The sequence below is a fragment of the Streptomyces sp. NPDC006512 genome (assembly GCF_040611935.1).
Classification (GTDB): Bacteria; Actinomycetota; Actinomycetes; order Streptomycetales; family Streptomycetaceae; genus Streptomyces.
The window spans coordinates 1-57,671 of record NZ_JBEXPG010000053.1 but is presented as its reverse complement, the minus strand read 5'-3'; the positions used below and the strand labels follow the sequence as shown (position 1 = coordinate 57,671).

Annotated in this window: 43 protein-coding genes (1 of these 43 running past the window's edge); 19 read left to right on the top strand and 24 right to left on the bottom strand. The window is 72.2% G+C overall.

Annotated features, from left to right (window positions below):
* On the top strand, window positions 1–244 hold the 3' end of the coding sequence (locus ABZZ17_RS30120) for a GNAT family N-acetyltransferase (RefSeq protein ID WP_356880612.1). It extends 728 nt beyond the left edge of the window; the window shows 244 of its 972 coding nt (coding positions 729–972); its start codon lies beyond the left edge, outside the window; it ends in the stop codon at window positions 242–244.
* An 88-nt stretch (window positions 245–332) separates the two neighbouring features.
* On the opposite strand, the gene ABZZ17_RS30115 is transcribed toward ABZZ17_RS30120, so the two are convergent.
* Window positions 333–1,223, bottom strand: coding sequence for a helix-turn-helix transcriptional regulator (locus tag ABZZ17_RS30115; protein WP_356880610.1), 891 nt, complete (start codon window positions 1,221–1,223; stop codon window positions 333–335).
* Window positions 1,224–1,432: 209 nt separating this feature from the next.
* Here ABZZ17_RS30115 and ABZZ17_RS30110 point away from each other — a divergent pair, with 209 nt between their 5' ends.
* Complete coding sequence (locus ABZZ17_RS30110) at window positions 1,433–2,479, top strand: NAD(P)-dependent alcohol dehydrogenase (RefSeq protein ID WP_356880608.1); 1,047 nt, start codon at window positions 1,433–1,435, stop codon at window positions 2,477–2,479.
* 55 nt (window positions 2,480–2,534) lie between these two features.
* Here the strand turns inward: ABZZ17_RS30110 and ABZZ17_RS30105 are convergent, their stop codons facing one another.
* Together ABZZ17_RS30105 and ABZZ17_RS30100 are read right to left on the bottom strand one after the other, a co-directional pair.
* Window positions 2,535–2,879 (bottom strand): MerR family transcriptional regulator, encoded by a 345-nt coding sequence (locus ABZZ17_RS30105; RefSeq protein ID WP_356880606.1) that lies wholly within the window; start codon window positions 2,877–2,879, stop codon window positions 2,535–2,537.
* Between the two features lie 12 nt (window positions 2,880–2,891).
* Window positions 2,892–3,719 carry an SDR family oxidoreductase gene (locus ABZZ17_RS30100; RefSeq protein ID WP_356880604.1) on the bottom strand — a complete coding sequence of 276 codons (828 nt, stop codon included), beginning with the start codon at window positions 3,717–3,719 and terminating at the stop codon, window positions 2,892–2,894.
* A 148-nt stretch (window positions 3,720–3,867) separates the two neighbouring features.
* Here ABZZ17_RS30100 and ABZZ17_RS30095 point away from each other — a divergent pair, with 148 nt between their 5' ends.
* Window positions 3,868–6,042, top strand: coding sequence for a sulfatase-like hydrolase/transferase (locus ABZZ17_RS30095; RefSeq protein ID WP_356880602.1), 2,175 nt, complete (start codon window positions 3,868–3,870; stop codon window positions 6,040–6,042).
* A gap of 9 nt (window positions 6,043–6,051) precedes the next feature.
* On the opposite strand, the gene ABZZ17_RS30090 is transcribed toward ABZZ17_RS30095, so the two are convergent.
* From ABZZ17_RS30090 to ABZZ17_RS30060, 7 genes are all read right to left on the bottom strand, one after another.
* A complete protein-coding gene (locus ABZZ17_RS30090; RefSeq protein ID WP_356880600.1) occupies window positions 6,052–6,663 on the bottom strand; it encodes a hypothetical protein in 612 nt (203 codons plus the stop codon).
* Window positions 6,660–7,328 carry a peptide-methionine (S)-S-oxide reductase MsrA gene (msrA, locus tag ABZZ17_RS30085; protein WP_356880598.1) on the bottom strand — a complete coding sequence of 223 codons (669 nt, stop codon included), beginning with the start codon at window positions 7,326–7,328 and terminating at the stop codon, window positions 6,660–6,662. Before msrA ends, ABZZ17_RS30090 begins: the two co-directional genes overlap by 4 nt.
* Window positions 7,329–7,409: 81 nt before the next feature.
* Complete coding sequence (locus tag ABZZ17_RS30080) at window positions 7,410–8,570, bottom strand: hypothetical protein (protein WP_356880596.1); 1,161 nt, start codon at window positions 8,568–8,570, stop codon at window positions 7,410–7,412.
* Window positions 8,567–10,165: a M48 family metallopeptidase gene (locus tag ABZZ17_RS30075; protein ID WP_356880594.1), complete on the bottom strand. Its 1,599-nt coding sequence runs from the start codon at window positions 10,163–10,165 to the stop codon at window positions 8,567–8,569. The genes ABZZ17_RS30080 and ABZZ17_RS30075 overlap by 4 nt, the downstream gene beginning before the upstream one ends.
* Before the next feature lie 98 nt (window positions 10,166–10,263).
* Window positions 10,264–10,791, bottom strand: coding sequence for a hypothetical protein (locus ABZZ17_RS30070; RefSeq protein ID WP_356880592.1), 528 nt, complete (start codon window positions 10,789–10,791; stop codon window positions 10,264–10,266).
* Window positions 10,742–11,293, bottom strand: coding sequence for a hypothetical protein (locus ABZZ17_RS30065; RefSeq protein WP_356880590.1), 552 nt, complete (start codon window positions 11,291–11,293; stop codon window positions 10,742–10,744). The genes ABZZ17_RS30070 and ABZZ17_RS30065 overlap by 50 nt, the downstream gene beginning before the upstream one ends.
* A 131-nt stretch (window positions 11,294–11,424) precedes the next feature.
* Window positions 11,425–12,543 carry a hypothetical protein gene (locus ABZZ17_RS30060; protein ID WP_356880588.1) on the bottom strand — a complete coding sequence of 373 codons (1,119 nt, stop codon included), beginning with the start codon at window positions 12,541–12,543 and terminating at the stop codon, window positions 11,425–11,427.
* Window positions 12,544–12,691: 148 nt separating this feature from the next.
* Here ABZZ17_RS30060 and ABZZ17_RS30055 point away from each other — a divergent pair, with 148 nt between their 5' ends.
* Window positions 12,692–13,849: a cystathionine gamma-synthase gene (locus ABZZ17_RS30055; RefSeq protein ID WP_356880586.1), complete on the top strand. Its 1,158-nt coding sequence runs from the start codon at window positions 12,692–12,694 to the stop codon at window positions 13,847–13,849.
* A gap of 31 nt (window positions 13,850–13,880) precedes the next feature.
* On the opposite strand, the gene ABZZ17_RS30050 is transcribed toward ABZZ17_RS30055, so the two are convergent.
* From ABZZ17_RS30050 to ABZZ17_RS30040, 3 genes are all read right to left on the bottom strand, one after another.
* Window positions 13,881–14,132, bottom strand: a complete 252-nt coding sequence (locus tag ABZZ17_RS30050) for a hypothetical protein (protein WP_356880584.1) — start codon at window positions 14,130–14,132, stop codon at window positions 13,881–13,883.
* Entirely contained in the window at window positions 14,129–14,626 is a 498-nt protein-coding gene (locus ABZZ17_RS30045; protein ID WP_356880582.1) for a sigma factor-like helix-turn-helix DNA-binding protein, read from the bottom strand. The genes ABZZ17_RS30050 and ABZZ17_RS30045 overlap by 4 nt, the downstream gene beginning before the upstream one ends.
* 81 nt (window positions 14,627–14,707) lie before the next feature.
* Window positions 14,708–15,229 carry a MarR family transcriptional regulator gene (locus ABZZ17_RS30040; protein ID WP_356880580.1) on the bottom strand — a complete coding sequence of 174 codons (522 nt, stop codon included), beginning with the start codon at window positions 15,227–15,229 and terminating at the stop codon, window positions 14,708–14,710.
* A gap of 261 nt (window positions 15,230–15,490) precedes the next feature.
* Here ABZZ17_RS30040 and ilvA point away from each other — a divergent pair, with 261 nt between their 5' ends.
* The 3 genes from ilvA (at window position 15,491) to ABZZ17_RS30025 (ending at window position 18,808) form a co-directional block, all read left to right on the top strand.
* Entirely contained in the window at window positions 15,491–16,723 is a 1,233-nt protein-coding gene (ilvA, locus tag ABZZ17_RS30035) for a threonine ammonia-lyase (RefSeq protein ID WP_356880578.1), read from the top strand.
* Between the two features lie 169 nt (window positions 16,724–16,892).
* Complete coding sequence (locus tag ABZZ17_RS30030) at window positions 16,893–17,948, top strand: ATP-binding cassette domain-containing protein (RefSeq protein WP_356880576.1); 1,056 nt, start codon at window positions 16,893–16,895, stop codon at window positions 17,946–17,948.
* Window positions 17,945–18,808: an ABC transporter permease gene (locus tag ABZZ17_RS30025; RefSeq protein WP_356880574.1), complete on the top strand. Its 864-nt coding sequence runs from the start codon at window positions 17,945–17,947 to the stop codon at window positions 18,806–18,808. The genes ABZZ17_RS30030 and ABZZ17_RS30025 overlap by 4 nt, the downstream gene beginning before the upstream one ends.
* Window positions 18,809–18,898: 90 nt before the next feature.
* Here ABZZ17_RS30025 and greA read toward each other — a convergent pair whose 3' ends face one another.
* The gene (greA, locus tag ABZZ17_RS30020) at window positions 18,899–19,396 is read right to left on the bottom strand and encodes a transcription elongation factor GreA (protein WP_356880572.1); all 498 of its coding nucleotides are present in this window, start codon (window positions 19,394–19,396) and stop codon (window positions 18,899–18,901) included.
* A 250-nt stretch (window positions 19,397–19,646) separates the two neighbouring features.
* On the bottom strand, window positions 19,647–20,066 hold the full coding sequence (locus ABZZ17_RS30015) for a DUF4307 domain-containing protein (RefSeq protein ID WP_356880570.1): 420 nt from the start codon (window positions 20,064–20,066) through the stop codon (window positions 19,647–19,649).
* A gap of 107 nt (window positions 20,067–20,173) precedes the next feature.
* Between ABZZ17_RS30015 and mca the strand changes: the two genes are divergently transcribed.
* Window positions 20,174–21,055, top strand: a complete 882-nt coding sequence (mca, locus tag ABZZ17_RS30010) for a mycothiol conjugate amidase Mca (RefSeq protein WP_356880568.1) — start codon at window positions 20,174–20,176, stop codon at window positions 21,053–21,055.
* A 2-nt stretch (window positions 21,056–21,057) separates the two neighbouring features.
* The gene (locus ABZZ17_RS30005; RefSeq protein WP_356880566.1) at window positions 21,058–21,297 is read left to right on the top strand and encodes a hypothetical protein; all 240 of its coding nucleotides are present in this window, start codon (window positions 21,058–21,060) and stop codon (window positions 21,295–21,297) included.
* A gap of 255 nt (window positions 21,298–21,552) precedes the next feature.
* Here the strand turns inward: ABZZ17_RS30005 and ABZZ17_RS30000 are convergent, their stop codons facing one another.
* Window positions 21,553–25,143 carry a tetratricopeptide repeat protein gene (locus ABZZ17_RS30000; protein WP_356880564.1) on the bottom strand — a complete coding sequence of 1,197 codons (3,591 nt, stop codon included), beginning with the start codon at window positions 25,141–25,143 and terminating at the stop codon, window positions 21,553–21,555.
* A 301-nt stretch (window positions 25,144–25,444) separates the two neighbouring features.
* On the opposite strand from ABZZ17_RS30000, the gene ABZZ17_RS29995 reads away from it, so the two are divergent.
* The 5 genes from ABZZ17_RS29995 (at window position 25,445) to ABZZ17_RS29975 (ending at window position 34,396) form a co-directional block, all read left to right on the top strand.
* Window positions 25,445–27,499 carry a thioredoxin domain-containing protein gene (locus ABZZ17_RS29995; RefSeq protein WP_356880562.1) on the top strand — a complete coding sequence of 685 codons (2,055 nt, stop codon included), beginning with the start codon at window positions 25,445–25,447 and terminating at the stop codon, window positions 27,497–27,499.
* A 239-nt stretch (window positions 27,500–27,738) separates the two neighbouring features.
* Window positions 27,739–29,019 (top strand): glycosyltransferase, encoded by a 1,281-nt coding sequence (locus ABZZ17_RS29990; protein WP_356880560.1) that lies wholly within the window; start codon window positions 27,739–27,741, stop codon window positions 29,017–29,019.
* Window positions 29,020–29,165: 146 nt separating this feature from the next.
* A complete protein-coding gene (locus ABZZ17_RS29985; protein WP_356880616.1) occupies window positions 29,166–30,749 on the top strand; it encodes a phospholipid carrier-dependent glycosyltransferase in 1,584 nt (527 codons plus the stop codon).
* Between the two features lie 6 nt (window positions 30,750–30,755).
* Window positions 30,756–31,955, top strand: a complete 1,200-nt coding sequence (locus ABZZ17_RS29980) for a glycosyltransferase family 2 protein (RefSeq protein ID WP_356880558.1) — start codon at window positions 30,756–30,758, stop codon at window positions 31,953–31,955.
* A 23-nt stretch (window positions 31,956–31,978) separates the two neighbouring features.
* Window positions 31,979–34,396: a galactose oxidase-like domain-containing protein gene (locus ABZZ17_RS29975; protein WP_356880556.1), complete on the top strand. Its 2,418-nt coding sequence runs from the start codon at window positions 31,979–31,981 to the stop codon at window positions 34,394–34,396.
* 56 nt (window positions 34,397–34,452) lie between these two features.
* Here ABZZ17_RS29975 and ABZZ17_RS29970 read toward each other — a convergent pair whose 3' ends face one another.
* A complete protein-coding gene (locus ABZZ17_RS29970) occupies window positions 34,453–35,199 on the bottom strand; it encodes a hemolysin III family protein (RefSeq protein WP_356880554.1) in 747 nt (248 codons plus the stop codon).
* A 219-nt stretch (window positions 35,200–35,418) separates the two neighbouring features.
* Here ABZZ17_RS29970 and ABZZ17_RS29965 point away from each other — a divergent pair, with 219 nt between their 5' ends.
* A complete protein-coding gene (locus ABZZ17_RS29965; RefSeq protein WP_356880552.1) occupies window positions 35,419–37,251 on the top strand; it encodes a phosphoenolpyruvate carboxykinase (GTP) in 1,833 nt (610 codons plus the stop codon).
* A gap of 89 nt (window positions 37,252–37,340) precedes the next feature.
* Here ABZZ17_RS29965 and ABZZ17_RS29960 read toward each other — a convergent pair whose 3' ends face one another.
* From ABZZ17_RS29960 to ABZZ17_RS29945, 4 genes are read right to left on the bottom strand one after another with little or no spacing between them, the layout of a single operon-like run.
* A complete protein-coding gene (locus ABZZ17_RS29960; RefSeq protein ID WP_356880550.1) occupies window positions 37,341–37,946 on the bottom strand; it encodes a hypothetical protein in 606 nt (201 codons plus the stop codon).
* Window positions 37,933–39,579, bottom strand: coding sequence for a VWA domain-containing protein (locus tag ABZZ17_RS29955; RefSeq protein ID WP_356880548.1), 1,647 nt, complete (start codon window positions 39,577–39,579; stop codon window positions 37,933–37,935). Before ABZZ17_RS29955 ends, ABZZ17_RS29960 begins: the two co-directional genes overlap by 14 nt.
* Window positions 39,576–40,763 (bottom strand): toxic anion resistance protein, encoded by a 1,188-nt coding sequence (locus tag ABZZ17_RS29950; RefSeq protein ID WP_356880546.1) that lies wholly within the window; start codon window positions 40,761–40,763, stop codon window positions 39,576–39,578. The genes ABZZ17_RS29955 and ABZZ17_RS29950 overlap by 4 nt, the downstream gene beginning before the upstream one ends.
* Window positions 40,760–41,860 carry a hypothetical protein gene (locus ABZZ17_RS29945; RefSeq protein ID WP_356880544.1) on the bottom strand — a complete coding sequence of 367 codons (1,101 nt, stop codon included), beginning with the start codon at window positions 41,858–41,860 and terminating at the stop codon, window positions 40,760–40,762. Before ABZZ17_RS29945 ends, ABZZ17_RS29950 begins: the two co-directional genes overlap by 4 nt.
* Before the next feature lie 137 nt (window positions 41,861–41,997).
* Here ABZZ17_RS29945 and ABZZ17_RS29940 point away from each other — a divergent pair, with 137 nt between their 5' ends.
* Complete coding sequence (locus ABZZ17_RS29940) at window positions 41,998–42,432, top strand: hypothetical protein (RefSeq protein WP_356880542.1); 435 nt, start codon at window positions 41,998–42,000, stop codon at window positions 42,430–42,432.
* A gap of 109 nt (window positions 42,433–42,541) precedes the next feature.
* Window positions 42,542–43,009 carry a nuclear transport factor 2 family protein gene (locus ABZZ17_RS29935; RefSeq protein ID WP_356880540.1) on the top strand — a complete coding sequence of 156 codons (468 nt, stop codon included), beginning with the start codon at window positions 42,542–42,544 and terminating at the stop codon, window positions 43,007–43,009.
* Window positions 43,010–43,088: 79 nt separating this feature from the next.
* Here ABZZ17_RS29935 and ABZZ17_RS29930 read toward each other — a convergent pair whose 3' ends face one another.
* On the bottom strand, window positions 43,089–47,360 hold the full coding sequence (locus ABZZ17_RS29930; protein ID WP_356880538.1) for a ricin-type beta-trefoil lectin domain protein: 4,272 nt from the start codon (window positions 47,358–47,360) through the stop codon (window positions 43,089–43,091).
* Window positions 47,361–47,736: 376 nt separating this feature from the next.
* Here ABZZ17_RS29930 and ABZZ17_RS29925 point away from each other — a divergent pair, with 376 nt between their 5' ends.
* Together ABZZ17_RS29925 and ABZZ17_RS29920 are read left to right on the top strand one after the other, a co-directional pair.
* Window positions 47,737–54,156: an RHS repeat-associated core domain-containing protein gene (locus ABZZ17_RS29925; RefSeq protein WP_356880536.1), complete on the top strand. Its 6,420-nt coding sequence runs from the start codon at window positions 47,737–47,739 to the stop codon at window positions 54,154–54,156.
* Window positions 54,147–54,809 (top strand): hypothetical protein, encoded by a 663-nt coding sequence (locus tag ABZZ17_RS29920; protein ID WP_356880534.1) that lies wholly within the window; start codon window positions 54,147–54,149, stop codon window positions 54,807–54,809. The genes ABZZ17_RS29925 and ABZZ17_RS29920 overlap by 10 nt, the downstream gene beginning before the upstream one ends.
* Window positions 54,810–54,935: 126 nt before the next feature.
* Here ABZZ17_RS29920 and ABZZ17_RS29915 read toward each other — a convergent pair whose 3' ends face one another.
* Both ABZZ17_RS29915 and ABZZ17_RS29910 read right to left on the bottom strand, forming a co-directional pair.
* On the bottom strand, window positions 54,936–55,328 hold the full coding sequence (locus tag ABZZ17_RS29915; RefSeq protein ID WP_356880532.1) for a hypothetical protein: 393 nt from the start codon (window positions 55,326–55,328) through the stop codon (window positions 54,936–54,938).
* A gap of 91 nt (window positions 55,329–55,419) precedes the next feature.
* Window positions 55,420–56,631, bottom strand: coding sequence for a pyridoxal phosphate-dependent aminotransferase (locus ABZZ17_RS29910; protein ID WP_356880530.1), 1,212 nt, complete (start codon window positions 56,629–56,631; stop codon window positions 55,420–55,422).
* Between the last annotated feature and the right edge of the window lie 1,040 nt (window positions 56,632–57,671).

The window sequence follows — 57,671 nt, the reverse complement described above, 5'->3', positions numbered from 1 at the left end:
CCTCCCGGACCCGGACGGGCCGCGCGCCCTCCAGTACGACACCGTCGTCGTACCGGGCCACCGGGGCCGCGGCCTGGGCCGCGCGGTCAAGCTCCGCATGCGGGCGGAAGTCGCGGCACGGCACCCCGGGCTGCGCCGGATCGGTACGACCGTCGCCGACGGGAACGGACCGATGCTCGCCGTGAACGAGGCCCTCGGCTACCGGCGCGAGCGCGGCGCGGCGATCTTCCAGCTCCAGCTCTGACCCGGGACGACGGACCGGAGAGGGCGGACCCGGGACGACGGGCCGCGGACGACGTCGGACCGGGGACGACGGGTGGTGCGCCCGCGCCTCAGGCCGGCTCTTCCGCGCGGGCGGCCGGCGCCTCCGTCGGGGCCGGCGCCGACCAGGACGACAGCAGCCGCAGGGCGTCCGCCGAGGGGGAGCCCGGCACGGCGTGGTAGGTCACCAGGAATTGCGCCGGGTCGTCGGGCAGCGCCAGCGTCTCGAAGGGCAGCACCAGCTCGCCCACCACCGGGTGGCGCAGCCGCTTCACCCCGTGCGTCTTCTTGTCCGCCACCGTGTGCGCCGCCCACAGCCTGCGGAACTCCTCGCTCTTCACGGACAGTTCCCCGACCAGCACCGACAGCTGCTCGTCGTCGGGGAACTGGCCCGCGTACATGCGCAGGTTGCTGACGACCTCGCAGGCCCGGCACTCCCACTCCGCGTACAGCTCGGCCGTCGCCGGGTCCAGGAACACCATCCGCACCAGGTTCCGCTCCGCCGCCGGCAGCGCCCCGAAGTCCCCGAAGACGGCCGCCCCGAGCCGGTTCCAGCCGATGACGTCCTGCCGCCGCCCCACCAGGTACGCCGGTACGCCCTCCATCGCCTCCATCAGGCCGCGCAGCTCCGGGCGGACCCGCTGCGGGCGCCGGGACCGGCTGCGGCCGCGGGTGCGGGGGCTCGCCAGGTGCGTCAGGTGCGCCGACTCCGTGGCGTCCAGCCGCAGCGCCCGCGCGATGGAGTCCAGGACCTCCGCCGACACGTTGTGGCCGTGGCCCTGCTCCAGGCGCGTGTAGTACGCCACCGACACCCCGGCCAGCTGCGCCAGCTCCTCGCGGCGCAGCCCCGGGACCCGGCGGTGGCGCCCGTAGTCGGGCAGGCCCACGTCCTCGGGGCGCAGCCGGGCCCGGCGGGTGCGCAGGAACTCGCCCAGTTCGGCTCGCTGATCAAGCTGGTCCATACCACCAGTATCCCCGTGCGGGGTGCGCGCTGCGGGGGTCATCCTGACCCCGCCAAGGGTAGGTCCGGCAGTCCTAGGCACAGCAGGGGTCTGGGTGGGCCGCGCGGACCGGGGCAAGGTGGAAGTACCGCAGCACCGGATGCCGGACCCCCGGCGTCGCCCACCGTGCGACGTCACCGCCGGCGTCCTCGTCAGAGGAGATCACCCCCATGTCCGTCACCCAGGTACCCGCCTACGCCGCCCCCGCCGCCAAGGCCCCGCTGGAGCGCGTCACCGTTCCGCGCCGCCCGGTCGGCGAACACGACGTCCTCATCGACATCAAGTACTCCGGCATCTGCCACTCCGACATCCACCAGGCCCGCGACGGCTGGGGCGAGGGCATCTTCCCGATGGTCCCGGGCCACGAGATCGCCGGGATCGTCACCGAGACCGGTGCGGGCGTGACGAAGTTCGCCGTCGGCGACCGGGTGGGCGTGGGCTGTTTCGTGGACTCCTGCCGGGAGTGCGAGTACTGCCTGCGCGGCCAGGAGCAGTACTGCGTCAAGGGCATGACCGGCACCTACAACGCCCTCGACAAGGACGGCGCGCCCACGTACGGCGGCTACTCCAGCCACATCGTCGTCGACGAGAACTACACCCTCCGCATCCCCGACGGCCTCTCCCTCGACGTCGCCGCGCCGCTGCTGTGCGCCGGCATCACCCTCTACTCCCCGCTGCGGCACTGGCAGGCCGGCCCCGGCAAGAAGGTCGCGATCGTCGGCCTCGGCGGGCTCGGCCACATGGGCGTGAAGATCGCTTCCGCCCTCGGCGCCGAGGTCACCGTCCTGTCGCAGAGCCTGCGCAAGAAGGAGGACGGCCTGAAGCTGGGCGCCTCCCACTACTACGCGACCAGCGACCCGAGCACCTTCGAGGAGCTCGCCGGCACCTTCGACCTCATCGTGTCCACGGTCTCCGCGCCGCTCGGCCTCGACCGCTACCTCGCCCTGCTGAAGGTCGACGGAGCGCTGGTGAACGTCGGCGCGCCGGAGGAGCCGGTCGAGCTGAACCTGTTCTCCGTCATCGGCGGCCGCAAGACCCTCGCCGGGTCGATGATCGGCGGCATCCCCGAGACCCAGGAGATGCTCGACTTCTGCGCCGAGCACGGGCTGGGCGCGGAGATCGAGCTGATCGGCGCCGACCAGATCAACGAGGCCTACGAGCGGGTCCTGTCCAGCGACGTCCGCTACCGCTTCGTGATCGACGCGGCGACGATCTGACCCCGACGGGGTGACCGGGGGCGGTCCTGCGGGTCCAGGGGCCGGCGGGCCGCCCTCAGAGCGCTCCCAGAGCCCTGCGGAGCCGGTCGCGCGCGGCCGTCTGCGCGGCGATCCGGGCCTCCAGGACGGCGAGCCGCTCCCGGGCCACCGCCAGCCCCTTCGGGGAGGGCGGCCCGGCGGCCACGTCCCCGTCCAGGCAGGGCAGGAACACCTCCACGTCGGCGAGGGTGAGCCCCGCGTCGAGCAGGGTGCGGATGTTGCGGACCCGTACGACGGCCGTGGCCCCGTAGACGCGGTAGCCGTTCGCGGCCCGCTCCGACGAGATCAGCCCGGCCTGCTCGTAGTGGCGCAGGGCGCGGGCGCTGGTCCCCGTCGCCGCGGCGAGTTCCCCGATGAGCACGGACCCATCGTCTCAGGCGGGCAACGCGCCCCCGTCGACCGGGAGCACGACGCCCGTCACGAACGAGGCCGCCGGATCGGCGAGCCGGCACACCGCCCAGGCGACCTCCTCCGGCCGTCCCACCCGCCCCAGCGGAGTGCGCGCCACCTGCCAGGCCCGTACCCGGGCGGCCCGCTCCGCGCTCAGCCCCTGGTGCGCGGCGATCGGCGTCTCCACGGCGCCCGGAGCGACCGCGACGACCCGGACGCCGCGCGGGGCGAGCTCCACCGCCCAGCTGCGGGTGAGGCTGTCGAGGGCCGCCTTGGTCGCGGCGTAGACCGAGTTCCCGGGCCAGCCCCGCTGCCCGACGGCGGTGGTGACGTTGACGACGACCCCGGCCCCGGCGGCCTCCAGGGCGGGCAGCGCGGCCCGGGTGAGCAGGACGGGCGCGACGAGGTTGGTGCCCAGCTGGTCGGTGACGGCTCCCTCCGCGAGGCCGTCCAGGGGGCCGCTGCGCACGATCCCCGCGTTGTTCACGAGCACGTCCAGGCGCCCGTGGGAGTCCAGGACCTCCCGTACGAGCCGCTCCGGCCCGCCCGGCGCGGCCACGTCCCCCGTCAGGGGGTGGATCCCGGGGTGTCCGGCGGCGGTGTCGGCAAGGGGCCCGGGGCGCCGGCCGACGACGACCACCCGGTGGCCGTCCGCGGCGAAGGCCCGGGCGGTGGCGCGGCCGATGCCGGTGCCGCCGCCGGTGACGAGGACGACCCGCCGGCGGGTGGCGTCGGTGCCGGCGGCGCCCTCAGTGGCGGCCGTGGTGGAGTGCGGGGCGCGGGTGGTGTGCGTGGTGTGCGTGGTGTTCATGGAGCCAGGCAACAACCCTGACACCAGGGGCAAGGTCAAGCGGGCCCGGCCCGCCGCGTCACACGTTCTTCACGCCCCGTGCATGGTCTTCGCGCGGCCCGGCTGCCGATGATCTCCTCACCGCCCCGTCGCAGCCAAGGAGTTCACCATGCCCAGCCGCCGCCACTTCCTCGCCGGATCCGCGGCCGCCGTCGGGCTGGCCGCCCTGCCCCAACTGCCCGCGTCCGCACCGGCGTCCGCCGCGGAGAGCGCCGGGGCCGCGGCGGGCTCGGCGCCCCACCTCGTGGTGATCCTGGCCGACGACCTCGGCTACGGCGACCTCGCCCCGTACGGCCAGAAGCTGATCACCACCCCGCGCATCGCCCAACTCGCCGCCGAAGGGCTTAAGTTCACCGACGCCTACGCGGCCGCCGCCGTCTGCGCCCCCTCCCGGGCGGCCCTGCTGACCGGCCTGCACACCGGGCACGCGCCGGTCCGCGCCAACCCGGGCAGCGGCGGCCAGGTCGGCCTCGGCGCCGGGGACACCACCTTCGCGGAAGTGCTCCGGGCGCGCGGCTACCGTACGGGCCTGTTCGGGAAGTGGGGCTTCGGCCCGGAGGCCGCGGACCAGCCGAGCCATCCGTCGGCGCGCGGCTTCGAGGAGTTCTACGGGTACATCGACCACAGCCACGCCCACCAGTACTACCCCTCCTACCTGTGGCACAACGGCGCCAAGGAGACAGTGCCGGCGGGCACTTTCGCCCCCGGGGCGATCGCCGAACGCGCCCTCGCCTTCATCGACGAGCACGCGTCCGGACCGGACCCCTTCCTGCTCTTCCTCACCCCGAACCTGCCGCACGCGCCCAGCGAGGTCCCGGACACCACCGCGTACGCGTCGAAGCCCTGGAGCCAGTCGAACAAGGCGCACGCGGCGCAGGTCAGCCTCCTCGACGCGCAGGTCGGCGCGGTCGTCGACCGGCTCCGGGCGCGCGGGATCGCCGACCGCACGGTGGTCCTGGTCGCCTCCGACAACGGCCCCCACGAGGAGGGCGGGGTGGACCCCGACCTGTTCGACGCCAACGGTCCGCTGCGCGGCTACAAGCGCAACCTCTACGAGGGCGGCGTACGGGTCCCGCTGATCGCCTGGGCCCCCGGCCGGATCGCCGCGGGCACCACCAGCGCCCGCCCCACCCCGCTCTACGACGTCCTGCCGACCCTCGCCGACCTGGCGGGCGCCCCCGCCCCCTCCGACATCGACGGCCTCTCCGCCGCCCCCGTCCTCGCCGGGGCCGCCGCGCTGGCCCCGCTCCACTCCCACCTGTACTGGTACCGGGACGAGCAGGGCGTCACCTCCCGGGCCAACGCCCAGGACGGCGGCCGGGCCAAGCGGGTCGCCGAGGCGATCCGCAAGGACCGCTGGAAGGGCGTACGGTTCGCCCCCGCACGGGACCGCAACGCCCCGGACGCGCAGTGGCAGTTCGAGCTGTACGACCTGAGCGCCGACCTCGGCGAGCAGCGTGACGTGGCGGCGGCGAACCCGGCGACGGTCGCCTCGCTGACGGCGCTGCTGCGCGCGTCCTGGTCGGAGACCTACCCGCGCCGGGCCTGGGGGCTCACGGCGACCGCGGACGGGGTGAACGTGACGACCCGGCTCGCGAACGGCACCGCCAGGGCCTGGCCGGACGTCCGGGTGGAGCTCGCCGTCCCGGCGGGCTGGACGGCGACCCCGGCCGGTCCGGTGTCGGCGGCCTCCCTGGCCCCGGGCGCGTCCCTGACGACGGTGTGGAAGGTGACGTCCCCCGCGGCGGCGCCGGGCGAGGTCACGGCGTCCGCCACGACCTCCGCGTTCCGTTTCACCGCGCCCGCACGGTTCACCCCGCTCCCGGCCCCGCCCGCCCGGGACTCCTACCTCAGCGACCTGCCCTGGGTCTCCGCCGCCAACGGCTGGGGCCCCGTCGAACGGGACCGCTCCAACGGCCGCAAGGAGGCGGGCGACGGCACCCCGATCGCCTTCGGCGGCGTGACGTACGCCAAGGGCCTCGGCGTGCACGCCCCGTCGGAGGTCGTCTACCACCTGGGCGGCCGCGCGGCCCGCTTCACGGCCCTGGTCGGCATCGACGACTTCTCGAAGCAGCAGTCGTCCGCCGGCGCCACCCGCGCCGTGGTCCGCGCGGACGGCCGCACCCTGCACACCACCGCGACCCTGACGGCCGCCGGCGGACCCGCGTCCATCGACCTCGACGTCACCGGCGTCCGCCTGCTCCACCTCGTGGTGGAGGATGCCAACGGCAGTTCCGCCTTCGACCACACCTCGTGGGCCCGCGCCCACGTCACGGTGGTCTGAGCCCCTCCGTCAGTACCCCGAGGAGTGGGCGGACAGCCAGGCGGTGTGCCGGGCCCGCATCCGGTCGCGTTCCCCGGGGGTGGGCAGGACGACGTCCGCGCCGCCGTCGTACGGGTGGTGGATGCGGGTGAGCCCGGGGTCGGTCACGAAGACCCCGGGCAGGGTGTCGTCCGCGACGGCGCGGAGCAGCGGGTCGATGCAGCCGCGCCGCCAGGGGCGGCGGTCGGCGTAGAAGTACCAGCGTGTGGGGTCGTCGGCGTCTTCGGTGTCGTCCAGGGTGGTCCACAGCGTGCCCTCCGGGTGGAGGGCGGCGCGGTGGGCCGACCACTGCGTCGGCTCGGCCGGGTCGGCCCAGTCGGTGGTCACCACGTACGCCTCGCCGCCCGCGAAGAGCTCGTCGAGGACGGTGTTGTACCGGTCGAGGAGGACCGCGTACTCGGCCTCGTCCTCCGCGTAGCGCTTCGACTCCGGCAGGCTGTGGAACCGCACCCAGCGCTCCCCGTAGACCCTCTTCAGCTCCCACGGCAGGACCGGCCCGGCGGGCTTGTGGGCCTGCCAGAGCCGGGTCAGGTGCTCGTGCGCCGGGTCGGGGAGCGGGCCGGCCGCCGGCCCGCCGGTCACTCTCCGGGGGCGGCGGCGACGCCGATCGGGCAGGAGACGCCCGTGCCGCCGATGCCGCAGTAGCCGCCCGGGTTCTTGTCGAGGTACTGCTGGTGGTCCGGTTCCGCGGGCCAGAAGGGGCGCTCCGACGCGGGGAGGACGGCGGTGGTGATCTCGCCGTGCCCCGAGGCGGTCAGGACGCGCTGGTAGGCGGCGCGGGAGGCCTCGGCCGTGGCCTGCTGGGCGGGGGAGTGGGTGTAGACCGCCGAGCGGTACTGGGTGCCGACGTCGTTGCCCTGGCGGAAGCCCTGGGTGGGGTCGTGGGACTCCCAGAACAGCTTGAGGAGGGTCTCGTAGGAGACGAGCGCGGGGTCGAAGACCACGCGGACGACCTCGGTGTGCCCGGTCAGGCCGGAGCAGACCTCCTCGTAGGACGGGTTCTCGGTGAAGCCGCCCTGGTAGCCGGCCAGGGTGGTCCACACCCCGGGGGTCTGCCAGAACTTGCGCTCCGCGCCCCAGAAACACCCGAGGCCGAAGTCGGCCACTTCCAGGTGCGCGGGGTACGGACCGGTCAGGGGGTTGCCGAGGACGGTGTGGCGCTCGGGCAGGGAGAACTGCGGCTGCGGGCGGCCCTTCAGGGCCTCCTCGCGGGTGGGCAGCTCGGGCGTGCGGCGGTACGAGAACATGGATTCCCTCCTTGTAGTCCTGACAACGGCGGGGGGCGGGCCGGGATTCCCCGCCCCGCCCCCCGCCCCCCGCGCGGCGGGTCAGTCCTCCAGCTCGGTGACGCGGACCGCCCAGTTCCGTGCGTACAGGTAGCGCTCCTTCGGGTTCCCCGCGTAGTACCAGGGCATCGCGCCGATGTGGCCGTCGACGTGCCGGAACTGTTCGACGGCCTCCGCGTCCCGGTCCTGCCAGAACAGCAGGTAGGCCAGCACGTGGCGCAGCTGGACCGCCCGCGGGTCGGCCGGGTCGGCCGCCGCGAGGTCGGCGAGGGCCTCGTCGACGGCCGTGCGGATCTCCGGCCGGGGGTAGAAGTCCTCCGCCTTCAGGTCGTCCTCGTACGTCTCCTGCTCCACGTACGCGATCAGCGGCAGCAGCGACAGCAGGTCGCCGGGCGCCGCCGCGGCGGCGGCGTCGCGGGCGAAGGCGAGGGAGCGCTCGTGCGAGCCGCGCCACTTGCGCGCCCAGTACTGCATGGCGTTGGTGTGGGCGCTCAGGCCCTTCGGGTCGCGCGAGACGATCTCGGTCCACAGCCGCTCGTACCGCTCGTGCGGGTACATCAGGCCGAGCGCGACGGCCTGCTCCACCATGTACGGGACCGGGTCGGCCGGGTCGGCGAGTTCCTGGGCCGCGTGGACGGCCTTCTGGGCGCCGCGCAGCAGGTCGTGGAAGACGTCGAACTGTTCCGCGGAGGTGTGGCGGGCCCAGGCCGACCCCCGGACCTCCCACGCGACGAGGACGGCGTTGTCGGCGTGGACGGTGGCGGCGGACGGGTCCTGCGGGCGGGCGGCGCGCCAGGCCAGCAACCAGGCGTCGTCCTCGACGGCGGCCTCGGCGAGGGCGCGGACGCGGTGCCAGCGCTCCTCCCAGTCGGTTCCGGCGGCTTCGAGGTGGGCGGCGCCCGCCTCCCAGTCCCCGGCCCGTACGGCGGCCAGGGCGGCGGTCCGTTCGGCCGGGACGGGCGCGGGGTGGTCGGTGTCGAGCCGGTCCTCCGGTACGAAGCCGAGGGCGACGACCCGCTCCGCCTCGTCGGCCTTCGCTTCGGCCTTGAGGCCTTCGGTGCGGGCGCGCAGTTCCGCTCCGGCGGCTTCGAGGCCTTCGATCTTCTCGGTCAGCTTCCTGGCCTTGCGGATCACGTAGAAGCCGCGGGCGACGTAGAGGGCGCCCGCGAGGAGCAGGGTGGCGAGGACGAGGAGGACGATCACGGGGCGAGCACCAGCTTCCGCAGCGGTTCGGTGTCGCACGGGTCGGCGACGGCCGCGTCCAGGGCGGCCTCCAGACGGTCCTCGAAGTCCCCGGCCGGGTAGCGCAGTTCGGCCGAGTCGGACCAGGACAGCTGCCAGCGGGCGGTGCCGCGGGCGGTGAGCTCGGTGGTGACGAGCTGGTTCAGGGCCCGCCGGACGGCCGGGCGGGCGAACTCGCGGGCGGCGCGGCCGGTCGCGGCGGCGGCCTGCTCGGACTTCGGGAGGCGCTCGGCGAGCCGCCAGCGCAGCTGCGGGTCGGCTTCGATCGCGTCCAGCAGCGAGGCCAGGCCGTCGCCCGCGCCCTCGGCGGCGACGGCCTCGCGGATGTCCTGCGAGCCCTGGCCGACGTAGCGGGTCATGCTCTCGTGGACCAGGTCCGCCCAGTCCAGCCGCTTGAGCGCGAGGGCCTCCGGGGTCAGGACGAGGGGCTCCAGAGCGGCCATGGCCGCGTCCGCGTCGGACAGCAGCTCCAGCGACGGGCGGGTGGCCTGGCCGGTGCGGCCGTCGTCGGGGAGGGCCTCGATACGGGCCACGCGCTCGGCGAGCGCGGGGTGGGAGTCGTACGGGGAGGCGGGCTCGTCGGAGAGCTCGGTGCGCAGCTCGTCGAGCTCCTCGGAGCGGGCGTCGAGGAGGTGGCGGAACCCGCCGAAGACCTGGCCTGGCAGGGGCAGCAGGCCGGCGTTCACGCCGAGGGTGGCGTAGGAGCCCATGTAGAAGGAGTGGGCGGAGCCGAGGGCGTTGAGTTCGCGCAGCGCGGAGGCGGTGGAGTCGCGGCCCGCGACGCGGACGGCGGCCAGGTCGGCGGCGAGCTCCTGGCGGCGGGAGGCCGTGAGGGTGGCGCGCATGTAGAACTTGGCGTAGGCGGTGTAGATCCCGGCCATGGCGCGGTAGGTGATGCCGTCGCCGCTGGTGTCGACCTCCTTGGCCTTCTTGCCCTTGGCGATGCGCTTCTCGGCCTGCTTCTCCTGCCGGGCGCGCTCCTTGGCCACCTTCTTGTCGGCCCGGTCGTTGAAGTGGCCGATGGTGCGGATCAGCTGGGCGCGGCCGCGGGCGATCAGCGGGGTGAGGCGGGTGTCGAGGTTGGCGTAGTGGCCCATCTCGTGGGCGAGGACGGCGCGCAGCTGCATCTCGTCCAGACCGCTCATCAGGGGCAGGCCGAGGTAGAGGCGGCGGGTGCCGGGCAGCAGGCCCAGCATCCGGGCGTCCTCGGCGACGGCCGCGTTGACCTCGTCGATCAGCAGGATCTCGTCGGGGGCGCGGGTGCCGACCTGGGCGGCGATGTCCCGGACGGCCTGCCACAGGGCGGGTTCCTGCGCCTCGGTGACGGGGATTCCGGGCAGCGGCTCGGACTTGGGGGTGCGGAGCATGAACATGCCGCGCACGATCGGGATCGCGAGGACCACGCAGACGATGAGGATCTTGCCGGCGACGGCGCCGTGCAGCCAGGTGCCGTTGGCCCAGGCCAGGAGGCCGAGGACGGCGAGCAGGACGACGCCGAGCAGGTAGAAGCCGGCGAGCAGGACGAGCGCGCGCAGCGCGCGGAGTGAAGCGCCCATAAGGACAGGTCCCCCCAGGGGATGAAGAGGTGGTGCGGGTGGTGAAGGGTGCCGGAGACGGCCGGTGCCGGGTGTGCGGCGGGGAGGCCGCGGGCGGGTCAGCCGCGGCGTGCGCCGTGGGCGGCGCGCCCCCGGGCGAGGTCGAACGCGGCCACGGGACCGGCGTCGTCGGTGTTCCAGGGCGCGGCGCCGCAGTGGGGTCCGAGGGCGCGGAACTGGTCGAGCGCCGCGGCGTGCAGTCCGGCCTCGCCCAGGCGGTGCGCGAGCCGGTGGCGCACCCGGGGCAGTCCCTCGTGGCCGGCGGGTACGGTCTCCAGCCGGCGGGCGACGTCGGTGAGCACGGCCCGGTTCCGCTCGGAGCGGGCGGTACGGGAGGCGCGGGAGCCGCGCAGTTCGTCCAGCGCGAGGAGGTAGACCCCGGGCAGGAGGCTGCCGGCGGGGGCCTGGGCGACGGCCCGCTCGGCGAATTCGGTCATCAGGTCGTCGGAGCCGTGCCACTTCGTGCACCAGTACTGCATGGCCTGCCAGTGGGCGGCGGTGTGGTGCGGGGCGCGGCGGGTGAGGTTGCGCCACAGGTCACCGAACTGGCTGTGCGAGTACGACAGGGCCCGCGCGGCCGTGATCATGACGACCCAGGGGGCCGGGTCCTCGGGGGCCAGGTCGGCGGCGCTGCGCGGCGGCCACCGCGGCGGGCAGCTGCGCCATGAACCGGCTCATGTCCGCGTCCGGCACCTCGCGGGCGACGGCGGAGCCGCGGACCGCCCAGGCCCGGCTGACCAGCAGGTGGGCGTGCACGGTGGCGGCGTCGCCGTCGGCGGGTTCGGCGGCGCGCCAGTCGGTGAGCCAGCGGTCGTCGGCGCCCGAGAGCCGGATCAGCAGCTCCAGCCGGGTCCAGCGCTCGTCCCAGTCCGTCCCGGCCGCCCGGACGTGGGCGGCGGCGGGCCGCCACTCGCCGGCGTGGGCGGCGGCGGCGACCCGGCCGCGCTCGGCCGCGCGGGCCGGGTCCCCCTCGGGGCCCGCGGTGAGCGGGTCGAGCCGTTCGCGGGGGAGGAGGCCGAAGGCCGCCGGGTCGAAGCGGGTACGGGCCCAGCGGGTGGCGAGCGCGCGGGCGGCGCGATTGACGATCACGGCCGGAATCATGCGGCCTGATCCTCACTTACGGCAACTTTATTGGCCAACGATCATCGAAGGGTTGCCGGGAGACCTCCCAGGCCGTTCCCCAGAGACCTCCCCGGCCATCCCGGAGAGACCTTCCCAGGTCAGTGCGGCAGCGTCGCCGGAGACCCGCCGTTCGCCTCGTACCCCGCCACCGCCAGCGCCCGGTACACCGCGTACGTCGCCGCCGGGTCCGGAGCCGTCGACCACGGCAGCGCGCCGACGTACCCGTCCACGTGCCGCACCTGCTCGATCGCCTCCGCCCAGCGCTCCATGTTCACGAGGAACACCAGCAGCAGGTGCCGTACGTGCGCCAGCATCGGGTCGTCCGCGCGCGCCGTGCGCACCGCGTACATCGCCCCCTCCACCGCCCGCGTCACGACCGCGCTCTGGTAGAAGCCCTGCACCAGATTGACCTCGGGCAGGTGCTCGTACACCGCGAACAGCGGCAGCGCCGCCAGCAGCGAACCCTGCGGGGCGCGGGCGGCGGCCGCGTGCGCGAACGCGTCGGCCTTCTCCCGCGAACCGTGCCACTTCTCGCACCAGTAGTGCAGCGCCGCCAGGTGCGCGCCCATGTGCTGCGGCGCCACGTCGATGATCTTCGCCCAGAGGGCGTCGAACTCCGCCTCCGAGTAGCCCAGCGCCCGCGCGACCGCCAGCTCCGTGATGTGCGGGACCGGGTCGCCCGGGGCCAGCAGCGCCGCCTTGCGGCACGCGTCCCGGGCCTCCTCCAGGATGATCCGGTGGTCGGTGGAGCCCACGCCGCCCGAGTGCCGCCACGCCTGCTGCACCAGCAGCTCCGCGTGCACCTGCGCACCGCCCGCGTCCTTCTCCGCCTCCAGCCGCCAGGCCTTCAGCCACTGCGCCCCGCCCCCGGGCTGCCGTACGAGCTCCAGCGCCGCCGCCCCGCCGAAGGACTGCACCCGCTGCCAGCGCTGCTCGCCCTCCTTCGGGGTCCCCGCGAGCAGGGCCGAAGCGGCCTGCCAGTGACCGCTGCGCTGGACGTTGCCCAGAGCGTCCATCAGGTCCTGGTCGGGCCCGGGCACCCGGATGTCCAGCTGCTCCTCCCGTACGAAGCCGTAGTCGGACGGGTCGGCGGCGTCGGGGCTGCCGGGCGCCACCCGGCGGATGCCGCCGCCGTAACCGCCCCGCGCGCGGCGCACGATCGGCATCGCGACGGCCACGACCAGGACCACGGCCATCAGGACCAAGAGAATCTCCATACCGCCAAGCGAACCAGACGCACGGGGGCTAAGGCCAATGGTCCGGCTCCCGGACCCCGCTCCAGGTCAGGAGGCCAGGTCAGCGGCCCGTCGCCCACCCGTCAGGCCAGGAGAGGACCACGGCCCGGACGGGGCATAGCATCTGCCCATGAGCGACGACAGCCACGAGCACCAGAGCTTCGAGACCCGCGCGATCCACGCGGGCAACTCGGCGGACCCGCTGACCGGCGCGGTCGTGCCCCCGATCTACCAGGTGTCCACGTACAAGCAGGACGGCGTGGGCGGTCTGCGCGGCGGCTACGAGTACAGCCGCAGCGCCAACCCGACCCGTACCGCGCTGGAGGAGAACCTCGCGGCGCTGGAAGGCGGCCGCCGCGGCCTCGCCTTCGCGTCCGGGCTCGCCGCCGAGGACTGCCTGCTGCGCACCCTGCTCTCCCCGGGCGACCACGTGGTCATCCCCAACGACGCCTACGGCGGCACCTTCCGCCTCTTCGCGAAGGTCGTCTCCCGCTGGGGCGTGGAGTGGTCGGTGGCCGACACCTCGGACCCCGCGTCCGTGCGCGCCGCCCTCACCCCGAAGACGAAGGTCATCTGGGTCGAGACCCCCTCCAACCCGCTGCTCGGCATCACGGACATCGCCGTGGTCGCCGACATCGCGCGCACGGCCGGCGCCAAGCTGGTCGTCGACAACACCTTCGCCTCCCCCTACCTCCAGCAGCCCCTCGCGCTCGGCGCGGACGTGGTCGTGCACTCCCTGACGAAGTACATGGGCGGCCACTCCGACGTCGTCGGCGGCGCCCTGGTCACCGCGGACGAGGCCCTCGGCGAGGAACTGGCCTACCACCAGAACGCGATGGGCGCGGTCGCCGGGCCCTTCGACTCCTGGGTCGTGCTGCGCGGCATCAAGACCCTGGCCGTGCGCATGGACCGGCACGCGGAGAACGCGGGCAAGATCGTGGAGGTGCTCAAGCGCCACCCGAAGGTCACCCAGGTCCTCTACCCGGGCCTGCCCGAGCACCCGGGCCACGAGGTCGCCGCGAAGCAGATGCGCAACTTCGGCGGGATGCTCTCCTTCCGCGTCGAGGGCGGCGAGGAGGAGGCCGTGGCGGTCTGCGGCCGCACCAAGATCTTCACCCTCGCCGAGTCCCTGGGCGGCGTCGAGTCCCTCATCGAGCACCCGGGCCGGATGACCCACGCCTCGGTGGCCGGCTCGGCCCTGGAGGTCCCGGCGGACCTGATCCGCGTCTCCGTCGGCATCGAGAACGCCGACGACCTCATCGCGGACCTGACCCAGGCCCTCGGCTAGTCCGTACCCGGTCCCCTTCGCCCCTGGAGCGCTACCAGCCCTCCAGGGGCGGGGAGATGCCGCTCGGCGGCGTCACCCACGGCCGGGTCAGCGAGGCCCACACCGTGAAGGCCACCGCCGCCGCGAACAGCAGCGACCAGCCCAGGCGGCGCAGGGCCCGGCGGCGGCGCAGCAGCCGCCGGCCGTGCGTGGCGGCAGCCGCCGCGAGACCGGCCGGAACGACCGGATGCGGACCCTCCAGCAGCGCCCTGACCTGGGCCTCCTTACGGTCGAGGGAGCTCATGCGGCCCCCCGCCGGGATGCGCTGTCGGCCCCGTCGGCCGGTCCCGGGCCCCCGCCGGCCCCCGCGCCCGGCCCCGCCCGCATGATCGCGACGGCCCGGTTGCAGACGGCCTCCACCCGCTCGGGCGGCAGCCCCAGCTGGGCGGCCGTGACCTCCTCGGCGACACCCTCGTAGACCCGCATGACCAGCACGAGCCGCTCCAGCGGGCTCAGCCGCGCCAGGACCCCGGTACCGCCCGGGTGCCGCCAGGCCGTGCGGGCGTACGCGGCGCACAGCTCCTGCCGGGTGTGGTCGTACGGATCGTCGCCGCGCAGCCTGCTCCAGTGCGCGTACGTACGGGCCAGCGCCCCCGCGAGCAGCCGGCGCGCCGCCCCGGTCTCGGACGGGGGTTCCGCCGTCAGCAGGACCGCGACGTGCAGCAGCCGCCCCGCCGCGCCCGCGACGAAGGCCTCGAACTCCGGGTCGCGCCCCGAACGCCGGTCCACAGCCCACATACTGCGGCCGGTGCCACCACCCCGGTCAAGGGGTCGGACGGACCCGGATCGCCGCGCGGGCGTCCGGGGGACGCCAGGGGCTCAGGAAGCCGGACCGCCCTCGACGGCGGCCGCCATCAGCTCCGACAGCGACAGGTTGAAACGGGTCAGCAGCGTCGTGAAGGACTCGCGCTCCTCCTCGGCCCAGTCCTCGGTCACGCGCGCCATCAGCTCGCGCCGCGAGGACCGCACCTCCTCCAGGCGGGCCAGCCCGCGCGGGGACAGCGCGAGGACCACGGCCCGCCCGTCCTCGGGGTGCGAGGTCCGCTTGACGAGACCGCTGTCGACGAGCGGGGCGACCTGCCGGGTGACCGTCGACGAGTCGATGCCCATCCCGCCCGCGAGGGCCTTGACGCCCATCGGGCCTTCCAGGTCGAGCCGGTTCAGCAGCAGGTACGCGGCGCGGTCCATCGAGTTGCGCGCCTGTCCGACGCCGCCGAGACGGGTCTGCTCCGCCCGCCGGGCGAACACCGCGACCTGGTGCTGGAGCGCGTCGAGGAGACCCGCTCCGGCGGGCGCTTCGGCCGCCGTGGGCAGGTCGGAACTGGCCGGGATGGAGGGCATGGCCGTGGGCTCTCTTCGCATGGGGCCGACAAGGATGGGGGACAGAGTACGCGGCCGTGCGGCGGCTCGTACGCCGCGTACGAGAACTGGTACGGCCCACGGGCCCGGCCGCGCCGGGGCCGTCCCGGATGGCGAGATTTCGCCCCTTCCGCCCGTGCCCCGCGGCGGCCCGCCTAACCCGTGCCGTCCGGCCCCGCCCGGCCGGTCCCGGCCCCCGGCCGTCCATGAGCCGTGACCTGCGGGGGCTGCGAGACTGGCCGTATGAACTACCGCGTGCCCCAGCCCGTCCCCCAGGTCATGCTCGACGACGTCCGCGGGGCCCAGAAGATGCTCTCCGGCGTTTCCCGGGTCACCCCGATGGAAGGCAGCCGGCACCTCTCCTCGCTCACCGGCTCCCCGGTCCACCTCAAGTGCGAGAACCTCCAGCGGACCGGTTCCTTCAAGCTGCGCGGCGCGTACGTGCGCATCGCGGGCCTGCGCCCCGAGCAACGGGCGGCCGGGGTCGTCGCCGCGAGCGCCGGCAACCACGCGCAGGGCGTCGCCCTGGCCTCCTCGCTCCTCGGGGTCCGCTCCACGGTGTTCATGCCCGTCGGCGCCCCGCTGCCGAAGGTGGCCGCGACCCAGGAGTACGGCGCAGAGGTCCGCCTGCACGGCCAGGTCGTCGACGAGACCCTCGCGGCCGCCCAGGACCACGCGGACCGCACCGGGGCGGTGTTCATCCACCCCTTCGACCACCGCGACATCATCGCCGGCCAGGGCACGGTCGGACTGGAGATCCTGGAGCAGTGCCCCGAGGTCCGCACGATCCTCGTCGGCATCGGCGGCGGCGGACTCGCCGCGGGCGTCGCGGTCGCCGTGAAGGCCCTGCGCCCCGACGTCAAGGTCATCGGCGTGCAGGCGGCGGGCGCGGCCGCGTACCCGCCCTCGCTGAAGGTCGGCCACCCGGTGTCGGTCGACAACCCGGTCACCATGGCCGACGGCATCAAGGTCGGCCGCCCCGGCGACATCCCCTTCCACATCATCGGCGAGCTCATCGACGACGTGCGCACCGTCTCCGAGGACGCCCTCTCCAGCGCCCTGCTCCTGTGCCTGGAGCGGGCGAAGCTGGTGGTCGAGCCGGCCGGCTGCAGCCCCGTCGCGGCGCTGCTGAGCGAGCCCGAACTGTACGGTGCCGGGCCGGTGGTCGCCGTCCTGTCCGGCGGGAACGTCGACCCCCTGCTGCTCCAGCGGATCCTGCGGCACGGCATGGCCGCCGCGGGCCGCTACCTGTCGCTGCGGCTGCGGGTCGCCGACCGGCCGGGCGCCCTGGCGGGCCTGCTCGGGGTGCTGTCCGAGCTGGACGCGAACGTGCTGGACGTCAGCCACGTACGGACCGACCCGCGCCTCGGGCTCACCGAGGTCGAGGTGGAACTGCACCTGGAGACGAAGGGGCCCAAGCACTGCGCGGAGGTGGCGCGCTCGCTGCACGGGGCCGGGTACACGGTCATCGGCTGACACCCGCGGGCCGGAAGACGGGTGGCCAAAAAGGCGTGGCACGGCTCGATATGACGCGTACCGTGAGGGGCGCCGGGCGCGGCTCGTCCGGCGCCCCTAGGATTTGCGTAGGAAAGTCCTGATTTTCCGGCCCGAAACCATCTGGCCTGATTGCTCTGGGAGAATCCGTATGCCAGGCGCCATCTACGCCGAAGGACTCGTCAAGACCTTCGGTGACGTACGGGCACTGGACGGCGTGGACCTCGACGTCCCCGAAGGCACCGTGCTGGGCCTCCTCGGCCCCAACGGCGCGGGCAAGACCACGACCGTGCGTGTCCTGACCACCCTCCTCCAGCCCGACAGCGGCCGGGCCGTCGTCGCCGGGATCGACGTCCTCAAACATCCCAACGAAGTCCGCCGCTCCATAGGCCTCTCCGGCCAGTTCGCCGCCGTCGACGAATACCTCACCGGCCGCGAGAACCTCCACATGGTCGGCCAGCTCTACCAGATGAGCGCCAAGCAGGCCAAGGCCCGGGCCGTCGAACTCCTCGACCGCTTCAACCTCGCCGAAGCCGCCGACCGCCCCGCCAAGACCTACTCCGGCGGCATGCGCAGGCGCCTCGACCTCGCCGCCGCCCTCGTCGTCAGCCCGCCCGTCATGTTCATGGACGAACCGACCACCGGCCTCGACCCCCGCAACCGCCAGGCCCTGTGGGACGTCATCGAGGAACTCGTCGCCGGCGGCACCACGCTGCTCCTCACCACCCAGTACCTGGAAGAGGCCGACCGCCTCGCCCACGACATCTGCGTGGTCGACCACGGCAAGGTCATCGCACGCGGCACCTCCGACCAGCTCAAGGCCCGCACCGGCGGCGAACGCGTCGAGGTCGTCGTGCACGACCCCGGCCACATCACCACCGCGCGCGAGGTCCTCGCCGGCTTCGGCAAGGGCGAGGCCACCGTCGAGGCGCACACCCGCAAGCTCACCGTGCCGGTCTCGGGCGGCGCCAAGCTCCTCGCCGAGGTCATCCGCGAACTCGACGGCCGGGGCGTCGAGATCGACGACATCGGCCTGCGCCGGCCCACCCTCGACGACGTCTTCATCTCCCTCACCGGCCACGCGGCCGAACTCAAGGCGGACGAGAACGGCGACGGCCGGGCCCCCGGGGCCGGCCCCGACGCCCCGGCCGCCCCCGCGACCGACGCCAAGGGCCGCAAGGCGACGCGCAAGGAGGCCGCGCAGTGACCATCACCTCCCCCACGCGGGAACTCGCCGCCCCCCGCCCGCGCGGCGGCCTCGCCCAGAGCGTCAAGGACTCCCTGGTGATCGCCAAGCGGAACCTGATCCGCATGACCCGGATCCCCGAGATGGTGCTGTTCGGGCTGATCCAGCCCGTGATGTTCGTGATCCTCTTCACGTACGTCTTCGGCGGCTCCATGCAGATCGGCACCAGCACCGACCCGGACGTCTACACGAACTTCCTCATGGCCGGCATCTTCGCGCAGACCGTCACCTTCGCCACCGCCGGCGCGGGCGCCGGCATCGCCGACGACATGCACAAGGGCCTCATCGACCGCTTCCGCTCCCTGCCCATGGCACGCGGCGCCGTCCTCACCGGCCGCACCATCGCGGACTCCGTACAGACCGCGCTGACCCTGTTCGTCCTCGCGATCGTCGCGCTGATCGTGGGCTGGCGCCCCGGCTACGCGGAGCCGACCAACATCGGCAAGGTCCTCGGCGGCTTCGGACTGCTGCTCCTGCTGGGGTACGCCTTCACCTGGATCGGCGCGCTCATCGGCCTGTCCGTGCGCACCCCCGAGGCGGCCACCTCCGGCGGGCTGATCTGGCTCTTCCCGGTCACGTTCATCTCGAACGCGTTCGTGGACACCAGCAACATGACCCCCTGGCTGCGCCACATCGCGGAGTGGAACCCCTTCAGCGCCACCGTGCAGGCCTGCCGCAAGCTCTTCGGCGACCCGGGCCTGTCCACCTCCGACGCCTGGCCGATGCAGAACCCGGTCTGGGCGTCGCTGATCTACTCCCTCGTGATCATCGTCATCTTCCGCACGCTCGCGGTCCGCAAGTACCGCTCGGCGGCGGTCTGAGACACCGGCACCGCGCTCACGACCTCGCGCGCGCACGACAGAGCCCCCGCCCGGACGGATCCGGACGGGGGCGCTCGCGGGAAGGGGTGATCAGCCGTTGAAGGGCTTGACGGCCAGGATCTTCACGGTGGCCTGCTTGCCGTTCGGCAGCTCGTACTGCGCGTCCTCACCGATCTTCTTGCCGTTCACGCCGCTGCCCAGCGGGGACTGCGGGGAGTACGTCTCGAAGTCGGACGACGCGTACTCGCGGGACGCGAGCAGGAACTCCAGGGTGTCGTCCTCGTCGCCGTCGAAGGCGATCGTCACGAGGGTGCCGGGGGCGACCACACCGTCCGAAGCGGGCGCGGTGCCGACCTTCGCCTTCTCCAGGAGCTGCGTCAGCTGGCGCACGCGGAGCTCCTGCTTGCCCTGCTCCTCCTTGGCCGCGTGGTAACCGCCGTTCTCACGCAGGTCGCCCTCCTCGCGGGCGGCTGCGATCTTCGTGGCGATCTCCGTGCGTGCGGGACCAGAGAGGTAGTCCAGCTCGGCCTTCAGCTGGTCGTACGCCGCCTGGGTCAGCCAGGTGACGCTCTCGCTCGTCTGGGTCACGGGTGCTCCTCGTCGGTACAGGGGACTACAAAGCCGCCAGCGGCGGGCGAAACCACGAGCCTAACAATTCGGGAAGAAAAGGGGGAGGACACCATGTGTATGAAGTGTGTCATTGCGCTCCGGACGGACGCCGTCCCCGACCACGCCGCTCCCGCCACGGGAGTGCTCGCACCGCTCGGCGCGGGACGTCGTCACCCCCAGGATATCGGCGCCCCCGCCCGGGCGCGGCGCCGAAGGCGCGGTCCCCGGATCAGCCGGCGGACGGCCCCGAGGCGGCCTGGCAGCCGACCAGCTCGACCGTCGTCGCGCGCCCGGTGGTCTTCAGGGTGACGAGCTCGTCCACCCGCGTGTCGCGCTGCCCGAAGGTGAAGTCCGCACGGCCGACCTCGCCGTGCTGCTCGTCCTGGGAACTGAGGGTGCAGACACCGGTCACCGAGGACTCCTTGCGGACCTCCAGGTGCACCTTGACCTCGGAGTCCGACACGATCTGGAACTTGATCACCTCGGCGCTCACGCTCTGCCCGCCGACGTAGTCCCAGCCGATCCACCCGACCACGGCCAGCAGCCCCACGCCGAGCACCGATCCGACCACCTTGAGCTTGCGGTCCGAACGCTCGTCCTCGGACCGGCCGTACCGGCCCGAGGGGACCCCTTCGCGCACCGCGCTCATGATCGTTCCTCTCGGCGGGGAGGGGTGGGTCACCCCTGGAATTTTCAGTGCCCCCGTTCGGTCACTATAGGAGTCGTCCCGCGCGCCGAATCACAGAGGATCCCGCCTTGACCGAGCAGCTTCGACTGATGGCCGTCCACGCCCACCCCGACGACGAGTCGAGCAAGGGCGCGGCCACCATGGCCAAGTACGTGTCCGAGGGGGTGCCCGTCCTCGTCGTGACCTGCACCGGCGGTGAGCGCGGCTCCGTGCTGAACCCCAAGCTCCAGGGCGACAAGTACATCGAGGAGAACATCCACGAGGTCCGCGCCAAGGAGATGGACGAGGCCCGCGAGATCCTCGGCATCGAGCAGGAGTGGCTCGGCTACGTCGACTCCGGCCTGCCCGAGGGCGACCCGCTGCCGCCGCTGCCCGAGGGCTGCTTCGCCCTCGCGGACGTGGAGGAGGCGGCGGGCGAGCTGGTGAAGAAGATCCGCGCCTTCAAGCCGCAGGTCATCACGACCTACGACGAGAACGGCGGCTACCCGCACCCCGACCACATCATGACCCACAAGATCACGATGGTGGCCTTCGACGGCGCGGCCGACACCGAGAAGTTCCCCGAGGCCGAGTACGGCCCCGCCTACCAGCCGCAGAAGCTCTACTACAACCAGGGCTTCAACAAGCCGCGCACCGTCGCCCTCCACGAGGCGCTCCTCGCGCGCGGCCTGGAGTCGCCGTACGGGGAGTGGCTGGAGCGCTGGAAGGAGTTCGAGCGCACCGAGCGCACGCTGACCACGCACGTGCCCTGCGCCGACTTCTTCGAGATCCGCGACAAGGCGCTCATCGCGCACGCCACGCAGATCGACCCGGACGGCGGCTGGTTCCGCGTCCCGATGGAGATCCAGAAGGAGGTCTGGCCGACGGAGGAGTACGAGCTGGCGAAGTCGCTCGTCGACACCTCCCTCCCCGAGTCCGACCTCTTCGCGGGCATCCGGGAGAATGCGTAGCTATGAGCGCTACGCAGTCAGCCCTGACCCAGCTCCTCCCCCTGGCCGGCGACACCTTCGACAAGAACAAGGTGACCCCCGGAATCCTGGGCTTCATCGTCTTCGCGGCCCTCGCCCTCGGCGTGTGGTTCCTGATGAAGTCGATGAGCCGGCACATGGGCCGGGTCAACTTCCAGGAGGCCCCGGCGCCGGGCGCGGCGCCCACGCCGAAGGACCCGTCCACCCCGGACCGCACCAGCTGACACCCCCCGTGTGAACGCCGCCCCGCGGAGCCCGGGCAGGCCCGTCCCCGGACGGGCCTGACGGCCGGGGCGGCCGTTCCGGACGGGGCATGACACCGGGGCTGTCCCGCACGGGCCCTGACCGCCGGGGCGGCGCCCCGCCGGTGAGCCCGAGCGAGGGCGGGGGCCGCGCCCCCTGGGCCTGCGGGAGGGCCGGCGTGCACGCCGTGGGCGGCCGTACCGCCGGCCCGCCGAGTACGCGGTACGGCCCGCCGGTCACGCCGGGAGCGGCGGTACCGGCACCCCCATGACCTCCCGGGAGCGGAGGTTCGGGACCATCCCCAGCCGCCACGCCTGCCAGCCCTCCGCCGGGTCCACGCCCCGGCCCAGGATCACCCCGTACGTCTCCAGGCAGTCCTCCAGCCGGCCGTCGCGCAGCGGATGCGGGGCCGCCACCAGCCGGCCCACCTCCGCGCGCGCCTCGTCCGCGCCCGCCCCACCCGTGCCCGCCGCGCCCGCGTACGGCAGCAGCGTGCACCGCAGGAAACGGGCCCAGTCCTCGCCGCGCAGGTCCCCGTACGAGGCGAACAGGCCCGCCGCCTCCTCGCACAGCCCCAGCGCCTGCGCGGTCCGCGCGTTGCCCGCGTCGACCACCGCCAGCTCCAGGCAGGTCCACGCCTCGCCGTGCGCGAGCCCGATCCGCCGGAAATCCGCCCGCGCGTCCACCAGCAGCTGACGGGCGAAACCCGAGTTCTTCAGGTTCCCCGTCTGCGCCGCCCGCTGGTCACGCGTGACCCGGCCCGAATGGTGCCGGGCGTACGCCAGCCCGTACACGTCCCGCATCCGGGAGAACATGGTCCGCGCCCGCTCCAGCTCCCGCACCGCCCGGTCCCGCTCACCGCCCTCCTCCAGCGCCTGCCCGAGGTAGTACAGCGTCCACGCCTCCCCCCGCGTGTCCTCCGCCAGCCGGTGACGCGCCAGCGCGTCCCGCAGCCGCTCCTGCGCCGGCCCCGGATCCCCGTCCACCACCCGGGCCCGGCCCAGCTGCGTCAGCGCCCACGCCCGGCCCCGGTCGTCCCGCGTACGCCCGTACAGCTCCAGTGCCCGGCCCAGCTCCGCCTCCGCCCGCGGCACGTCCCCGAGCCGCAGGTACACCTGACCCAGCTGGAAGTGCGCCCACGCCTCCCCGTGCACGCTCTCGTTCTCCCGGTGCAGTTCCGACGACCGCTCCAGCAGCGCCAGCGCCTCCGCCAGGTGCGCCCGGTCGCGCTCCACCGCCGCCAGCGCGTGCAGCCCCCACGCCCGGTCACCCGCCAGCTCCGGCGCCTCCTGCAGCGCCAGCGCCTCCCGGATGCGGGCCGCCGCCTCGGGCAGGTTCCCCTGGTGGTGCAGCGTGATGCCCAGCGACACCAGGGCCATCCCCGCCCCCGCCTCCTGCCGCGCCTCCTTGTACTGGTCGACCAGGGAGCTCAGCGACGTACGCGCCTTGTCCAGCTCGCCCAGCTGACGCGCCGCGATGCCCGTGCGCCACTGCACCGAACGCGCGAGCCGCCCCTGGTCGGCCGGCGCCGGCTCCTCGGCCCCGGCCGGCCGGGCCCGGCCCACCGCCCGCGTCAGCTCGTCGATCTCACCCAGCCGGTACAGGTCCCCGCGCAGCAGACAGAAATCGCACAGCGCCCCCAACAGGTCCAGGACCGCCTGCTGGTCCACCCCCTCCGCGTGCCGCAGGGCCGCCGTGATGAAGCTGGACTCCTCGTCCAGCCAGCGCAGCGCCGCGTCGAGGGACGCGAAACCGTGCCCCCCGAAGTGGTTCGCCCGCGTGGACATCTTCCCGTCGACCATCCGGATCACCGCGTCCGCGAGCTGCGCGTAGTCGCGGACCAGCCGCTCCTGCGCCGCCGCGACCTCCCCCCGCTCCTCCTCGGCCGCCAGCCGCGCCGCCGCGTACGCGCGCACCGCGTCGTGCATCCGGTACCGCTCCCCGCGCACGAGGTCCAGCAGCCCCGCATGCGCCAGCTCCCGCAGCAGCCGCCCCGCCTCCGCCCGGTCCGCGCCCGTCAGCGCCGCCGCCGCGGCCGCGCCCAGCGAGGCCCGCCCGGCCAGCGGCAGCCGCCGCAGCAGCCGGCGCCGCTCCTCGGGCAGCCGTACGTACGCCAGGTCCAGGGCGTGCTCCAGCGAACCGTCCCCGCTGTCGGTCGCCCGCGCCGCCCCGAGCGGAGCCAGCACGCGCAGCGCCAGCGGCAGCCCCGCCCCCAGCTCCAGCAGCCCCGCCTCCGCCGCCGGCCCCGGCGCGGCCTCGCCCGCCGCCCGCGCCCCGGACCGCAGCATCTCGGCCGCCTCCGGCCCCGCCAGCCGCACCACCGGCAACTGGTGCACCCACGCCGCCAGGTCCCCGGGCAGCTCCAGCGGCTCCCGCGCCGTGACCAGCACCAGGCTCTCGGAACGCTCCGGCACGAGCGTGCGCACCTGCGCCGCGTCCACCGCGTCGTCCAGCACCACCGTCACCGGCAGCCCCCGCAGGTGCTGGTGGTACAGCTCGCCGAGCCGGCGGACCTGCTGCTCCGCCGAGGCCCCTTCGCGGAACAGCAGCTGCTCGCGCGGGGCGCCGAGCCGGTTCAGCAGGTGCAGCAGCGCCTCCCGGGTGGGCAGCGGGGCCTCCGAGGGCGCCGACCCGCCCCGCAGGTCCACCAGGCAGGCCCCCCGGAACTGGTCCCGCAGCGCGTGCGCCGCCCGCAGGGCCAGGGCTGTCCGGCCGGATCCGGGCTCGCCGTGCAGCACCACGACCACCGGCCGGGTCTCGGTGCTGGCCCGCGCCGCCTGCACCCACTGCGCGATCCGGGTCAGCTCCGTGCGCCGGCCCGTGAACAGGGCGCCCGAGTCCGGGAGCTGCCCGAACGACTGCTCCAGCATCCCGCGCCGCCGCGCCTCCGCGCTCCGGTCCGTCCCGCGCAGCGGAGCGGCCCCGCCGGCGGGCTGCTTCCCGAGTCCCGTCCGCCCGGGTCCGGCCCCGGCGGGTGCGGCCCCGCCGGGTGCGGTTCCACCGGGTCCGGCCGCGTCACGCCCCGCCCCACCGCGCCCGACTCCGGCCCCGGCGGGGGAGGTTCCGCCCGCCCCGGCCGCCGCCCCAGGTCCGGTTCCGGCGGAACCGCCCGGGCCGAGCCCGTTCCCGTTACCGCTCCCGCTCCCGCCCGCCGTCCGGGTACCGGCACCGGCCCCGGCACCGGCCCCGGCACCGGCCCCGAGCCCGTTGCCGTTCCCGCCCGGGTCTCCGGCACCGGCGCCCACCCCGCCGTCGGCCCCGGCTCCGGCGCGCGGGGGGATCCGTACCGCCGTCGCCAGGGCGCGCTGGTGCTCCAGGAAGGGACGTATGCCGCGCACCTCCAGCGCCGACAGCCATTGCAGACGCAGCTGTTCGGGGCCGCCCGGGCGGCCCGCGGCCCCGGCCCGCCGGTTCGCGGCCGGGACGTGCACCGCGGTCACCTTCGCCACGGTCGTGGCCGCCCCCGCGACGCCCACGACGAGTCCGGCCCCGAGCGCCGTCCCGGAGGGAACGCCGAGGGCCAGGTCCGCGCCCGCCGCCGCGACCGCGGCGACCGCCGTCACGAGCAGGGCCGTCGAGGTGCTCCCGCTCCGGAAGGCCTCTCCGAGGGTCCGCTGCCCGGCCGCGGCCTCGTCCAGCGCCCGGACGTACGCCGCGTACTCCTCGCCCGCCACGGCCGCGAGCCCGTCCAGGGCCTCCAGCCCGCGCCGCAGCAGCGCCTCCCGGTCGGCGGCGGAAACGGGCGAGCCCGCCACGCCGCGCCGGGCCTCCTCGTCGACGGCCCGGGCCAGCAGACCCTCGGCCTCGACACGATGGCTGTCCCGCATCGGCATCCTCCTCGCAGAGCTCCGCAAACGTGCGCCAAGTGTCCTGCGGGACGGTCGGGAGCGCGAGTGAATCTGAGCTAGTTCAGAGGGAGTTGACGCCGGGGCGATCACATCGGACCCGTTCGCACCCGGCTTCGGTCTTCACCCGCCCCGTGATCGAGCCGGGGCGGAAGGGGGGCCGGAGCCGGGACCGCTCCCGTGGGGTGCCGGTGTGGAAATGGGCCGATCGGATCAAGGTCGCACCGGCGGCCCGACGGCCCCGTAACGAGGCACGGACCGAGCGGTGCGGCAGGATGGGCCCATGCCGAACCGCCTCGCGAACGAGACCTCGCCGTACCTGCTCCAGCACGCCGGCAACCCCGTGGACTGGTGGCCGTGGTCGCCGGAGGCCTTTGCGGAGGCGCGGGAGCGGGGCGTTCCCGTGTTCCTGAGCGTCGGGTATTCGAGCTGCCACTGGTGTCATGTTCTCGCCACCGAAAGCTTCGAGGACGAGCTGACCGCCGCGTACATGAACGAGCACTTCGTGAACGTCAAGGTCGACCGCGAAGAGCGCCCCGACATCGACGCCGTCTACATGGAGGCCGTGCAGGCCGCGACCGGGCAGGGCGGCTGGCCCATGTCCGTGTTCCTCACCGCCGACGCCGAACCCTTCTACTTCGGCACCTACTTCCCGCCCGAGCCCCGCCACGGGATGCCCTCCTTCATGCAGGTGCTCGAAGGGGTGCGGACCGCGTGGGTCGGGCGGCCCGAGGAGGTCGCCGAGGTCGCGCAGCGGATCGTACGGGACCTGGCCGGCCGTCAGCTGGACTACGGGAAGGCCGGCACGCCCGGTCCCGAGGAGCTCGCGCACGCCCTGCTCGGCCTGACCCGCGACTACGACGCCGCGCGCGGCGGGTTCGGGGGCGCGCCGAAGTTCCCGCCGTCGATGGTGCTGGAGTTCCTGCTGCGCCACCACGCCCGTACGGGTTCCGAGGGCGCCCTGCAGATGGCCGCCGACACCTGCGAGGCCATGGCCCGGGGCGGCATCTACGACCAGCTCGGCGGCGGGTTCGCGCGGTACTCCGTGGACCGCGAGTGGGTCGTGCCCCATTTCGAGAAGATGCTGTACGACAACGCGCTGCTCTGCCGGGTCTACGCGCACCTGTGGCGGGCCACCGGGTCCGATCTCGCCCGGCGGGTCGCGTTGGAGACCGCCGACTTCATGGTCCGCGAACTGCGCACCGACCAGGGCGGTTTCGCCTCCGCCCTCGACGCCGACAGCGAGGACCCGGTCAGCGGCGAGCACGTCGAGGGGGCGTACTACGCGTGGACGCCCGCGCAGCTGGCCGAGGTGCTCGGCGCGGAGGACGGGGCGCTGGCGCAGGCGTACTTCGGGGTGACCGAGGAGGGCACCTTCGAGCACGGGACGTCGGTCCTCCAGCTGCCGCAGGAGGGCCCGGCCCTGGACGCCGAGCGGCTCGCCGGGATCAAGGAGCGGCTGCTGGCCGCCCGCGCCGGCCGGCCCGCGCCCGGGCGGGACGACAAGGTCGTGGCCGCCTGGAACGGTCTCGCGGTCGCCGCGCTCGCCGAGTGCGGGGCGTACTTCGAGCGCCCGGACCTGGTCGAGCGGGCCACCGAGGCCGCGGACCTGCTCGTACGGGTCCACATGGACGGCAAGGCCCGCCTGGCCCGCACCAGCCGGGACGGGCGGGTCGGTCCGAACGCCGGGGTGCTGGAGGACTACGGGGACGTCGCCGAGGGCTTCCTGGCGCTGGCCGCCGTGACGGGCGAGGGGGTGTGGCTGGAATTCGCCGGCTTCCTCGTCGACCTGGTCATGGCCCGGTTCACCGCCGAGGACGGTTCGCTGTACGACACCGCGCACGACGCCGAGCAGCTCATCCGGCGGCCGCAGGATCCCACCGACACGGCGGCGCCGTCCGGCTGGACGGCCGCCGCCGGGGCGCTGCTGTCGTACGCCGCGCACACCGGTTCGGAGCCCCACCGCACGGCGGCCGAGCGGGCGCTCGGGGTGGTGCACGCGCTCGGGCCGCGCGCCCCGCGCTTCATCGGGCACGGTCTGGCGGTCGCCGAGGCGCTCGTCGACGGGCCGCGCGAGGTGGCCGTCGTGGGTCATCCGGAGGATCCGGCGCGGGCCGCGCTGCACCGGACGGCGTTGCTGGGGACGGCTCCCGGGGCGGTGGTGGCGGTCGGTCCGCCGCGCGCGGCGGACGGCAGCGGAGGCGAGTTCCCCCTTCTGGCCGAGCGCACACTGGTGCACGACCTTCCGACGGCGTACGTGTGCCGCCACTTCGTCTGCGCGCGGCCTACGACCGAACCGGTCGAGCTGGCCGAGCAGTTGGGCACGGTTCGTCCCTGAAGTACCCGGAGTACCGTCAATTCCGGTTGGCATACATCAACTCGGAAACGTGGTTTTTATCTGGGCAGTGCCTCCGCTTCATCTTCCCTGCCTAATCTCATGGCTTCGGGAGAAACCGAGACCGCGCACTGGGGGGTGCGCGACAGGGGGAAGCGGAGGCGGTGGGCCGGGGGGCCCGCGCGTCGCCTCCGGGGGTTCCGATCGCCGCCTGGGGTTGCGGCATGTCTGTGGGGGACAGTTTGTACACGTCTGTGTTCATTTCTGCCATTTCACTGGCGCTCTTCTGGATGGCCGCGTTCACCCTGTGGTGGCAGATGCACGCGTGGCGCACGCCGGAAACGCTGGCCTCTACGCGCTTCGACCGGCCCGACGGCGGCGGCCGGCTGGCGTTCTCGCTGCTGCTGCCGGCCCGTCACGAACAGGCCGTCCTGGAACACACCATCGACCGGCTGCTCGAATCGGGCCACGCCGACTACGAGATCATCGTGATCGTCGGCCACGACGACCCGGAGACGGCGGCGGTCGCCGAGCGGGCCGCGGCCGGGGCGCCGGGCCGCGTGCGCGTCGTCGTCGACCACCACGAGACGAAGAACAAGCCGAAGGCCCTCAACACCGCCCTGCCGCACTGCCGGGGCGACGTCGTCGGCGTCTTCGACGCCGAGGACCAGGTCCATCCGGAGCTGCTCTCGCACGTGGACCACGCCTTCCGGGCCACCGGGGCGGACGTGGTCCAGGGCGGGGTCCAGCTCATCAACTTCCACTCCAGCTGGTACAGCCTGCGCAACTGCCTGGAGTACTTCTTCTGGTTCCGTTCCCGGCTGCACCTGCACGCCGAGAAGGGCTTCATACCGCTCGGCGGCAACACGGTCTTCGTGCGGACCGAGGTGCTGCGCGAGGCGGGGGGCTGGGACCAGAACTGCCTCGCCGAGGACTGCGACCTGGGCGTGCGGCTGTCCTCGGTCGGCAAGAAGGTCGTCGTCGCGTACGACTCCGACATGGTCACCCGGGAGGAGACCCCGGGCTCGCTGATGAGCCTGCTCAAGCAGCGGACCCGCTGGAACCAGGGCTTCCTCCAGGTGTACCGGAAGAAGGACTGGCAGCAGCTGCCCGGGCGCGGGCAGCGCTGGCTGGCCCGCTACACGCTGATGACGCCGTTCATGCAGGCGGCTTCCGGGGTGATCATCCCGGTGAACTTCGCCGTGGCGGTCCTGCTCGACGTACCGGTCGGGGTCGCCATCATCACCTTCCTCCCCATGATCACGGCGATGGTGACCTTCGTGTTCGAGATCGTCGGCCTGCACGACTTCGGCCGTCAGTACGGCCTGCGCGTGCGGTTCGTGCACTACCTCAAGCTCGTCGTCGGCGGCCCGTTCTACCAGGTGATGCTGGCCGGCGCCGCGATCCGCGCGGTATGGCGCGAGCAGCGCGGCCGCAACGAGTGGGAACTGACCAGCCACACCGGCGCCCACCTCACCGGGGCGACGGCTTCCACCGCGATCCGAGAGGACAGCCACCAGTGACCGCCACCCTGCCCACGGCCACTGATCCCCAGCCCGGCGCGGCCGGCACCGCGCCCGCGCCCGGAACCGCCACCGCCACGACCGCCGCCACCACCGCGACCGCCGCCGCCCCGCCGCGCGTCCCCGCCCAGCGCAGCCGCGGCGGCCTGGGAGTCCGGCCGCCCGCCCCGGCCCGCCCGCTCGTCCGCTTCCGCTCCTCGCGGCCCGATCTGCTGCTCTGCGGGACCCTGCTGCTGGCGATCGTCCTCGTCCAGGGCTGGAACATCACCAACTTCCCGACCCTGAGCGACGACGAGGGCACGTACCTCGCCCAGGCGTGGGCCGTCCAGCAGGGCGAGGGCCTCGCGCACTACACGTACTGGTACGACCACCCGCCGCTGGGCTGGATCCAGGTCGCGGGACTGACCTACCTGCCGTCCCTCTTCGTCCCCGGGTCGATGACCGTCGCGCCGATGCGGTTCTCGATGCTCGCCGTCTCCGCGGCGAGCTCCGTGCTGATCTACGTCCTCGCCCGCCGCCTGTGGCTGCCGCGCTGGGCGGCCGGACTGGCGATGGGGCTGTTCGGGCTGTCCCCGCTCTCCGTGGTGCTCCAGCGGGAGATCTTCCTCGACAACCTCGCCGTCCTGTGGATGCTGCTGGCCTTCTGCCTCGCCGCGTCCCCCAGCCGCCACCTGTGGCACCACTTCGGGTCGGGACTGGCGGCCGCCACCGCAGTCCTGACCAAGGAGACGATGCTGGTGGTGCTCCCGGCGCTGCTGGTGACGATGTGGCGTCACAGCCACCGCGACACCCGCAAGTTCGCCGTCACCGGAGCGGTCACCGCCTGCGCCCTGATAGGGCTCTCGTACCCGCTGTTCGCCCTCCTCAACGGCGAGCTGCTGCCCGGCGCCGGGCACGTCTCCCTGATCGACGGCATCACCTACCAGATGGGCCGCCCCGGCTCCGGCTTCATCCTCGACCCCGGTTCCGGTTCGCACGGCGTCTTCCGGTCCTGGCTCTACTACGACACCGTCCTGCCGCTCGGCGGACTGGCCGGCGCGGTCCTGCTGCTGGTCACCACCCGCTGGTCGGTCACCGCCCGCGCGCTGGCCGGCCCCGCCCTGGCCGCCGTGATCCTCGCGGCCGTCGCGATGCGGCCCTCGGGCTACCTGCCCGCGATGTACGTGATCCAGGCCCTGCCGTTCCTCGCCCTGGTCCTCGCCGCCGCCGCGGCCAGCGTCACCCACGCCGTCCTGCGCCGCCGCCGCGCACCGGGCGAGCGGCGGGCACGGGTGTACGCGCGCCGGGCGCTGGTCGGCGTACTCGCCGCGGCCGCGGCGCTCTACGTCCTGCCGCGCTGGTACGAGGGCAACCGCACCGCGCTGACCGTCGACGCCAACGCCCCCTACCGGCAGGCCGCCGCCTGGCTCGGCAGCGAGGTCGCCGACCCGGCGAACACCCGCGTCCTCGTCGACGACGCGCTCTGGCTCGACGCTGTTCACCACGGATTTGAACCCGGACCGGGCGCCATCTGGTTCTACAAGGCGGACCTCGACCCGGCCGTCACCAAGACCCTGCCGCGCGGCTGGCGGGACATCGACTACGTCGTCTCCTCGCCGACCGTGCGTCGTGACGCCACGGACCTGCCCACCGTGAAGGCTGCACTGGAGCACTCGACCGCGGTGGCCGTCTTCGGTACGGGCGAGGACCGCATCGAGATCCGTCGCACCGACCGCGAGAGTGGGAGCTGAACCACCATGAGCGAGGACCTGTGGCCCCCGCACGCCCTGGACGCCCCGCACGTTCCGGATGACGCGGAGGCCCCGGCCCCACGGGCGTGCGGGACCGGCAGCGTCACCCTGATCATCCCGACGTTCAACGAGTCCGGGAACGTCGCGGAACTCCTGAGACGACTCACGGCCTCCCTGCCCGCCCGTCCGCCCTGCGAGGTGCTGTTCGTCGACGACTCCACCGACGACACCCCCGCCGTCATCGAGAAGGCCGCCGCCGGCTGTCCCTTCCCCGTCACCGTCCTGCACCGCGAGCGCCCGGACGGCGGCCTCGGCGGAGCCGTCGTCGAAGGGATCCAACGGTCCGGCTCGGACTGGATCGTCGTCATGGACGCCGACCTCCAGCACCCGCCGCACCTGGTCCCCGAACTCGTCGGCGAGGGCACCCGCACCGGCGCCGACCTCGTCGTCGCCTCCCGCTACATCAGCGGCGGCAGCCGGGCCGGGCTCGCCGGCGGCTACCGCGTCGCCGTGTCCCGGGGCGCGACGTGGCTGGCCAAGGGCCTCTTCCCGCGCGCCCTGCACGGGATCAGCGACCCCATGAGCGGCTTCTTCGCGATGCGCCGCACGGCCGTGACCGCCGACGCCCTGCGCCCCCTCGGCTACAAGATCCTGCTGGAGCTCGCCGTCCGCTGCCGCCCGGCACGGACCGCCGAGGTGCCCTTCGTGTTCCAGGACCGGTACGCGGGGGAGTCCAAGTCCACCGCCCGCGAGGGCCTGCGGTTCCTCACGCACCTGGCCGCCCTGCGCTCGGCGGCCCCGCTCGCCCGGATGATCGGCTTCGGTCTGATCGGGCTCTCCGGGTTCGTCCCCAACCTGCTCGCGCTGTGGCTGCTGACCCACGCCGGGATGCACTACCTCCCGGCCGAGATCGTCGCCAACCAGGCCGGGGTCCTGTGGAACTTCCTCCTCATCGAACAGCTCCTCTTCCGCGACCGCCGCCACCGCCACTGGGCCGACCGGCTCGGCCGCTTCGCGCTCCTCGCCAACGCCGACCTGCTGCTGCGCATCCCGCTGATCGCGCTCTTCGTCGGACGGCTCGGCCTGGACGTCCTGCCCGCCACCGCCCTGGCCCTCGTCACCACCTTCGTCCTGCGCTTCGCCGCCACCGAAGCGCTCGTCTACCTGCCGCGCGGCTCCCGCGCGGCGACCGTCACCAGGAGCTGAGCCGCACCGAAAGGACACCCCTCATGCGAAGGAAGATCCGCCGGAGGGCAGGGCGCCGGGCCGCCCTGCTCGCCGTCGGGGCGATGACCGCGGGCCTGCTGCTCACCGCACCGCAGCAGGCCACGGCCGGACCGCCCAACCTGCTCAGCAATCCCGGGTTCGAGACGGCCGGCGCGGCCGGCTCCGACATGCCGTCCTGCTGGTCCAAATCGGGCTGGGGCGACAACGACTTCACCTTCGCCACCGTCGCCGACGCGCACACCGGCACCAAGGCGATGAAGGTCTCCCTCACCCGCCGCGTGGACGGCGACCGCAAGGCGCTGGTCACCGAGAACACCACCTGCGCCCCCACCGTCGTGCCGGGCCGCCAGTACGACCTGTCCGCCTGGTACAAGTCGAACACCCCGGACGTGTCGGTGACCGTCTTCCGGCACGACACCACCGCCGGCTGGCAGTACTGGACCGACCTGCAGAATCCGCCGGTCAGCGCCGCGTGGGCGCGCACGGAGGTCCGTACGCCCGCCGTCCCGCCGAACACCGACAAGATCGCGTGGGGGCTGTCCGTGTACGGGGTGGGCTCCCTGACCACCGACGACTACGCGCTGGAGGAGGTCGGCGCCGTCCCGCCCCAGCCGGCCTGTACGGGGACGGCCGAGCAGTGCGCGAAGGGCGCGTGGGAGGTGATACCGGCGCAGAACCCGGTGCGTTCGATGCACGCCGTCGTCCTGAAGAACGGCAAGGTGCTGCTGATCGCGGGCTCCGGCAACGACATCGCCCAGTTCAACGCGGGGACCTTCACCTCCGCCGTGTACGACCCGGTGGCCGGCACCTTCAAGACCGTCCCGACGCCCGTGGACATGTTCTGCTCCGGGCACGTGCAGCTGTCGGACGGCCGGGTGCTCGTGATGAGCGGCAACAAGGGATACCCCTCCGCGGACGGCACGGTCGGCTACCAGGGCCTGAAGGACAGTTACGTCTTCGACCCGGCGACCGAGCAGTACACGAAGACCAACGACATGAACGGCGGCCACTGGTACCCGTCCGCCACCGTCCTCGGCAACGGTGACGTCATCTCCTTCGGCGGCCTCAAGGAGGACTCCACGGGCAACGTCACCGCGGAGAAGTTCTCGGCCGCGCAGCACAAGTGGCTGCCGATGAACCAGGTCAACCAGACCTGGTCGTACTGGGGCCTGTACCCGTCGATGATCCTCATGCAGGACGGCCGGCTCTTCTACTCGGGCAGCCACACCTTCGGCAACGGCACCCCCGGCACCGGCGCCTCCGTCTACGACTACGACGCCAACACCATCACCGACGTGCCCGGCCTGCGCAACAAGGACCAGCGCGACGAGTCGGCGAGCGTCCTGCTGCCCCCCGCCCAGGACCAGCGGGTCCTCACCGTCGGCGGCGGCAACAACGAGACCAACCCGGCCGCCAACCGGCTCACCGACATCATCGACCTCAAGCAGCCCGCTCCCGCCTACACCGCGGGCCCCGACCTCCCGCAGGGCCTCGTCGACACCGGCGCGGGCAAGCGCCCGCAGACCGGAGCCGAAGGCAAGATGTACGTGTCCGCCGTACTGCTGCCCGACGGGAAGGTGCTGGAGACCGGCGGCGGCCTCCACGACCGGGCCGACCCGGTCTTCGAGGCCTCCTTCTTCGACCCCACGAACAACACCTACCAGGCGGGCCTGGCCGCCGACCCGATCCCGCGCACGTACCACTCGGGCGCGTTCCTGCTGCCCGACGGCCGCGTCATGTCCGTCGGCGACAACCCCGGCAACGGCACGTACAACCACGCCGTCTCGGTCTACACCCCGCCCTACCTCTTCAAGGGGCCGCGCCCGCGGCTCACTTCGGTGATCGACACGCAGTGGGTGTACGGGGACACGCAGCGGATCACCGTCGACCGGCCCATCGCCAAGGCGGAACTGATCCGCCCGGCCGCGGTCACCCACTCCTCCGACCCGAACCAGCGGTTCGTGGACCTGCCCATGACCGTGGTCAACGGCACCACCGTCGACCTCAACGTCACCAGCAACCCCAACCTGGCGCCGCCCGGCTGGTACATGCTCTTCGGCGTCGACGCGGCCGGCGTCCCCTCGGTGGCGACCTGGGTCCACCTGGGCGGCGCCCCGGCGCTCGCGGCCCGCGGGGAACAGCCCGCCGCGCACGAGCACACCTTCGCGAACGAGCTCGGCGCCCCGAAGAAGAACCCCGCCCGGCGGGACTCGGTGCCCGTCGCGCCGAGCGTGGCCGGCTGCGACCGGCACTACGGAACGGCCAGTGTGTGCGTACCGACCCGGTTCCCGGCGGAGGTGAAACCGACGACGAAGGCCCGCTGCGAGTGGCTGGCCTCCCACCGGTACCCGAAACGCATGAAGGTCAACGGCAGCGACCCGCTGCGCCTCGACCAGGACGGGGACGGTCACACCTGCTGAACGGCTCCGGCCCCCGGCGTGCTGCCGGGGGCCGGAGTCGTACGCGCCGTCGGGCGTCAGTGCTGGTAGGCGGCCAGGGAGATGCCGACGTAGTGGGCGACGAAGGCGGCCAGGGTCAGCGAGTGGAAGACCTCGTGGAAGCCGAAGAAGCGCGGGGAGGGGTTGGGGCGCTTCATGCCGTAGATGACGCCGCCGACGCTGTAGAGCAGCCCGCCCACGATCACCAGGACGAGGACGGCGATGCCGCCGGTGCGCATGAAGTCCGGGAGGAAGAAGACGGCGGCCCAGCCCATGGCGATGTAGCAGGGGGTGTAGAGCCAGCGCGGGGCGCCGACCCAGAAGACGCGGAAGGCGATGCCGGCCGCGGCCGCGATCCACACCGCCCACAGCAGGGTCCGCCCGGTGGACGGGGGCAGCAGCAGGACGGTGAGCGGGGTGTAGGTGCCCGCGATGATCAGGAAGATGTTGGCGTGGTCGAGGCGGCGCAGGATGGCCTCGCCGCGCGGGCCCCAGGTGCCGCGGTGGTAGACGGCGCTGACGCCGAAGAGCAGGCAGGCCGTGAGGATGTACACCCCGCAGGCGACGCGCGCCTCGGTCGTGTCGGTGAAGGCCATCAGTACGAGGCCCGCGACGATCACGGCGGGGAACATGCCCAGGTGGAGCCAGCCGCGCAGCAGCGGCTTGGCTTCCAGGGCGGACTCGACGGCCTCCGCGGCCTGGGCGACCGGGGAGGCCGTCGAGTCCGGGGCGGCCTTGACGGCCGGAGCGGGCTCGGCGGCCGGGACGGCGGCGTCAGAAGTCATGGCCAACATGCTACCTACGGGTCCGTAGGTTTCCGTCAGTCCTCTTTACGGAAGATTGACGGACGTGGCGATGCTCACGTGAGAGGCCCCCTGGACATATGGGCACATGCACCGGATGATCAGATGAGTGCGGTCGGCACCGGATGAGCGGAGCGCGAAGCGTCCGGGTCGCAGCCCCCACGGGGCAACACCAAACAAACCCCTCAACAAGGAGCAATCGTGGCGCGCGACAACGCGGCTCCCACTTCCATCCCGACGACTCACCAGGAACTGATCTCCTGGGTGGACGAGATCGCCGCCCTGACCCAGCCGGACCGCGTCGTCTGGTGCGACGGGTCCGAGGCCGAGTACGAGCGCCTGTGCGAGGAGCTCGTCACCAAGGGCACGTTCACGAAGCTCGACGAGACCAAGCGCCCGAACTCGTACTACGCCGCCTCCGACCCCTCCGACGTCGCGCGCGTCGAGGACCGGACCTTCATCTGCTCCGAGAAGGAGGAGGACGCGGGCCCGACCAACCACTGGAAGGCCCCGGCGGAGATGAAGGACATCTTCGCGGGCGAACAGGGCATCTTCCGCGGCTCCATGAAGGGCCGCACGATGTACGTCGTCCCCTTCTGCATGGGCCCCCTCGGCTCCGAGCTCTCCGCGATCGGCGTCGAGATCACCGACTCCGCCTACGTCGCCGTCGCCATGCGCACCATGACCCGCATGGGCAAGGCCGTCCTCGACGAACTCGGCACCGACGGCTTCTTCGTCAAGGCCGTCCACACCCTCGGCGCTCCGCTCGCCGAGGGCCAGGAAGACGTGCCGTGGCCCTGCAACACCACCAAGTACATCTCGCACTTCCCCGAGACCCGCGAGATCTGGTCCTACGGCTCCGGCTACGGCGGCAACGCCCTCCTCGGCAAGAAGTGCTACGCCCTGCGCATCGCGTCCGTCATGGCCCGCGACGAGGGCTGGCTCGCCGAGCACATGCTGATCCTCAAGCTCACCCCGCCGCAGGGCGAGGCCGCCGGCCCGAAGTACATCGCCGCCGCCTTCCCCTCCGCCTGCGGCAAGACGAACCTCGCCATGCTGGAGCCCACGATCCCCGGCTGGACCGTCGAGACCGTCGGTGACGACATCGCCTGGATGCGCTTCGGCGAGGACGGCCGCCTCTACGCGATCAACCCCGAGGCCGGCTTCTTCGGCGTCGCCCCCGGCACCGGCGAGCACACCAACGCCAACGCCATGAAGACGATGTACGCCAACACCGTCTTCACCAACGTCGCGCTCACCGACGACGGCGACGTGTGGTGGGAGGGCATGACCGAGGAGTCGCCCGCCCACCTCACCGACTGGAAGGGCGACGACTGGACCCCGGAGTCCCCGACCCCGGCGGCCCACCCCAACGCCCGCTTCGCCGTCCCGGCCTCCCAGTGCCCGACGATCGCCCCCGAGTGGGAGGACCCCAAGGGCGTCCCGATCTCCGCGATCCTCTTCGGCGGCCGCCGCGCCTCCGCCGTCCCGCTGGTCACCGAGTCCTTCGACTGGAACCACGGCGTCTTCATCGGCTCGAACATCGCCTCCGAGAAGACCGCCGCCGCCGAGGGCAAGGTCGGCGAACTGCGCCGCGACCCCTTCGCCATGCTGCCGTTCTGCGGCTACAACATGGGCGACTACATGGCCCACTGGGTGAAGGTCGCCGCCGACAAGGACCAGGCCAAGCTCCCGAAGATCTACTACGTGAACTGGTTCCGCAAGAACGACGCGGGCAAGTTCGTGTGGCCCGGCTTCGGCGAGAACAGCCGCGTCCTGAAGTGGATCGTCGGCCGCCTCGAAGGCACCGCCGAAGGCGTCGAGACCCCCATCGGCATCCTGCCGACCAAGGACTCCCTCGACCTCGACGGCCTGGACCTGCCGGCCGCCGACCTCGACTTCCTCCTCACCGTCGACAAGGAGGTCTGGCGCGAGGAGGCCGCCCTGGTCCCCGAGCACCTGAACACCTACGGCGACCACACCCCGAAGGAACTGTGGGACCAGTACCACGCGCTCGTCGAGCGCCTGGGCTGACCCGCCCGCCCCGCCACTGCCGGGGCCGACGAACGTGGGAGCCCCCGACCAAGCGGTTCCCACCGCTGCACACCGACCCGTCTGGTCTGTCAGGAGCGTCCGCGCTCTTCCAGATAGGTCGTGTGCGTCTGCTGACGGCGGGCCTCTGCTTCGCGGAGGTCCGCCGTCAGGCGTTCCGCCTCGTCGTACAGCACCGACACCTGCCGCTCCAGATGCCGTTCCGGCGGCTCGCCGCCCGCCGCCAGCCGCGTCCACCACCGCGTCCGGCTGTACGTGTCCACGCACTCCGGCACGTCCCCGCGGATCGCCCGCGACAGCGCGTGCACCGCCTCCGGATCACCCGCCAGCACGTCGGTCACCCACCCCGGCGCCAGCAGCGCCCCGTACAGCTCCGTCAGCTCGCCCAGCTTCGCCCCGGCCTCCGCCGGCAGCTCGACCTCCGCCAGGTACTCCCGCAGCCGCCCGAAGTCCTCCCGCAGCACCCCCAGCTGCTCGGCCGGATCCGGGACCGGCGGCAGCGGCACCCGCTCCGGCGGGGCGATCAGGGCCCCCGCCCCGTACAGCCCGGCGACCACCACCGGCCAGTACGCGCCGGCCGCCCCGGCCAGGGCGAGCCCCACCCCCAGCACCCCGCAGGCCGAACCGGCCAGGTTCTTCTTCGACTCCAGGTAGCCGAGGACCCTACTGGTAGCCACGGATCTCCTCGAAGGCGCCGTCGAGCGAGCCGTTCCCGTCGGTCGCGTCGAACAGCCGCCCGCCGGTCAGCTCCGTGATGTGGGTCAGTTCCTTGCGGTCCGAGTCGCCGAACAGCACCGCGAAGACCGGCGTGTGCCGCTGGCCTTCCGGAAGCCCGGCGTAGAAGGAGTCGAAGTCCTGCACCTTGTCCCCGCTCTGCCCGTCCGTCATCAGGACGATCGAGGTGAACGCGTCCGCGTTCCCCTGCCCCAGGTGCTGGTACGCGGCCTTCAGACTGCCGTACACGGCCGTGCCCCCCTCCGGCCGGAGGGACGCCACGTCACCGCGGATCGCCTCCAGGGAAGCCCCCGGACCACCCGGCTCGACGACGTGCGTCAACACCTTCTTCACCTTGTCACCGAAGGGCAGCAGCGTCACCTCCTCGCGGTCCCGGAATCTCTCCCCGGTTCCCGAACTCCCCGTCCCCGTAAGGTCGGTGAGCGCCGACTTCAGCCGCCCGATCCGGTCACCCTCCGCCATCGACCCCGAGGTGTCCAGTACGTACACCGTCCGCGACGGCCGCCGCAGCTCGTTCTCGTACGAGGCCAGCAGCCCGTCCGCGACCGCCCGCGAACCGGGGAAGGGCAGCTCCCGCCGCACCGAGGCGTCCAGCCCCGCCGCCGGAGCCACCCCGGCCGCCACCGGACGCCGGAACGTCCCCTCGGTGATCGCCTTCTGCGCCCCGGCACCCCGCAGGTACTCCGTCAGCGCCCGGCCCGACTCCCGCGCCCCCTCCGGGGCCGAGGTCAGCAGCGTCAGCGGATAGTGCGCCGTGACCACCCCGTCCTTCGGCCGGATCACCGTCAGCGGCTCCTTAGCCCGGTCGTTCATGGACATCAGCACCGACTCGTAGTTCACCAGCGCGTCCACGTCGTCGCGCTTCTGATAGGCCGTCACCAGCCAGCCCGAGGAACCCGACGTCAGCTTCTGCCCGTTGAAGAACCCCTTCAGCCGCGGCCGCGCCGCCCGCACGTTCTCCTCCGTCAGCGCCGCCTGCGCCCCCGACAGCCCGGAAGCCACCGACACCAGCGCGGAGAAACCGGAGTTGGAACGCACCGGATCCGTCATCCCGTACGTCAGCTTCCCTGCGGCCACCGCCTCCTCGACCGCCGACCAGGTCACCTCCTGCGGCTTCCACCCCAGCCGGGCCAGCGCCTGCGGCTTCACCCCGACCGCCACCGGCGAGGACATCACCGGCGTCTCGTTGGCGAGCTTCGCGGCCGCCTCCGGCCGCAGCCGCAGATAGTCGTTGGACGACAGCCAGATCGCGTCGTACCGCCCGTCCGCCTTACCCGACGCGACCTGCTCGACCGCGTCGAGGGTCCCCGACCAGGTGAACTCCACCGACACCCCGGTCGCGGCCTTCGCCGCCTTCAGCACCGGCTCCATGTCACCGAGCTCACTGGACGCCAGCACCCGCAGCCGGCCCTCCTTGTACTCCGTCCGCTGCGGCCCCCCGGACCCGCCCGGCCCCCCGGAGGAATCCCCGGAGGTACAGGCCGAGGCCCCCAGCAGGGCCGCCGCGAGCGCCACCGCCGCCGCCGCCCGTCCGCGCAGGCGCGCCGCGCGCAGGTGTCCCGCTCGGGGGCTCATCGTTCTCCGCCTTCCAGGGCGCTCGTCGTACGGGTACGGGACAGGTACGCCGACGCCGACCGCAGCTCCCCGGTCAGGGACTCCACCGTCGCGGCCATGTTCTCGGTCGCCTGCACCTTGAAGGAGTCGATCGCGTCGAGCGTCTTGTAGATCTGCGCGAAGGCCGTCCGCAGCGTCTCCGCCCCGACCGCCGGATCCGCCGCGATCCGCTGGATCTCCCCGCTCTGCGTCGCCAGCATCTCCGCGTTGCCCCGGATCAGGTCCTCGGTGGTCCCCCGCAGCGCGTTGACCTGCTCGGTGACCTGGCGCTGGTGGTCCAGCGCCGAAGCCAGCATCACCGCGATCCGCAGCGCCGAGACGGTCGTCGTCGCGGCCCGGTCCACGCCCTTGATCAGCTCGTCGTTGTTGCGCCGCACCACGTCCATCGCCAGATAACCCTGCGCGCACACCGCCAGCTGGGTCAGCAGGTCCTGGTGCTTCTGCCGCACCGGGAACAGCACGTCCGCCCGCAGCACGTCGGCCGCCTGCGGATCCGTGTGCCCGGCCTCGGCGATCCGCTGCTCGACGGCCGCGTCCAGGGCCTCGGTGAGCACCGCGTACTCCTGGAGCTTGCCCATCGTCTCCCAGAGCCGGGCCCGCTCCGTGTGCAGGGCCGCGTTGTCACGGCGCAGCTCGTCCTGGCCGCCGCGCAGCGCCCCGACGATCCGGTTGAGCGTCGCCTGCGAGGAGGCGTACCGGGCCACGTGGTCCCGCAGCCTGTTGCCGCCCGGCAGCCGCGACAGCAGCCGGCGGGCCCCCTTCGCGGGCGCGTCCCGCGGGTCGAGGTCCTCCACGGTGCGGCGCAGCTCCACCAAGGAAGACGCGACCCGGGCCTGGGCGTCGCCGCCGCCGTCCGAACCGAGCGAGCGCACGGCCCGCTCCAGCATCCGGTTCGACTGCTGCGCGGCGCTGCGGACGTCGGCGGAGCCGAGGCCGGCGATCTCCCCGATCCGCTGCGCGAACTCGGGGGAGCGGGCGTCGATCGCGGCGAGCGAACCGACGTACTCCCCGGCCCGGCGGGTCATCTCCTCGCGGACGCCGTCCTGCAACGGGACGAGACCGGCCGCCTGTTCCCGGCGGACGGGGGCGACGGGCCCGGGCGCGGTGAGGACGAGCGGGCCGTTCTCGGGCGGTGTCAGTGTCATGGCGTGTCCCCCTGGCCCTTGGCGCGGGCGGCCAGCGCCATCAGGACCTTGACGGTCGGTGCGCCGACCTGCCGGATGCCGGTCAGCCCCGGGTTGAGGTAGCCGGAGTGCGGCGCGGTCGCCGCGGTGAACTCGGCCACGCCCTCCTGCGGGCGGAAACCGTGGCGCACCGTCAGCCCGCGCAGCTTCGGGTCGGTGGCCAGGAGCGTGCCGAGCTCCCGGGCCCCCTCGCTGATCGGCACGAAGGTGTGCGGGGAGTTGACGGTGGTGTCCGGGTAGAGCACGACCATGTCGGCGGCTCCCCCCACCGCCTGCTTCTGCAGCAGCAGCGAGGCCACCTGCGATTCGTACGCCAGGATCAGCGGTTCGCCGCTGCCGCTGATGAACGCCCGGAAGGGGTCGTCGGTGCTCTGCTCCAGCGCGCCCTGTACGGAGATCAGCTTGCGCAGCAGCGGTGCGGTCCGGGCGATCCCCGCGTCGTCGGCGACCACACTGTTGCCGTTGGCGACGTTGGAGGTGGCGGCGATGAACAGGGCGCCGGAGTTCGAGGTGGCGGGGTCGGTGGTCTTGATGAACACCGTGCCGGTCAGCTCCGCGTGGGCGGCGGAACCGGGCAGCTGCTGCCAGGTCCGGTCCTCACCGGCGGCCTTCAGGTACGGGCCCATCAGGAGCGTGCCGGAGTTCTTCCCGGTCATCTTCGCGAGCCCGTTGTCGGCGAGCACCCGGGCCGCGTCGGCCCGGGCGATGACGACGAGCGGGGAGAAGAAGGGCCGGGTCGTCTGCGCGCCCTTGACCCCGGCCGCGGCCTCGATCTCCTGCGCGGGTTCACTGCTGCTGGGGAAGGCGAAGTCGAATTCCTTGAGGGCGAGTTGGTCCATCGCCCAGGAGCCCGAAGTCTCCGCCTTCACGGTGTAGCCCTTGTCGGCAAGGGCCTTGACGACGTCAGGGTCGCGGAAGAAGTCGGACTTCTCCGATCCGATGACGCCACGCACGGTCTTCGTTGCCGTGCCCTCTGCTTCGCGGCTCCCGATGACGATGACGGCGATCACGCCGCCGATCAGGAGGACCGCCAGAGCGATTCCCAGGATGCGTCTCACGGGTGCAGCGTGCTCGCGGAAACCCACATTCCGCGACGGGTTGAATGAACGTCGGGTGTCCAGGCGGTCCCACTTCGAAATGCTGTGTGGGCCCGTGGGTGCTGGTGGGCCGGGCGGGGCGGCGGGAGGATCGTCCCATGGGTGCGACGGCATTGAAGTGGCAGGGCTGGCTCGTCGGCCTGGTGGGGCTGGCCGGTCTGCTGGTGTTCGCCCCGCTGGGGCTGTACGTGTGGGCCAGCGGCGGGGACCGGGACCCCGCCGCGCCCCCGCCGGGCCCCGTGGTCCAGGACGTACGGGTCACCGCGTGCCGCGTCGATCCGGTGAGCCGGCGGGTGGTCGGCGTCGTCGAGGTGACGGGCCGCCCGGACGCCGGGCCGGGAAGCTACGTCGTCACGGTGGAGTTCCGCGACCGCGAGGAAGCCGGCGGCCGGGCGGCCCAGGCCCTGGTGAAGATCCCCGGCGTGGCCCCCGGCGCCACGGAACGCGGCGAAGCCCTCGGCCCGGTCTGGCCCCCGGCCACGGTCCCCTGGTGCGGAGTCGCGGCGGCGGAACCCGCCCCGGAGACCCGCTAGTCCTGCTGGTGCCGCTGGTCCGGCTGGTCCCGTGGGTCCCGTGGGGCCTTGTGACATATTCCGGTTGCCGTCCGGCCCCGGCCACGCTCCAGGCAGCAGGATCACGTGCATGGACAGCCAGACCTTGTACACGGAAATCCAGGCCCTGACCGACCGCGCCGAGATCGCCGACCTGTTCGACCGCTATCTCCGTTCCCTCGACGACCGCAAGTTCGACGGGTCGTGGGCGGCGGCGTACTTCACCGAGGACGCGAGCACCGAAACCCCCGCGGGACACGTGCGGGGACGCGAGGCCGTCCTCGACAACGTCCGCACCGCCCTGAGCCTCTTCGACCGGACCGTGCACTTCGGATCCAACTACGTCATCGAGGTGGACGGCGACCGCGCGACCCTGCGCGGCAACCAGCTCAGCACCCACGTACTCGCCGGCGACGGAGGGCTGTTCCTCTCCGGCGGCCGCACGGACAACGAACTGCTGCGCACCGGCGCCGGCTGGCGGCTCCACCGCGCGGACCTGACCATCACCTGGACGCAGGGCAACCCGCCGACCCTCCCGCCCGAACTCACCACTCCCTGACCCCGCCCCCGGCACACGAAAGGCCCGCCCCCCTGCCGGTAACCCCGGAAGGGGGACGGGCCCTGGCAGCGCGCCGCGGCTAGGCGGGGCCTGCCAGCGGCGAGGCGAGACCGGTGGCGGTCCAGCGCTGTGCGTTGCCCTGGTGGCAGTCCCAGAGCTGGAGGGGGGTCCCGTTGTCGATGCGGGCCTGAGCCACGTCGAGGCAGCGCCCGGACGCCGGGTTGTAGAAGCCGCCGGTGGCGGTGGGCAGCCACTGCTGGTTCCACGCGCCGGGCGAGCAGGGCCACAGGATGACGGACGAGCCGTTGGCGGTGCTGCCGCCGCCGATGTCCAGGCACTTGCCGGCGATCCGGAGCTCACCCGCGGCGGTGACGTCGAACTTCTGGGCGACGCCGCCGTTGGACTGGTTGCAGTCCCAGAGCTGGATCTTGTTGCCGTCGGTGTCCCTGCCGAATTCGTTGTCGGCGCACTTGGACTCGCTGAGCGCCGAGACCAGGGTGGTGCCGACGGCCGTGGGAACGGTGGAGTGGTTGTAGACGGCCAGGTTGCTCAGCCGGCCCGTCCCGTAGGAGTTCGGCAGGCCCTGGTGCTTGTAGCGGCCCAGGACGAGGGGGCCGGTGGCCTTCCACACGTTGGCCTTGGCGTGGTGACCGGTCCCGGCGAGGGTGCCGTTGACGTAGAGCGCGATCAGACCGGTCTGCTCGTCGAAGGTGGCGGTGAGCTGGGTCCAGACGCCCGCCTGGACGCGGGCCGCATCGTTCATGACGAGGGTCTGGTCGTAGTCCCAGTTGTCGTCGTCCTTCTTCGACATCGCGAAGTGCCAGGTGCCGTCCTGATCGTGCCAGAGCATGAAGCCGCTGGCCCGCAGCCCGTCCTGACCGAGGAGCACCCCGGGCTTGTCGGACTTGGCCCAGGTGGAGACGGTGAAGCTGCGGGTCGTGTCCACGACGGGACCGGCCGTGGACACGGTGCCGGAGACGCCGTCGAGGGCGAGGACCTTCGTCGCGCTGCCGGCGACGGTGTCGTCCGCCCAGGTGGCGCCGGACGTGCTGAGGGTGCCCTGGTGGCGGCCGCGCAGGTCGGCGGCGGTGGTGCCGGTGCCCTCAGACAGCTTCCACTGGGAGGCGGGGACGCGCGCGTCGCCCATGGTGTGGCCGCCGCCGAAACCGGTGACCTTGCCCGCGGTGGCGACGCCGTTCCAGGTGATCAGCCGCTGCCGGTTGTCGAGGGCCCACAGGTCGGGAGTGCCGTCCGCGCTGGTGTCGCCCGAGGAGCTCAGGACCGGGTGGGAGGCCACGCCGACCCCGTAACCGATCTTGGTGCGCTTGGAGTGGTCGCCGAGCGCGGCCGGGTTCCCGGCGACGTTGGCGTACTGGTAGAGGTCGCCGGTGCTGTTGTCCCGGGCCCAGAGGTCGGGCAGGCCGTCGCCGGTCGCGTCGCCCGGCGCGATGAGGGAGAGGTTCTCCCAGCCGGAGGTGCTGAGCACGAGCACGACGGGGTCGCGCAGCGTGCCGGTCGCCCCGGTGCCCTGGAACAGCACCAGCGAGCTCTTCGAGCCGTCGTTCTCCACGGTGAGCAGGTCGTTGCGCGGATCGACGCCCGCCTCGGGCAGGGCGTCACCGACGGCGACGAGCTGCTTGACCCGGGTCCAGTTCTCCACGTACGCGGTGCCGCAGGGTCCGCCCGTGGCGGCGACGGTGCAGTCCTCCGTGTAGGGGCGCTGCACGGTCAGCGCCTTGGCGGCGTTGTAGTAGAGCCCGCCGTTGGCGGCGAGGCCGCCCTGGGTGAGGGAGTTGCGGTACAGCTTGAGCTGGCCGTCGCGGTGGACCCACAGGTCGTCGATGCGGATGCCGTTGCCGCCGCGGTGGGTGGTCAGGGTGCCGTTGCCCCAGCCCTTGCCGCCGGGGCTGTTGGCCACGTCGGAGGCGATCGCGCCGCCGGCCGCCGGGTCGACGGCCGTCGGGTAGACGATCAGGTCGCCGTTCTGGGCGGGCGCGACGAAGTCGACGCGCTCGTCGCCGGTGATGTCGCCGAGGGTGGTCTTGGCGTTCGGGTTGTCCGGCACGTAGAAGGCGTACGTCTGCTGCTGGGAGCGGTTGCCCGCGCGGTCGACGGCCTGGACGCGCAGGATGTTGGTGCCCCAGGTCGTCGGGGTCAGCGGGATCGCGGCGCCGCCGTCGCCCGCGGCGTCGATCCGGTTGGCGCCGCCCACCGGGATCGCCGAGTTGAAGGCCCACTCGTAGTACAGGACCCCGCTGACGGTGTCGGAGGACTTCACCTTGAAGGTGCCGGCCTGCCCGATGTGCCGCGCCGAACCGGGCAGCGTGCCCGACGGCGGGTACTCGGACGAGGTGACGACGGGTGCGGACGGGGCCTGGGTGTCGACGCTGAAGGTGCAGCCGCTCGCCCAGGCGGAGGCCATCTCACCGTCACCGCCCTGGACGCGCCAGAAGTAGGTGTGTCCGTCCGTGAGGTTCGTCGGGTGCGCGGACACCCAGTGGGTGCCGTTGCCCGCTCCGATCCAGCCGCTGCTGTACGCGACCTCGCCCCCGGCGGTGTCCACCACCTGGAAGATCGCGTCGTTGCCCTGTTCCTGCGGGTCGCCGATCCATGCGCCGATGCTCATTCCGGCGTAGTTCGTGGCGCCGACCCAGCCGCAGCCGTTCCCGTTCGCGTTCTGCGGGGCGGGGAAGGTGCCCAGGTCCCACGGGGTGTAGGGAGGCTGGTTGTACTCGATGTACAGGAAGGGCAGGTTGCTGCGGTCGCGGGTGAACCGCTTGAACGAGTTGTTGCTCGTGGACCGGGACTCGTTCGAGGCGAAGAGGCCGTAGGTGATGCTGCCGCGCCAGGCGTTCCCGGCGAGGTGGTCGCGTACGTCCCACTCACCGCGGGTGGTGGAGCCCTTGCAGCCGGGTCCGCCCGCACTGTTCAGGGAGGTGGTGCGCAGGACCTCCCAGTCGCGGGGCTGCGTGTTCCAGGTGATGTCGGACAGCAGCGGTTCGGTGGAGTGCAGGTCCACCTCGTACGTCTTGCTGCACGTGGCGTCCGCGGCGTACGACTGGGTCGCGAAGAACGAGGCCTTCTTGATGGCCATGTTCTGCAGGTTGCTCGTGTCGAGCTGGACGTAGTAGCGCTCCAGGCCCGTCTTGCTCCGCCAGCGCTGGTAGCCGACGCCCGGGTCGAACTCGTTGCCGTAGTCGTCGTAGTTGACCGTGCCGCTGTACGCCTCCTGGACCCACGCCCAGTGCTGGGTGCCGCGGTTGGTGGGCTGCCAGGCCGGGTCGATGAACACGGGGTAGGCGGTGCCGGGATCCGTCAGGAACGACCGGTCGGGGGTCAGCGCCACCGAGTCCTTGCCCAGGTCGGCCCGAATCCGGGCCACCTTCGCGTGTGCGCCCGGGCCGTCACTGTCGGAGGACGGCTTGGCGGCCTCCTCGTTGTGGGAGGCGGGGGCGGCCTGGGGGGTGCTCCTGGCCGACTGGGAGAACGCGCCGGCCTTGGGGGCCTTGGCGAGGGGCGCCCGCGCGGCGGCGCCGGAGTCCCACATGGTGGGGGTGGGCGCCTGGAAGACCGCGCGGCCCGAGGCGTCCGCGGCCTTGAGGTTGCCGCCGGCGTCGGCGGACACGGTGACGCCCTGGCCCTTGAGGCCCATGGTCAGCTTCGAGAGCTTCGGGTGCGCGGCGGCCTCGGCGGACTTCACCACGAGGATCTGGGAGATGCCGCCGCCCTGGTCGGCGGTCACCTTCAGGTCGGTCCCCGGAACCACCTCGCGGTAGACGGCGCTGTCACCTTCCAGCACCGGCTCGGGCAGCGGCTCGGGCCAGGTCAGCGCGAGTTGCTTCCCGTCCTGCTCCAGCGTGGCGAGCGGCTGCGTGCCGCCGCCCGACAGGGTCAGACCGCTGACGGTGGCCTTCGGGCGGAGCGTGCCGTCGGCGTTCTTGACGAGCGTGGCGTCCAGGTCCGCCCAGGTGCCGTTCCGCTTGGTGCGTACCGGCGCGACGTTGCGGGTCAGGCCCAGCGTGCCGTTCGGGTTGGCCACCACCGTGTCGGTCTCGGTGGTCGCGGCCGGTACCGGGACGGGCTTGCCCGTCCGCTTGGCCTCCGCGAGGGCGGCGCTCTCCGCCTTCTCGCGCTCGGAGGCCGGGCGTTGCGGCGGTGTCCCCTTGCCCCGCTCGGTGCCCTTCGCGCCCGTGGTCCCCGCCGCGCCTGTCGGCCCCACCGCGCCCGGCTTCTCCGCGGCGAGGGCCGCGGGCCCGGCGCCGACCGAAGTGACGGACAGGGCCAGTGCGATCAGCCCCGCGAGCGCGACCGGCCGTCTGACCGGCCGCCGTCTTCTCTGTGTGCCCCCCACGCAAACTCCCCAATTGGTGTTGTGGCTGCATCTGGCGCGAACGCTAACAGCACTTCCGGGCCATCAAGGGGAATCTCTCATTCGGAATTAATCCTTCCCGTGGAGGTTTTCCGCGAATCGTGACCAATCGATAGAACAGATCCAGCCATGGCCCAAGACGTTCGCTCTTTTCCGGCCTTATTTTTCGCTTCAGAAGCCTTTCAGGAAGCGGCTTGTCCGGATTTCTTCGGTCTTTTGGTCATTCTCAAGGGGCTACTCTCATGCCCCAATTGATCCACTCGGCGACCGTGGGGGGCGTGCCGTGTCGGCACCAGATGGGCCCCGGGCGATGAAGAGACGCCCGGCAACAAAACGAACAATCATAATTCCGCTTCTCGTGTCCCTGTCGCTCCTGGCAGGCGCCGGAGCGGCACAGGCTGTGGAATCGAAACCGAAGGACTCGCGGCGCTGGTCGCCGGAGAAACTGAGAAAGCTGGATTCCGTTTCCGGGAAGAAAGCCGGAAAGGCGGACCCGAAAATTCCGAAGGGCGACGGCGCCTCCGCCTGGACCCCGAAGGACGTGTACTGGCCGACCGCGACGCAGACCGAGGTCGACCTCGGCGCCACCGCGCCGGCCGCCCGGCGGGGATCGCTCTTCACCGCACCCGCACTCCAGGGCGCACCGAAGGCACCCGCCGCGGACCCGAGCCGCGCGGGCGACGCCCCCGTATGGGTCAAGCCCGCACCGGCCGCAGGAGCACCCCGCACCGGCAAGGCAGCGGTCCAGCTCACGGACCGGGCGGCCGCCGAGAAGGCAGGCGTCCAAGGGCTGCTCCTCGCCGTCCGGCCGGCCGCGGGCGCGGCGGAGGCCGGACCGGTCGAGGTCGCCGTGGACGTCTCCCACATCGCGGGAGCGTTCGGCGGGGACTGGCTCTCGCGGGCCCACCTCGTCACGCTGCCCGAGTGCGCGCTGACCACGCCCGAGCGCGAGGAATGCCGCAAGCAGACACCCGTCGCCACCGCCAAGAACGGCGACCGCGCCGGCCTCCTGTCCGCCGAGGTGACCCTCAAGGCCGGGGCGCCCGCCCAGGGCATGCGCCCCAACGGGCTCACCGCCGCACCCGCTTCCGCGGCGGCTGCCGGGAGTGCGACCGTTCTCGCGGCGACAGCAGCCCCCGGCGGCAGCGCCGGCACCTACGGGGCGACCAGCCTGGCGCCCTCGGGCACCTGGAGCAGCGGCGGCAACGCCGGCGGATTCACCTGGTCCTACCCGGTCGCCGTCCCCGACGGCCTGGGCGGCGGCAAGCCGGCCGTCTCGCTCTCCTACAGCTCCCAGTCGGTCGACGGCCGCACGGCCGCCACCAACAACCAGGCCTCCTGGATCGGCGAGGGCTGGGAGTACAGCCCCGGCTTCGTCGAGCGCAGGTTCAAGCCCTGCTCGAAGGACGGCCAGGCGGGGTCGGGCGAGTCGTGCCTCTCGGGGCACAACGCGACGATCTCTTTGAACGGCAAGTCCTCCACGTTGGTTCGGGACGACGCATCCGGGGCCTGGCGCTTGGAGAACGACGACGCCTCCAAGGTCGAGCGACTGACAGGCGCGACCAACGGCGACAACAACGGCGAGCACTGGAGGGTCACCACCGCCGACGGTACGCAGTACTACTTCGGAGCGGGGCGCAAGCCGGGCAGCTCCACCGCACCTGCCACCAACTCCACCTGGACCACTCCTGCCTACGGCAACAACGAGGGCGAGGAGTGCAACAAGCCCACTTTCTCCGCGTCCTGGTGCCAGCAGGCCTGGCGCTGGAACCTCGACTTCGCCGTCGACCCGCGCGGCGGCGTGGCCACGTACTGGTACGACACGGAGACCAACCACTACAAGCGCGATCCGTCTGCGGCCACGCCGAACGGCACGATCACCCCGTACATCCGCGGCGGCAACCTCAACAAGATCACCTACGGTTCGAAGCTGTCCGACGCGGACACCGTGAAGCCGACCGCCCAGGTCCTCTTCACCACAGCCGAGCGCTGCCTGCCCGACGCCGGATTCGACTGCGCCCCGGCCAAGCTGACCAAGGCGAACGCCGCCAAGTGGCCGGACGTCCCGTTCGACCAGCACTGCGCCGCCACCGGTACCTGCGAGAACTACTCCGCCACCTTCTGGACCACCAAGCGCCTCACCAAGATCACCACACAGGTCCTGAACGGCACCGGAGGCTACGACAACGTCGACTCCTACGACCTGAAGCACGAGTTCCCCAACCCGCAGGACGGCACCGCGCCCGCTCTGTGGCTGGCCTCCGTCACCCGCACTGGGACCGACGGGGCAGCCTCTGTCGCCATGCCGCCGGTCACCTTCACCGGTCAGCTGCTGAATAACCGCGTGGACTCCAGCAGTGACAACAAGGCGCCGATGAACCGCCGCCGCATCATGGCCATCACGTCGGAGACCGGCCACATCACCGATGTCGGCTACGCCGATACCGAGTGCGCGCCCGGCGCTGGCCTGCCCACGTCGCAGGACTCCAATACCAAGCGGTGCTACCCGGTCTACTGGAACCCCGATGAACGCAGCCCCAACGATCCGACCCTGGACTGGTTCCACAAGTACGTTGTCAACCGTGTGACCGAGCGTGACCCGTTCGGCGGATCCCGACCGAAGGAGGCCCGGTACGAGTACGTCGGTGGCACGGCCTGGCACCGCGACGACGACGAACTGACCGAGGACAAGCGCCGCACCTGGAACCAGTTCCGCGGCTACGAACAGGTCATCACCCGCACCGGCACCGCCCCCGACGTGGTGGCGAAGTCCGCGTCCTTCTACCTGCGGGGCATGGACGGCGACGTCAAGGCGGACGGCAGCAAGCGCTCCGTCACCTTCACCAGCCTCGCCGGCAACGCGGTCAAGGACGCCAACCCCCTCGCCGGCAACCTCCGCGAGAACCAGACCTTCGCCTCCGACGGAGGTGAACTCGTCACCGTCTCGCAGTCTGAGCCCTGGCTCTCTCCGGTCACCGCGACCCGCACCCGCGGCAGCAAGCTCCCGGCGCTCACGGCACAGTTCGTCCGTGGAGGCTCCGCCAAGGACAAGGCGCTTCGCGCCGACAAGACATGGCGGACCACCTCGAAGACCACCGCCTTTGACCCGACGTTCGGCATGGCCGTTTCGGTCCTCGACCAAGCGGATGGCCTTCCCGACACCTGCACCACCACCACTTACGCGCGCAACACCGCTGCCTGGATCGTCGACCGTGTTTCCGAAACCGTCCATGTCCGGGGGAACTGCCAGACCGCCCCGACCGAGACGACCACGTTCGGCCGTGACCGTGTTTTCTACGACGGTCAGCCGCACGGAACCCTCAATGGTGCCGGCCAGGTCACCAGCACCGAGGAGCTCGACCGCTTCGAGGGCGGCCAGCCGAAGTTCACGGTCAAGTCGACCGCCTCATACGACATCTACGGGCGCGTGATCAGCGCGACGGACGCCGCGGGCGCCACGACGACGACGGCCTACGAGCCCGCCACCCACGCGCGCCCCATGACGATCAAGGTCACCAACGCCAAGAACTGGACGACCACCACGCACCTCCATCCCCTGCGGGGCGTCGCGGTCAAGACGATCGACCAGAACAACCGGACGACCGAGTTGACCCTTGACGGGATCGCGCGCATCACGGCCGTCTGGCAGCCCGGCAGGGCGCGGGACCAGAGCGCCAGTACGGTGTTCACGTACGATCTCACCAACACCGGCACCAGCTCGGTCACCACCCAGTCCCTGCGGTCGGACGGGTCATACGCGACGTCCATCAGCATCGTCGATGCGCTGGGGCAGCAGATCCAGGTCCAGTCCGACCCGCAGAACGGCGCCGCCAAGAGCCGTGTGATCGCCGACACCTTCTACGACAGCTACGGCCGTGCCTTCAAAACGAACGAGGCCTACGTCAACGCCGACTCGGAACCGGTCAAAACGCGCTTCATCGCCAACGAGAACATGGTTCCGTCCCAGAACATCACGAACTACGACGGCCTGGGCCGAGTGGTCGCCAAAATCTTCGCCTCTAAGGCGCAGGAGCAGTGGCGCATGACCACGTCATACCCGGGAGCCGACCGCACGGACACCGTCCCGCCGAAGGGCGATACCGCCACCACCGTCATCACCGACGCCCGCGGGCGCAAGACCGAACAGCGCCGCTTTCGGACGGCCGACCCCGCGGGGGACCATGACGCCACCCGCTACGCCTACAACATCTCGGGCGAACTGGAGAGGATCACAGACCCCGCCGGCAACACATGGTCCTACGAGTACGACCTCCACGGACGCCAGATCCGTGCAGTCGACCCGGACAGCGGAACGTCCACGGTCACGTACGACGCTGCGGATCGTCCAGTATCCACAGTGGATGCCCGAGGGACGAAGGTTGTCACCAGCTATGACGTTCTCGGACGCCCGGTCGCCCGCAACCTGAACGCGGTAGACGGGACCAAGCTGGCGACATACGAGTACGACACTCTGGTATCCGGCCAGCCCACTGCCTCCACACGCTGGGTGGACGGCAAGCCCTGGCGGCACGAGACCACCGGATACGACACCGGCTACCGGCCCACCGGGACCAAGCTCACGGTCCCCAGCGGCGAAGGGGCCCTCACCGGCAGCTACGCCGCATCCACCACCTACGACTCGATCACCGGCCTCGAGCGCCGAACCGTCCTTCCTGCCGCAGGAGGCTTGCCCTCCGAGCGGTTGAACACTGGGCGCAACGCGAGCGGGCTTCCGGTTTCCTACGGTTCGGACAGCGTCAACTACGTCAACTTCACCGACTACAACGAGTTCGGCCAGGTCCAGCGCACTACCTTCGGCGACGACCCGAAGCAGGCGGCCTTCACTCACGTCATGGACCCGGCAACCGGCCGGATCCTGAGCACGCAGTTCGCCAAGCAGGACACGGGCACTGCGGTCGACATCACCGAGTACACGTACAACCCGGCGGGTGATGTCACCTCCGTCAGCAACACTCAGGGCGGCACCGCTCGCGACACCCAGTGCTTCACGTACGACCACCTGCGTCGTCTCACCCAGGCGTGGACCGACACCGGTGCCACGTCGACCCAGCCCGGCCCGTCCGTGCCCGGCATCGGGGGCTGCTCCAACGCCGCGCCCCAGGCCGGTCAGATCGGCGGTCCCGCGCCATACCGTCAGTCCTTCAACTACGACGTGACCGGCAACCGCACTTCCTCGACCGACCATGACCCCGCGGGCAACGCGGCCAAGAACACCACCACCACCCTCACCTACCCGGCTCCCGGTTCCCCGCGGCCTCACGCCCCGACCTCCACCACCCGCACGACGGGCAGCGGTCCGGCGGTCATCTCCGATACGACGTACGACGCCTCGGGCAACACCGTGACCCGGAAGGACGCCGTGGGAACCCCCCAGTCGCTGACCTGGACACCCGAGGGCAAGCTCGAATCGGTGACCGCCGGCGCGGGCACCTCCACGTACCTCTACGACGCGGAGGGCAACCGTCTCCTGCGGAGGGACCAGGGCAAGACCACTCTCTACCTCGGCTCGACCGAGCTCACCCTGAACACCACAGCCAACACCGTGACCGGCACCCGCTACTATTCCGCACCCGGCGGTGCCACCATCGTCCGCACCTCCGCAGGCACCGTCTCGTACGTCGCGGCCGACCACCACAACACCGGCACCACCAGCATCGACGCGGCAACCCTCCAGGTGCAGCGCCGAGCGACCAAGCCCTTCGGCGAGAACCGCGGAGCCGCGCCGTCCGCATGGCCGGGCGAACGCGGTTTTGTCGGCGGAGTGCAGGACAGGACTACAGGACTCACTCATCTCGGAGCACGCGAGTACGATCCGGCCGTGGGCCGATTCCTCTCGGTCGACCCTCAGCTGGCGGTCGACGACTCCCGCCAGCACAACGGCTACCAGTACGGCAACAACAGCCCCCTGACCGAATCGGACCCCACGGGCGAAGCCCTGCCCGAGTGCCGCAGCGGCATGTACAAGTGCACCAACGGCTCTAACCCGTACGACTACGGCCACAACTACGAGAAGGAGGTCGCCGCCGCGGGTGGCACCCTGGCCCCCGCGTACGTCAGTCAGAAGAACGCCTGCAGGCATGACCCTGATTGCGGACGGAACCGGTCGCGAGGCGGTAGCCAGAGCTCGACAAGTCCGTCGAGTTCGAAGCCGGCCCCCCATTACTGCGATGGCTGCCGTCCCCTTCTGCCGAAGATGCCCAAGGGCGTGAACGTACCCAACGGCGGCAAGGACGTCTTGTACTCGGACACCGTCATGACGTCCCAGATGGCCTGGACCGACTTCTCGACCGGCGCCAACGTCCGGTATGTCGCCGAGGACCAGGAAATGACCTTCACGTATACCTACGCCGCCATGTACGCGGCCATGGAACAGTTCGCGGACAAGTTCGGCTGGTCCGCCTCGGTGAAGGCGAGCGTCAAGGCGGGGATTCCACTGGTGGTCGATGGACAGCTGGAAACCACCCTCGGCCTCAATGGCGATTACACCTGGACGCAGTCCGACACCAAGACGAACACGGCGACAGCGGCTGAGGCCAGCAAGATGAATCTGAAGAAGGGGGAGCTGTTCGGCTACGTCCCCTCGGGAACCCTCCGGCAGTACCAGACGGTGTACACCCATGCGGACGGCAGGACCACGACGCAGACGTGGGGAACGTTCGACGTGCACACCTGGCAGGGGCACAAGTTCTCCAGCGAGCCGCAGAACCAGATCAAGTTGGACATCACGGTATGCAGCCAGATGGGAACATGCGGATGATGACCTTCGGGGCCAGGGCGGGTCTGTACCTGGCAGCGGCCTCAGTCCTGCTCTCGGCCGGCTGCGGCACGCGCCAGGAGCGGATGACCACTGAGCCGGTGCCGGCGGCCTCGTTGCCGGCGCCCGCCTCTTCGGCAGGACAGTCCGACCTGGCCCCGCTGGAGGCGGCCCTCGCGAAGCAGGCAGGTGCATCCGGATCCGCACCCACGGGCAGAGGGTTGAGCCTGGCCCGGCGGGTCGGCAACTCCGCTTCGTACATCTGGGAGACGAGTGAAGGGAAGGTCTGTTTCGCCCAAGGAGCCGTCAAGGGCGCCGCTGTGCACGAAACCGCATGCGTGAACGCCGCGAAGACGACGGTCGAGGAGCCCGGTTCGCGTCTGGACACCTTCTTCGGCCCCGGTGACGGCTTCTCGGAGCCCTACATTGTGTTCGCGGCGGCTCACGGCGCCAGGGTGAAGTCCGTGAAGTATGAGAGCAAGGAGGCTTACTGGGTGCTTGTCAGAAAGCTGGATCCTCGAGCGACGGGACGCGACGTCTACTACGTGGCACTTCCTGACGGTCACAAGGGATGGATCGACGTGACGCTGGAACAGCCTGACGGCGCAACGGTGGCGGACCGTCTTCCGGTCACCATGGGCAAGGCGCCCTCCTAGCCCCTTTGGTGCAAAAACAGACGGCGGGGGCACCCACTGGGTGCCCCCGATCGTCGTCGTGTACCCGGTCTCACGCCGGGTTCGTGGCGCCCGGTCCGGAGCCTCCGCGGCCCCGGACCGGGGCCGTCAGTGGGCGCCGGCCAGGTCGACGGAGTCGAGGGCGGCGGCGTGCGCGTCCATCTGCTGGGCGGCGAGGATCGCGGCGGCGGTGTCGGCGCGGGACGCGGCGACGACGAGGGCGCGGGCGGCGAGGTCGTGGGCCCGGCGGTGCAGCGCGGCGGCGTCGGCGGCGGGGCCGTGAGCGGCCCGGGTGGGCCGGGACCCGCGCAGCCGGGCCACCTGGTCGGCGATGCGCGCGGCGCTCTCGTCGAGCCCGAGCTCGTCGGTGACGACGAGCAGCGCGGAGAGGTGTCCGGCCAGCTGCGTGTCGAGGGCTTCGCCGCGACTGCTGTGCGGGTAGTCGGTCCGGTTGCCGCCCATGCGGTGGACGACCGGCTTCGTGCGGATCGGCTCGTACATGAGGAGGCCTCCTGCGTGGTCAGGAGACCATCCTACATTGGATCCCGTCTAAAGTTGAGCTGAATCCGGAACTGTGGTCCCGGGCGGCCCGCTACGGCTGGCCGTACCCGTCCAGGAAGTTCCCGATCCGGGTCACCGCGTCCGCCAGGTCCTTGGCGTTCGGCAGCGTCACGATCCGGAAGTGGTCCGGCTCCGGCCAGTTGAAGCCCGTACCGTGCACGACCATGATCTTCTCGGCCCGGAGCAGGTCCAGGACCATCTGCCGGTCGTCCTTGATCTTGTAGACGGACGGGTCGAGCCGCGGGAAGGCGTACAGCGCGCCCTTCGGCTTCACGCACGTCACGCCCGGGATCTGGGTCAGCAGGTCGTAGGCGACGTTGCGCTGCTCCAGGATCCGCCCGCCCGGCAGGACCAGGTCCTCGATCGACTGCCGGCCGCCGAGGGCGGTGGCCACGGCGTGCTGCGAGGGCATGTTCGCGCACAGGCGCATGTTCGCGAGGATCGTGAGGCCCTCGATGTACGAGGAGGCGTGCTTCTTCGGCCCGCAGACCGCCAGCCAGCCGGACCGGAAGCCGGCGACGCGGTAGTTCTTCGACAGCCCGTTGAAGGTGAGCGTCAGCAGGTCCGGGGCGATGGCGGCCGTGTTGGTGTGCGTGGTGCCGTCGTAGAGGATCCGGTCGTAGATCTCGTCCGAGCAGACGACCAGGTCGTGGCGCCGGGCGATGTCCGTCAGCCCGCGCAGCATCTCGTCGTCGTAGACGGCGCCGGTCGGGTTGTTCGGATTGATGATCACGATCGCGCGGGTGCGGTCGGTGATCTTGCGCTCGATGTCGGCGAGGTCCGGCATCCAGTCGGACTGCTCGTCGCAGCGGTAGTGCACGGCCGTACCGCCGGCCAGCGAGACGGAGGCGGTCCACAGCGGGTAGTCCGGCGCGGGGACCAGCACCTCGTCGCCGTCGTCGAGCAGCGCCTGCATCGACATCTGGATCAGCTCGGAGACGCCGTTGCCGAGGTAGATGTCCTCGACGTCCAGCTCGATGCCCTTGGTCTGGTAGTGCTGCATGACCGCGCGGCGCGCGGAGAGCAGCCCCTTCGCGTCCCCGTAGCCGTGGGCGGTGCCCAGGTTGCGGAGCATGTCCTCAAGGATCTCCGGCGGGCACTCGAAGCCGAAGGCCGCGGGGTTGCCGGTGTTCAGCTTGAGGATGCGATGACCTGCCGCTTCGAGCCGCATCGCCTCTTCGAGGACGGGTCCGCGGATCTCGTAGCAGACATTGGCGAGTTTCGTTGACTGGATCACCTGCATGACGGGAGCTTACGGGGCTCCGCGCCGCCCCGCTCTGCCTTTCGAGCGGGACCCGAGGGAGGGAAATGTCCCGTTTCGCGCGATGGGAGGGTGGCAACCCGCTCCACCCTTGGAAACGGCGGCCACGCCGTCGCTACGACCTACGGAATGGGTGGGGCGGGCGGAGCGCCCGAAGGGGGTGTTGCGCTCGTCACGCTGGGGGAGTGGGGTGGCGGGTCGGGGTCGGGGGCGGGCGGTGCTCCCTTGATGGGGTCGGGTGTGTGTCGGGGGCTGCCCGTCAGTCCACTGTCCTTCCGTTTCGGGCCGGTCCCTCAAGGGCGCTCACTTCGTTCGCGTCGCTTCGCGATGGCCTTCGGCCACCCTTGACCGACCGGCCCGAAACGAAATGCCAAAGACTGCCGGGAAGCCCCCGAAGGAGGGCAGGGGGGAACGACTGCCCAAAGGTTCCGTCAGCGATGAGACGACGGGCCGGGGGTCGGCATGCCGGGCACACGGCCCCCTCGCGGCCCCTTCCGGGACCGGGCTCCTGGCTTACCCACCCGAAATGACGACCAGATCAGCCTGGGGCGCCGTCAGGCGCATCGGATCGCTACGCGCTTCTCTCGGCTTAGCGTCTGGCGACCGTCTGGGGCTGGACATAGACCGCCCACACGCCCCACCCATGGCCCTTGACGTGCGGCTTCCGCCCGCCTGCACTCCTGCGACGCCAACCCCCGGCAGAAAAGACCCCAGACTGCCCGTGAAAGTGACCACGGCCGGTCGTCGGCCGCTGAGACGGCATCGGGCCCAGATGCCTCCTGCGGCCTATGTCCAGCCCCAGACGAGCCGCTGCCGCTGAGCCGAGAGGAGCGCGTAGCGATCTCACGCGCGCCTGACTGCACCCCAGGACGTCCTGGTCGTCATTTCGGGTGGGTAGGGCTCGGGTGTGGTCCCGGAACGGGCCGGGAGGGGGCCGTGTGCCCGGTCGGGCGGCCCCCGGCCCCTCGGCTCTTCGCTGACGGAACCTTTGGGCAGTCGTTCCCCCCTGCCCTCCTTCGGGG

Excerpts from the sequence above, each read along its gene's own strand:
- ABZZ17_RS30115 (WP_356880610.1), bottom strand. The coding sequence starts at position 1,223 with ATGGACCAGCTTGATCAGCGAGCCGAACTGGGCGAGTTCCTGCGCACC.
- ABZZ17_RS30110 (WP_356880608.1), top strand. The coding sequence starts at position 1,433 with ATGTCCGTCACCCAGGTACCCGCCTACGCCGCCCCCGCCGCCAAGGCC.
- ABZZ17_RS30100 (WP_356880604.1), bottom strand. The coding sequence starts at position 3,719 with ATGAACACCACGCACACCACGCACACCACCCGCGCCCCGCACTCCACC.
- ABZZ17_RS30095 (WP_356880602.1), top strand. The coding sequence starts at position 3,868 with ATGCCCAGCCGCCGCCACTTCCTCGCCGGATCCGCGGCCGCCGTCGGG.
- msrA (WP_356880598.1), bottom strand. The coding sequence starts at position 7,328 with ATGTTCTCGTACCGCCGCACGCCCGAGCTGCCCACCCGCGAGGAGGCC.
- ABZZ17_RS30075 (WP_356880594.1), bottom strand. The coding sequence starts at position 10,165 with ATGGGCGCTTCACTCCGCGCGCTGCGCGCGCTCGTCCTGCTCGCCGGC.
- ABZZ17_RS30070 (WP_356880592.1), bottom strand. The coding sequence starts at position 10,791 with ATGATCACGGCCGCGCGGGCCCTGTCGTACTCGCACAGCCAGTTCGGT.
- ABZZ17_RS30060 (WP_356880588.1), bottom strand. The coding sequence starts at position 12,543 with ATGGAGATTCTCTTGGTCCTGATGGCCGTGGTCCTGGTCGTGGCCGTC.
- ABZZ17_RS30055 (WP_356880586.1), top strand. The coding sequence starts at position 12,692 with ATGAGCGACGACAGCCACGAGCACCAGAGCTTCGAGACCCGCGCGATC.
- ABZZ17_RS30050 (WP_356880584.1), bottom strand. The coding sequence starts at position 14,132 with ATGAGCTCCCTCGACCGTAAGGAGGCCCAGGTCAGGGCGCTGCTGGAG.
- ABZZ17_RS30045 (WP_356880582.1), bottom strand. The coding sequence starts at position 14,626 with ATGTGGGCTGTGGACCGGCGTTCGGGGCGCGACCCGGAGTTCGAGGCC.
- ABZZ17_RS30040 (WP_356880580.1), bottom strand. The coding sequence starts at position 15,229 with ATGCCCTCCATCCCGGCCAGTTCCGACCTGCCCACGGCGGCCGAAGCG.
- ilvA (WP_356880578.1), top strand. The coding sequence starts at position 15,491 with ATGAACTACCGCGTGCCCCAGCCCGTCCCCCAGGTCATGCTCGACGAC.
- ABZZ17_RS30030 (WP_356880576.1), top strand. The coding sequence starts at position 16,893 with ATGCCAGGCGCCATCTACGCCGAAGGACTCGTCAAGACCTTCGGTGAC.
- ABZZ17_RS30015 (WP_356880570.1), bottom strand. The coding sequence starts at position 20,066 with ATGAGCGCGGTGCGCGAAGGGGTCCCCTCGGGCCGGTACGGCCGGTCC.
- ABZZ17_RS30005 (WP_356880566.1), top strand. The coding sequence starts at position 21,058 with ATGAGCGCTACGCAGTCAGCCCTGACCCAGCTCCTCCCCCTGGCCGGC.
- ABZZ17_RS30000 (WP_356880564.1), bottom strand. The coding sequence starts at position 25,143 with ATGCGGGACAGCCATCGTGTCGAGGCCGAGGGTCTGCTGGCCCGGGCC.
- ABZZ17_RS29995 (WP_356880562.1), top strand. The coding sequence starts at position 25,445 with ATGCCGAACCGCCTCGCGAACGAGACCTCGCCGTACCTGCTCCAGCAC.
- ABZZ17_RS29980 (WP_356880558.1), top strand. The coding sequence starts at position 30,756 with ATGAGCGAGGACCTGTGGCCCCCGCACGCCCTGGACGCCCCGCACGTT.
- ABZZ17_RS29975 (WP_356880556.1), top strand. The coding sequence starts at position 31,979 with ATGCGAAGGAAGATCCGCCGGAGGGCAGGGCGCCGGGCCGCCCTGCTC.
- ABZZ17_RS29970 (WP_356880554.1), bottom strand. The coding sequence starts at position 35,199 with ATGACTTCTGACGCCGCCGTCCCGGCCGCCGAGCCCGCTCCGGCCGTC.
- ABZZ17_RS29955 (WP_356880548.1), bottom strand. The coding sequence starts at position 39,579 with ATGAGCCCCCGAGCGGGACACCTGCGCGCGGCGCGCCTGCGCGGACGG.
- ABZZ17_RS29950 (WP_356880546.1), bottom strand. The coding sequence starts at position 40,763 with ATGACACTGACACCGCCCGAGAACGGCCCGCTCGTCCTCACCGCGCCC.
- ABZZ17_RS29940 (WP_356880542.1), top strand. The coding sequence starts at position 41,998 with ATGGGTGCGACGGCATTGAAGTGGCAGGGCTGGCTCGTCGGCCTGGTG.
- ABZZ17_RS29935 (WP_356880540.1), top strand. The coding sequence starts at position 42,542 with ATGGACAGCCAGACCTTGTACACGGAAATCCAGGCCCTGACCGACCGC.
- ABZZ17_RS29920 (WP_356880534.1), top strand. The coding sequence starts at position 54,147 with ATGCGGATGATGACCTTCGGGGCCAGGGCGGGTCTGTACCTGGCAGCG.
- ABZZ17_RS29915 (WP_356880532.1), bottom strand. The coding sequence starts at position 55,328 with ATGTACGAGCCGATCCGCACGAAGCCGGTCGTCCACCGCATGGGCGGC.
- ABZZ17_RS29910 (WP_356880530.1), bottom strand. The coding sequence starts at position 56,631 with ATGCAGGTGATCCAGTCAACGAAACTCGCCAATGTCTGCTACGAGATC.